The 56945-nt window shown below is 59.1% G+C and carries 52 protein-coding genes and 1 pseudogene (1 of these 53 only partly in view); 23 read left to right on the forward strand and 30 right to left on the reverse strand.

All coding sequences use genetic code 11. The features are described 5' to 3' along the window. Both HMPREF3096_RS31380 and tssB read right to left on the reverse strand, forming a co-directional pair. Positions 1–543, reverse strand: a 543-nt coding sequence (locus HMPREF3096_RS31380) for a type VI secretion system contractile sheath domain-containing protein (RefSeq protein WP_029497583.1), incomplete at its 3' end; no start/stop codon positions are given. Between the two features lie 42 nt (positions 544–585). Further along, positions 586–1077: a type VI secretion system contractile sheath small subunit gene (tssB, locus tag HMPREF3096_RS08235; RefSeq protein WP_004176434.1), complete on the reverse strand. Its 492-nt coding sequence runs from the start codon at positions 1075–1077 to the stop codon at positions 586–588. 629 nt (positions 1078–1706) lie between these two features. On the opposite strand from tssB, the gene HMPREF3096_RS08240 reads away from it, so the two are divergent. After that, a complete protein-coding gene (locus HMPREF3096_RS08240) occupies positions 1707–2273 on the forward strand; it encodes a DJ-1/PfpI family protein (protein ID WP_077264163.1) in 567 nt (188 codons plus the stop codon). Positions 2274–2428: 155 nt separating this feature from the next. On the opposite strand, the gene HMPREF3096_RS08245 is transcribed toward HMPREF3096_RS08240, so the two are convergent. Continuing rightward, positions 2429–3190 carry an SDR family NAD(P)-dependent oxidoreductase gene (locus HMPREF3096_RS08245; RefSeq protein WP_032730166.1) on the reverse strand — a complete coding sequence of 254 codons (762 nt, stop codon included), beginning with the start codon at positions 3188–3190 and terminating at the stop codon, positions 2429–2431. 108 nt (positions 3191–3298) lie between these two features. Between HMPREF3096_RS08245 and HMPREF3096_RS08250 the strand changes: the two are divergent. Together HMPREF3096_RS08250 and HMPREF3096_RS28950 are read left to right on the forward strand one after the other, a co-directional pair. Next, positions 3299–4213 (forward strand): annotated as a pseudogene (locus HMPREF3096_RS08250) (LysR family transcriptional regulator). A 302-nt stretch (positions 4214–4515) separates the two neighbouring features. Continuing rightward, a complete protein-coding gene (locus HMPREF3096_RS28950; RefSeq protein ID WP_008805199.1) occupies positions 4516–4704 on the forward strand; it encodes a cold shock small protein YmcF in 189 nt (62 codons plus the stop codon). A gap of 53 nt (positions 4705–4757) precedes the next feature. Here HMPREF3096_RS28950 and HMPREF3096_RS08255 read toward each other — a convergent pair whose 3' ends face one another. Genes HMPREF3096_RS08255 through opgC form a run of 5 tightly spaced genes read right to left on the reverse strand, consistent with a single transcriptional unit; the run spans position 4758 to position 8899 of the window. Next, positions 4758–5228: an ATP-binding protein gene (locus HMPREF3096_RS08255; RefSeq protein ID WP_032730164.1), complete on the reverse strand. Its 471-nt coding sequence runs from the start codon at positions 5226–5228 to the stop codon at positions 4758–4760. Further along, entirely contained in the window at positions 5221–5559 is a 339-nt protein-coding gene (locus HMPREF3096_RS08260) for an STAS domain-containing protein (protein WP_012541991.1), read from the reverse strand. The genes HMPREF3096_RS08255 and HMPREF3096_RS08260 overlap by 8 nt, the downstream gene beginning before the upstream one ends. Continuing rightward, a complete protein-coding gene (locus HMPREF3096_RS08265; RefSeq protein WP_023340013.1) occupies positions 5549–6763 on the reverse strand; it encodes a PP2C family protein-serine/threonine phosphatase in 1215 nt (404 codons plus the stop codon). The genes HMPREF3096_RS08260 and HMPREF3096_RS08265 overlap by 11 nt, the downstream gene beginning before the upstream one ends. A gap of 8 nt (positions 6764–6771) precedes the next feature. After that, on the reverse strand, positions 6772–7671 hold the full coding sequence (locus HMPREF3096_RS08270) for a hypothetical protein (protein WP_023297472.1): 900 nt from the start codon (positions 7669–7671) through the stop codon (positions 6772–6774). Between the two features lie 10 nt (positions 7672–7681). After that, positions 7682–8899, reverse strand: a complete 1218-nt coding sequence (gene opgC, locus HMPREF3096_RS08275) for an OpgC domain-containing protein (RefSeq protein ID WP_012541994.1) — start codon at positions 8897–8899, stop codon at positions 7682–7684. A 276-nt stretch (positions 8900–9175) separates the two neighbouring features. Between opgC and HMPREF3096_RS08280 the strand changes: the two genes are divergently transcribed. The 7 genes from HMPREF3096_RS08280 to HMPREF3096_RS08310 are packed head-to-tail and all read left to right on the forward strand — an operon-like array spanning position 9176 to position 20559. Then, the gene (locus tag HMPREF3096_RS08280) at positions 9176–10993 is read left to right on the forward strand and encodes a glycosyltransferase (protein WP_004179513.1); all 1818 of its coding nucleotides are present in this window, start codon (positions 9176–9178) and stop codon (positions 10991–10993) included. Continuing rightward, positions 10990–12321, forward strand: a complete 1332-nt coding sequence (locus HMPREF3096_RS08285) for a DUF3131 domain-containing protein (protein ID WP_070544387.1) — start codon at positions 10990–10992, stop codon at positions 12319–12321. The genes HMPREF3096_RS08280 and HMPREF3096_RS08285 overlap by 4 nt, the downstream gene beginning before the upstream one ends. After that, positions 12318–13865: a DUF3131 domain-containing protein gene (locus tag HMPREF3096_RS08290; protein ID WP_008805206.1), complete on the forward strand. Its 1548-nt coding sequence runs from the start codon at positions 12318–12320 to the stop codon at positions 13863–13865. Before HMPREF3096_RS08285 ends, HMPREF3096_RS08290 begins: the two co-directional genes overlap by 4 nt. Then, entirely contained in the window at positions 13850–15244 is a 1395-nt protein-coding gene (locus HMPREF3096_RS08295) for a DUF3131 domain-containing protein (RefSeq protein WP_008805207.1), read from the forward strand. The genes HMPREF3096_RS08290 and HMPREF3096_RS08295 overlap by 16 nt, the downstream gene beginning before the upstream one ends. After that, positions 15241–15675 carry a globin family protein gene (locus HMPREF3096_RS08300; protein ID WP_008805208.1) on the forward strand — a complete coding sequence of 145 codons (435 nt, stop codon included), beginning with the start codon at positions 15241–15243 and terminating at the stop codon, positions 15673–15675. The genes HMPREF3096_RS08295 and HMPREF3096_RS08300 overlap by 4 nt, the downstream gene beginning before the upstream one ends. 2 nt (positions 15676–15677) lie before the next feature. Beyond that, entirely contained in the window at positions 15678–18371 is a 2694-nt protein-coding gene (locus HMPREF3096_RS08305; protein WP_032730162.1) for a hybrid sensor histidine kinase/response regulator, read from the forward strand. After that, entirely contained in the window at positions 18361–20559 is a 2199-nt protein-coding gene (locus tag HMPREF3096_RS08310) for a glycoside hydrolase family 2 protein (RefSeq protein ID WP_008805210.1), read from the forward strand. The genes HMPREF3096_RS08305 and HMPREF3096_RS08310 overlap by 11 nt, the downstream gene beginning before the upstream one ends. A 24-nt stretch (positions 20560–20583) precedes the next feature. Here the strand turns inward: HMPREF3096_RS08310 and HMPREF3096_RS08315 are convergent, their stop codons facing one another. The 3 genes from HMPREF3096_RS08315 to HMPREF3096_RS08325 all read right to left on the reverse strand — a co-directional run bounded on the left by HMPREF3096_RS08315 (position 20584) and on the right by HMPREF3096_RS08325 (position 23936). Then, positions 20584–21453 (reverse strand): aldo/keto reductase, encoded by an 870-nt coding sequence (locus tag HMPREF3096_RS08315; RefSeq protein WP_032730161.1) that lies wholly within the window; start codon positions 21451–21453, stop codon positions 20584–20586. Positions 21454–21531: 78 nt separating this feature from the next. Then, the gene (locus tag HMPREF3096_RS08320) at positions 21532–22734 is read right to left on the reverse strand and encodes an MFS transporter (protein ID WP_032730160.1); all 1203 of its coding nucleotides are present in this window, start codon (positions 22732–22734) and stop codon (positions 21532–21534) included. A 65-nt stretch (positions 22735–22799) separates the two neighbouring features. After that, positions 22800–23936 carry an alpha/beta hydrolase gene (locus HMPREF3096_RS08325; protein ID WP_032730159.1) on the reverse strand — a complete coding sequence of 379 codons (1137 nt, stop codon included), beginning with the start codon at positions 23934–23936 and terminating at the stop codon, positions 22800–22802. A gap of 172 nt (positions 23937–24108) precedes the next feature. Between HMPREF3096_RS08325 and HMPREF3096_RS08330 the strand changes: the two genes are divergently transcribed. Continuing rightward, entirely contained in the window at positions 24109–24993 is an 885-nt protein-coding gene (locus HMPREF3096_RS08330) for a LysR family transcriptional regulator (RefSeq protein ID WP_008805214.1), read from the forward strand. Positions 24994–25324: 331 nt separating this feature from the next. Then, positions 25325–25711, forward strand: a complete 387-nt coding sequence (locus tag HMPREF3096_RS08335) for a VOC family protein (protein ID WP_012542004.1) — start codon at positions 25325–25327, stop codon at positions 25709–25711. A 144-nt stretch (positions 25712–25855) separates the two neighbouring features. Here HMPREF3096_RS08335 and HMPREF3096_RS08340 read toward each other — a convergent pair whose 3' ends face one another. From HMPREF3096_RS08340 to HMPREF3096_RS08350, 3 genes are read right to left on the reverse strand one after another with little or no spacing between them, the layout of a single operon-like run. Further along, the gene (locus HMPREF3096_RS08340) at positions 25856–27643 is read right to left on the reverse strand and encodes an aryl-sulfate sulfotransferase (protein ID WP_032730158.1); all 1788 of its coding nucleotides are present in this window, start codon (positions 27641–27643) and stop codon (positions 25856–25858) included. 23 nt (positions 27644–27666) lie between these two features. Then, entirely contained in the window at positions 27667–28410 is a 744-nt protein-coding gene (locus HMPREF3096_RS08345) for an ABC transporter ATP-binding protein (RefSeq protein ID WP_008805217.1), read from the reverse strand. Further along, complete coding sequence (locus HMPREF3096_RS08350) at positions 28407–29975, reverse strand: ABC transporter permease (RefSeq protein ID WP_012542007.1); 1569 nt, start codon at positions 29973–29975, stop codon at positions 28407–28409. The genes HMPREF3096_RS08345 and HMPREF3096_RS08350 overlap by 4 nt, the downstream gene beginning before the upstream one ends. Positions 29976–30198: 223 nt before the next feature. Here HMPREF3096_RS08350 and HMPREF3096_RS08355 point away from each other — a divergent pair, with 223 nt between their 5' ends. Then, positions 30199–31266: an ABC transporter substrate-binding protein gene (locus tag HMPREF3096_RS08355; protein ID WP_032730157.1), complete on the forward strand. Its 1068-nt coding sequence runs from the start codon at positions 30199–30201 to the stop codon at positions 31264–31266. On the opposite strand, the gene HMPREF3096_RS08360 is transcribed toward HMPREF3096_RS08355, so the two are convergent. Further along, entirely contained in the window at positions 31263–32207 is a 945-nt protein-coding gene (locus tag HMPREF3096_RS08360) for a LysR family transcriptional regulator (RefSeq protein WP_032730156.1), read from the reverse strand. The two genes, HMPREF3096_RS08355 and HMPREF3096_RS08360, sit on opposite strands and share 4 nt — an antisense overlap. A gap of 171 nt (positions 32208–32378) precedes the next feature. Continuing rightward, complete coding sequence (locus tag HMPREF3096_RS08365) at positions 32379–33266, reverse strand: LysR family transcriptional regulator (protein WP_016160851.1); 888 nt, start codon at positions 33264–33266, stop codon at positions 32379–32381. Between the two features lie 95 nt (positions 33267–33361). Between HMPREF3096_RS08365 and HMPREF3096_RS08370 the strand changes: the two genes are divergently transcribed. From HMPREF3096_RS08370 to HMPREF3096_RS08385, 4 genes are read left to right on the forward strand one after another with little or no spacing between them, the layout of a single operon-like run. Further along, complete coding sequence (locus HMPREF3096_RS08370) at positions 33362–34150, forward strand: substrate-binding periplasmic protein (protein ID WP_016160850.1); 789 nt, start codon at positions 33362–33364, stop codon at positions 34148–34150. A 5-nt stretch (positions 34151–34155) separates the two neighbouring features. After that, positions 34156–34947: an amino acid ABC transporter ATP-binding protein gene (locus HMPREF3096_RS08375; protein ID WP_008805223.1), complete on the forward strand. Its 792-nt coding sequence runs from the start codon at positions 34156–34158 to the stop codon at positions 34945–34947. Beyond that, positions 34947–35621, forward strand: coding sequence for an amino acid ABC transporter permease (locus HMPREF3096_RS08380; RefSeq protein ID WP_012542012.1), 675 nt, complete (start codon positions 34947–34949; stop codon positions 35619–35621). Before HMPREF3096_RS08375 ends, HMPREF3096_RS08380 begins: the two co-directional genes overlap by 1 nt. 6 nt (positions 35622–35627) lie before the next feature. Continuing rightward, positions 35628–37034 (forward strand): MmgE/PrpD family protein, encoded by a 1407-nt coding sequence (locus tag HMPREF3096_RS08385; protein ID WP_032730155.1) that lies wholly within the window; start codon positions 35628–35630, stop codon positions 37032–37034. A 37-nt stretch (positions 37035–37071) separates the two neighbouring features. On the opposite strand, the gene HMPREF3096_RS08390 is transcribed toward HMPREF3096_RS08385, so the two are convergent. Next, entirely contained in the window at positions 37072–38688 is a 1617-nt protein-coding gene (locus tag HMPREF3096_RS08390; protein WP_022066380.1) for a peptide ABC transporter substrate-binding protein, read from the reverse strand. Beyond that, the gene (locus HMPREF3096_RS30825) at positions 38685–38801 is read right to left on the reverse strand and encodes a hypothetical protein (protein ID WP_012542015.1); all 117 of its coding nucleotides are present in this window, start codon (positions 38799–38801) and stop codon (positions 38685–38687) included. The genes HMPREF3096_RS08390 and HMPREF3096_RS30825 overlap by 4 nt, the downstream gene beginning before the upstream one ends. Before the next feature lie 72 nt (positions 38802–38873). Between HMPREF3096_RS30825 and mpaA the strand changes: the two genes are divergently transcribed. Beyond that, complete coding sequence (gene mpaA, locus HMPREF3096_RS08395; RefSeq protein WP_008805227.1) at positions 38874–39581, forward strand: murein tripeptide amidase MpaA; 708 nt, start codon at positions 38874–38876, stop codon at positions 39579–39581. Here mpaA and ycjG read toward each other — a convergent pair. Next, complete coding sequence (ycjG, locus tag HMPREF3096_RS08400; protein ID WP_032730154.1) at positions 39578–40543, reverse strand: L-Ala-D/L-Glu epimerase; 966 nt, start codon at positions 40541–40543, stop codon at positions 39578–39580. The two genes, mpaA and ycjG, sit on opposite strands and share 4 nt — an antisense overlap. 102 nt (positions 40544–40645) lie before the next feature. Between ycjG and tpx the strand changes: the two genes are divergently transcribed. Continuing rightward, positions 40646–41152 (forward strand): thiol peroxidase, encoded by a 507-nt coding sequence (gene tpx, locus HMPREF3096_RS08405; protein WP_008805229.1) that lies wholly within the window; start codon positions 40646–40648, stop codon positions 41150–41152. Positions 41153–41223: 71 nt separating this feature from the next. On the opposite strand, the gene HMPREF3096_RS08410 is transcribed toward tpx, so the two are convergent. From HMPREF3096_RS08410 to pspA, 8 genes are all read right to left on the reverse strand, one after another. Beyond that, on the reverse strand, positions 41224–42276 hold the full coding sequence (locus tag HMPREF3096_RS08410) for an AbrB family transcriptional regulator (RefSeq protein WP_032730153.1): 1053 nt from the start codon (positions 42274–42276) through the stop codon (positions 41224–41226). A 100-nt stretch (positions 42277–42376) separates the two neighbouring features. Further along, the gene (tyrR, locus tag HMPREF3096_RS08415) at positions 42377–43918 is read right to left on the reverse strand and encodes a transcriptional regulator TyrR (RefSeq protein WP_070544388.1); all 1542 of its coding nucleotides are present in this window, start codon (positions 43916–43918) and stop codon (positions 42377–42379) included. A gap of 227 nt (positions 43919–44145) precedes the next feature. Continuing rightward, entirely contained in the window at positions 44146–45207 is a 1062-nt protein-coding gene (locus tag HMPREF3096_RS08420; protein WP_008805232.1) for a YcjF family protein, read from the reverse strand. Beyond that, positions 45204–46601, reverse strand: a complete 1398-nt coding sequence (locus HMPREF3096_RS08425) for a YcjX family GTP-binding protein (protein WP_008805233.1) — start codon at positions 46599–46601, stop codon at positions 45204–45206. The genes HMPREF3096_RS08420 and HMPREF3096_RS08425 overlap by 4 nt, the downstream gene beginning before the upstream one ends. A gap of 102 nt (positions 46602–46703) precedes the next feature. After that, positions 46704–46922, reverse strand: a complete 219-nt coding sequence (gene pspD / locus HMPREF3096_RS08430) for a phage shock protein PspD (RefSeq protein WP_002901915.1) — start codon at positions 46920–46922, stop codon at positions 46704–46706. 28 nt (positions 46923–46950) lie between these two features. Beyond that, positions 46951–47310 (reverse strand): envelope stress response membrane protein PspC, encoded by a 360-nt coding sequence (gene pspC, locus HMPREF3096_RS08435; RefSeq protein ID WP_004203911.1) that lies wholly within the window; start codon positions 47308–47310, stop codon positions 46951–46953. Then, entirely contained in the window at positions 47310–47534 is a 225-nt protein-coding gene (gene pspB, locus HMPREF3096_RS08440) for an envelope stress response membrane protein PspB (protein WP_002901911.1), read from the reverse strand. Before pspB ends, pspC begins: the two co-directional genes overlap by 1 nt. 55 nt (positions 47535–47589) lie before the next feature. Continuing rightward, positions 47590–48258, reverse strand: a complete 669-nt coding sequence (pspA, locus tag HMPREF3096_RS08445) for a phage shock protein PspA (protein ID WP_002901908.1) — start codon at positions 48256–48258, stop codon at positions 47590–47592. A gap of 152 nt (positions 48259–48410) precedes the next feature. Between pspA and pspF the strand changes: the two genes are divergently transcribed. Further along, positions 48411–49400 carry a phage shock protein operon transcriptional activator gene (pspF, locus tag HMPREF3096_RS08450; protein WP_008805234.1) on the forward strand — a complete coding sequence of 330 codons (990 nt, stop codon included), beginning with the start codon at positions 48411–48413 and terminating at the stop codon, positions 49398–49400. On the opposite strand, the gene HMPREF3096_RS08455 is transcribed toward pspF, so the two are convergent. Then, positions 49391–50782 carry an MFS transporter gene (locus HMPREF3096_RS08455; RefSeq protein ID WP_008805235.1) on the reverse strand — a complete coding sequence of 464 codons (1392 nt, stop codon included), beginning with the start codon at positions 50780–50782 and terminating at the stop codon, positions 49391–49393. The genes pspF and HMPREF3096_RS08455 overlap by 10 nt on opposite strands. A 25-nt stretch (positions 50783–50807) precedes the next feature. Then, a complete protein-coding gene (locus HMPREF3096_RS08460; protein ID WP_008805236.1) occupies positions 50808–51977 on the reverse strand; it encodes a M20 aminoacylase family protein in 1170 nt (389 codons plus the stop codon). Between the two features lie 171 nt (positions 51978–52148). Between HMPREF3096_RS08460 and HMPREF3096_RS08465 the strand changes: the two genes are divergently transcribed. After that, positions 52149–54482 (forward strand): helix-turn-helix domain-containing protein, encoded by a 2334-nt coding sequence (locus HMPREF3096_RS08465; protein ID WP_008805237.1) that lies wholly within the window; start codon positions 52149–52151, stop codon positions 54480–54482. Here HMPREF3096_RS08465 and HMPREF3096_RS08470 read toward each other — a convergent pair. Beyond that, positions 54437–55279, reverse strand: a complete 843-nt coding sequence (locus HMPREF3096_RS08470) for a helix-turn-helix transcriptional regulator (protein ID WP_032730152.1) — start codon at positions 55277–55279, stop codon at positions 54437–54439. The two genes, HMPREF3096_RS08465 and HMPREF3096_RS08470, sit on opposite strands and share 46 nt — an antisense overlap. A gap of 107 nt (positions 55280–55386) precedes the next feature. Between HMPREF3096_RS08470 and HMPREF3096_RS08475 the strand changes: the two genes are divergently transcribed. Together HMPREF3096_RS08475 and sapA are read left to right on the forward strand one after the other, a co-directional pair. Then, positions 55387–56295, forward strand: coding sequence for an SDR family oxidoreductase (locus tag HMPREF3096_RS08475; protein WP_162822773.1), 909 nt, complete (start codon positions 55387–55389; stop codon positions 56293–56295). 333 nt (positions 56296–56628) lie between these two features. After that, positions 56629–56945, forward strand: partial view of an ABC transporter substrate-binding protein SapA gene (gene sapA / locus HMPREF3096_RS08480; RefSeq protein WP_008805240.1) — the 5' end (the start) only. Its footprint extends 1327 nt past the window's final position; only the first 317 of its 1644 coding nucleotides appear in the window; its start codon is at positions 56629–56631; the stop codon falls past the right edge of the window.

Genomic DNA, 56945 nt, shown 5'->3' on the forward strand with positions numbered 1-56945 from the left:
CGAGCCGATCGGCTCGCCGCCGGGAGTGTCATACTCCGCGGTATAGGTGTGCCAGTAGAGGCCGCTCTGGATAAGCTCCGGCGCGTCCTCAAAGTCCTGGCGCAGATCGTCTTTGGCGACGTCGAGGATCTCCGTTTTGACGTTCTGCCGATAGTCGGTGTTGTCCACCAGCTGTTTGAGGCCGCGCCACAGGGATTCGACCTGCTGAAATTCCTGATGGTGCATCACCGCGTCCAGCTGACGGCTTATCTGGAAATCCAGCTCGGCGATATGGTGGTCGATCAGCGTTTTGTCGAGCTTTTCCACCCGCTGGCCGGACTGACGGATGCGTTCCATAAACACCTGCATCGCCGCGGTGAGACGTTCCGCCGCCGGCGCCTCGGAGAGCGCGGCATCGTCCAGAAAGTCGTTGATATCCCCGAGGCGAGACGCCGGGGTGAGATTAATTTTTTCAAACAGCGAGGCGTAAACGCCCTCGCCCGCGCTGTTTTCCTGCAGCGTGGTTTGCCCCTGAACAGGGGCGTTTTCTGTGGTAACAGACATTAGCATTTTCCCGGTTAATCCATTAACAGACTTGCCCCGCACTTATTTCGGGGCAAGCGCACTCATTTCGTCGCGTAATTCCTGGGACAGCGCCGGATCTTTCAGGATTGCCTCAAGCTCTTTTCTGAAAGTGGCGTTATCGAGCAGATTGGATTTGAGATCGCGTAATAAATTACGCATCGCCAGCATGGCACGGAGTTGCGGAATTTGCCGGGCAACCTGCTCCGGTTCAAAATCTTTGATGTCGGTAAAACGCAGTCTGACGTTCTCCTCTTCGCCATTGCCGGCCAGCGTATTCGGCACCGAGAGGTTAACTTCCGGGCTAAATTCCGAAAGTACGCTGTTAAAATTATTTTTATTGACGTTGATTTTTTCTCTTTCCGATAAAGGCCGGTTTTCCTTACCATGACTAAAATCGCCAATGGTAAGCAGCTTCAGCGGCAGTTCGACCTTCTTCTGCGCGCCGCCGGTATGAAGAGATAATTTGAGATTAATGCGCGCCCTGGGGACTTCATTCTGGAACGTATCAGCCATAGCAGTTCCTTTCCTTAAGGAATAATTATTGAAGAGTTGACGATAAAAACCGGATGATAATAGAGCAAAAACAGATTATCGATCAACTTAACAAGAATATTTCTTTAATGCATTCACAAGGCAAACAAAATTATTTTATTAGTAACGACAATGAATGATTTACAGCCAAATATAAAGTTCAGAGCCAACACCTTCAATTAACATTGAACACATGAATGTTCACATCACATATCATCAAGGCGATAAAAAAATAGATTAAATGAATATGATAGCGACAATTCCCGTGAATAATATTGTCATGAGATAATTGATATCATCGTTAGCAGATCAGGCACGCATTTAAGCCACTTCTCCTGTTTTCGTCCACGCTGAACCGTCAACAGCCCTGGCACACAGGCCTGCGGAACCCGCGATATTTTCCACCACAGACAGCCGTCAGTAGTTGAAAAAGGCTATTTTCCCGGGTGACTGACCACACGGCGATGTCGGCAAAAGTTGTCGCTACCAGAAAAAACATGACCCCGATAGCAAGATGCACACGCTACCGTCTTCGGCATCCTGAGGGGGTCGCATTCTGCGGATCGCCAGGCTATATCTAAGACACCTTTCTTCCACAACGAGTAAAAATGATGAGCAAGAAGATCCTGATGCTGGTCGGCGATTATGCCGAAGATTACGAAACGATGGTCCCTTTTCAGGCACTGCAGATGATTGGCCACCAGGTCGATGCCGTCTGCCCGGATAAAGCCGCTGGCGACTATGTCATGACCGCGATCCATGACTTTGACGGCGCCCAGACTTATAGCGAAAAGCCGGGGCACCGCTTCACCCTGAACGCCAATTTTGCCGCGGTGAAGGCCGAGGACTATGACGCGCTAGTGATCCCCGGTGGCCGGGCGCCGGAGTATCTGCGCCTGAATGAGGAGGTTATTAAACTGGTACAGGCGTTCGACGCCGCGCGTAAACCTATCGCCGCCGTCTGCCACGGCCCACAGCTGCTGGCCGCCGCCGGTATTCTGCATGGCCGCACCTGCAGCGCCTATCCCGCCTGCGCTCCGGAAGTGCGCCTGAGCGGCGGGCACTATGCGGATATTGGTATCGACGAGGCGCATGTTGACGGCAATCTGGTCACCGCCCCCGCCTGGCCGGCTCACCCGCAGTGGCTGGCGAAATTCGCCGCCCTGCTGGCGGAATAACGGCCTGTAGAGAAAGCGTTTTCTCTGGCGAAGGGAATTGGCCATCGCCGCGCTGGTGCTTTCCTTCCCACCGGCACGGCGCTGTTTGATCAGCCGTTCCCGCAGCAGCTTACTGACTCAACTCAGCAAAACGTTGGCCGGATAGTCCCCTCGCTTCAGATCCGCATTCCCCCGGAAACCTCAATGCGCTGGGCATTCACCCAGCGATGATCATCGGATAACAGCGAGGCGATCATCGGCCCGATATCCTCTGGCACCCCCGGTCGCCCCAGCGCCGTCATGTTCGCCACCGCCTGAGCGACCTGCGGGTTATCCCGCACCACCCCGCCGCTGAAATCGGTGGCGATGGCGCCGGGCGCCACGCAGTTCACCGTAATTGCGCGACTGCCCAGCTCAAACGCCATATAGCGGGTCAGGGTTTCCACCGCGGACTTCATGATCGCATAGGGCGCCCGGTTCGCCATCACGATACGGGTTAGCCCGGACGAGACATTCACTATCCGTCCGCCATCGGCCAGCAGCGGCAATAGTTTTTGGCTGAGGAAAAAAACGCCCTTCACGTGGATACGATACAGCGCATCGAATTCCGCTTCCGTGGCGTTAAGAAAACCCATGCCGCTGGCATTGCCGGCGTTATTCACCAGGTAATGAAACCGATCGGCCCCCAGCTCCGCCAGCGCCTCCTGAAAGGCGCTGACAAATCCGTCAAAGGTATCGGTTTCGCCGGCGCTGAAGGGCAACGCAATCGCCCGGGCGCCCAGTGCTTCAACACGTTTAACCACCTCATTCGCCTCGGCAAAATGCGCGTTATAGGTCAATACCACATTCACGCCGCGCTGAGCCAGCGCTTCAACGGTCGCGCGCCCCAGGCCGCGACTGCCGCCTGTCACCAGGGCAATTTTTGCGCTATTGTTCATGTTTCCCCCTTTTTACTCTGCTGAAAACATGAGCGATTATAGGCTTCTGTATGCCGACGATAAGACCGCGTTGCGCGACAGGATTGTTTTGCCAGCTGGAACAATGCCATGGATAAACTGGATACCCTGACCCTGTTCGTGCGCATCGTCGAACGGGGCTCGTTCAGCGCCGCCGCCGCGGATCTGGGTTTTTCCCGGCCGGTGGCGACCGCGGCCATTAAGGCGCTGGAGGCCAGTCTCGGGGCGCGGCTGCTGCAGCGCACCACCCGGCACGTACGACCGACGGCGGAGGGCTCGCTGTATTATCAGCGCTGCGTGGCTATTCTGGCGGCCCTTGAGGAGGCCAACCGCAGCGCCGGGGGGAGCATTGCCGGTATTATCCGCGTGGACGTGGCGGGCAATCTGGCGCGAACCCTGCTGCTGCCCGCGCTGCCACAGTTTCTCGCCCGCTATCCTGCCATTACGCTGTAGATCGGTGAAAGCGAGCGCGACGTCGATCTGGTTCGCGAAGGGGTCGACTGCGTCATTCGCGGCGGCCATCTCCCCGACAGCGAGATGATTTGCCGGCCGCTCGCCAGGCTGCAGGAAATCACCTGCGCCAGTCCGGCCTACCTCGCCCGGTACGGTACCCCGCATACGATTGAAGGACTGACGGGCCACATGATGATCGGGTTTGTTTCATCGCGCACGCAACGTACCTTGCCGCTGAGCTTTACCCAGGATGGCCGCCAGAGCGAGGTCAGTTTGCCCTGTCGGCTGCTGACCTCCGATGCCGACGTCGGCGCCGAAGCGGCAAGGCTTGGCTTTGGCCTGTATCAGGCCCCCTTGCCCCGCCTTGAGGCCGATCTGGCGTCGGGCGCGTTAACGGAAGTGCTGGCCGATTTTCGCCCTGCGCCGCTCCCGCTCTCCCTGCTCTATCCCAGTAATCGGCAGCTCTCTGCCCGGGTACAGGTATTTATCGACTGGGTGACGGCGCTGATAAAGCCTCCCCTGGCACAGCAGGCATCCGGAAGGCTAAAATAATATTTGCTATTATTTGCGGCTCGTGCGTTAATCGTTAAGTCGATTTACCAGACAAAAAGTTATTATCTAAGTACGCGTTCTCATCTCCAGGCGTTATCCCTGATACCACCTTCCTTTGAGCAGTCCCGTTAGTATTTTGCTTTTTCTGTAAACAGGCTCTGTCAGATCCCTGTTGGCTCGTTAATAAAGCCCTCCGACTGACGCCATACCCGGCTTACCACTAACAAAAATCAGCCGCGTTAATTTTCCTGAAAACGACCTTTGTCTTTTCAACAGAACATTACCCATACAAGGTTTACATTATGATTGAACATATCCATTTTAGATGCCCATGCTGCCATGGCTCCCAGTACAGAACGTCCCAGTTTGATGTGACGGAAAAAAATCCCTTTGGTGCGAAATGCATTTTCTGCAAATCGGCGATGATGACATTTGATGCTATCCGCCCTCGTCATCTGGGCGCGCAGTCTACTGCGCAGGCACAACAATAAGTATGCGCGGGTAAAGCATGCCTGTTATCCGCCAGGCGGATGACGTCTTTTTCTCAACCGCCGTTTTTGTCGGTTGAATAATTAACAGCGGGATCAGGCAACGCTTTTATCAGGGTGGTAATATTTTTCCCTGCATTCATTTCAACGTCAAAAAAGTCCACCGCACGCAGAATAAGCCGCAAGCCTCTACCGCTTTCCGCTAACGGATCGACATCGAAATGCTCATTACCACGCGCCAGCGCCAGGCGCTCGGCGGGAAAGGTTTCCCCCGCGTCGGTAAAGCGCAGCGTCACCCGTCGGTCCGCGACCCTAAACTCCACACCAAAACGACTTTCCCGATCCTCATGCAGCGCATAGCGAATAATATTCGTTGCCGTTTCACAAGCGGCGAGATCGAGCGCGAAACGCCACTCCTCCCCGACAGGCAGCGAAGCCATTTGCTGGGCAAGCCACTCCGCCAGCGGTGAAAGCGAGGTGAGTTCGGCAGGAAACATCATGTTGCTATTCACGGGCACGTCACTCATTTAACTGCGCAAGTGCCGAGGTGCGATCCTCGCAAATGCGGAAAATACGATCCATACGGGTCAGCGTGAACATATTGCGGATGCCAGGATTCAGCGCGCACAGCGTCATCTCCCCTTTCCCGTTCATCATCTTCATCAGAGAAACCAGGGTTCCCAGACCGCTACTGTCGATAAAATCAATTTCGCTGAAATCAACAATCAGATCGCCGGGCGCTTCGCCTATCTCCTGGGCGATTGCCGATTTAAAGGCTACTGCGACGGAAGCATCCAGCCGACGCACCGCCGGCGTCAGGATCGTCACCGAGGCCTGCCGTTCGGTTTCAATTTTCATCACTGTCCCCTGTACGTTCAATAATCAAGAGTGAAACATCATCGGCCATCGCCTGGGTCTCCTGCGCGTCGCCATTGCGCCAGTGGATCAAGTGCCGGGCAAACCGCGGCAGCAGCGCGGGCAGCGGCTGCGTCACACTGTCCTGCAGCCACGCTTGTAAACGCGCTTCGCCAAACTGTTCACCGCTCCGGTTTTCACATTCGGTGATACCGTCGCTGAACAGGCAAAGCCGCTCTCCTGGCGCCAGCGAGAAACTGACATCTGCCCATGAGAGATGGTTTATCAACCCCACCGGCGCCCCACCGCTACCGGCCGAGCGCACACTTCCATCAACGGTGACGATAAACGGCGTGGGATGCCCGGCCTGACACAGTTTCCCCTCACCGGTTGTGAGGTCGATGACGCCATAGATCAGGGTGAAATAGCTGACAATCTCTGCCTCGTCGCTACAAAAACGACCATTCAGGATCTGCACTACCTCGGCAGGTGATGCCGGCTGGTTATCAGCAGAGAAAAGAAAACGCTCAACCGCCCTGCCATGTAGAAACTGGCGGGCGACGGCAAGCGACATCATCGCCGCCCCCACGCCGTGCCCGGAGACATCCACGCAGTAAAATCCGAGATGCTCCCCCAGCGGGAAAACATTAAAAATATCCCCCGATACCCAGGCCGACGGCAGGAAAATCCAGTCGGAGAAAAAACCCTGATAGCACAGCTGATGAGCCGGGAGAACCGACTGCTGAATGCGCGCCGCCAGCTCCAGATCCTGTTCAATCTGCCGCAGCGCTTCACTTAGCCGCGTATTGCGCGCGGCGAGGTCGGCTTCAAGGGAGAGGATCCGCGCCCCGGCGTGCAGTCGCGCCCGCAGTTCACTCTGCTCCACCGGCTTACTGAGAAAATCATCGGCCCCTGCCGCAAACCCTTGCGTTAAATCGCCCGGATTTTCGCGAGCGGTGAGCAATATCAGATAAACGTAGTGACCAAACTGGCGACGGCGAACTTCCCGGCACAGCGTCAGGCCATTCATCTCCGGCATTTCCCAGTCGCTAATCACCAGGCTGACGGGCTGGTTTTCGAGGATCGCCAGCGCGGCGACGCCGTTTTCCGCCTCACTGACGATATAGCCCCACTGCGTCAACATTCGGCTCAAGAGCCGACGATAAACCAGCGAATCTTCAACAATCAGGACGTGCTGTGCCGACATCGCGCCTCCTAAATCGGCAAGAACCAGATAAGGCTGATCGTGCCTTCACGAAACTTGCCGCTGCCGCTGTCGTGCCCCGGATAGCGGGTACCGGCATAGTTGGCATACTGCACAGAGAACGATCCTGGCGTATAGCCCGCGTAACCGAAGCTGTAGCTGTAGTCGCCATTCCACGGTTGCTGCTGGCTGCTGTCGGGGTACCAGAACGCCGTCGCACGGATAAAGAAATGTTGCTTAAAGGTATATCCGCACCCCCCGAGCAGTACGTTTTTGTTTTTGCGTATATCGTCACTCTCCAGATCGTAATAACGCGGCACCCAACTGTAGCCCACCTGGCACATGATGGCGTCGCCTTTGTTGATCAGCAGCGTATTCTCCATGGGCTTCGGCAGGGAAAATTTATATGCCAGAGTGATGGCTCCCTGCTCAAAATAGGTGTGACGTTTGCTGCCTGAGGTCCAGAAGTGGTTATCGCCATAGTTACTGTAAACCAGGCTGACGGTATTGGCATGCCAGTCGTCGTAGCCAAAACTATAGCGAAAATCGGCGGTATAGCGGCTGGTATCAGTCACCGGTAAACGGGATGTCACGTTGGCGAACCAGAAGCTGTAAGGCGAGTATTGCAGGCTGAGGTTCAGCGTCTGATTATATTTTTTCTTCTGTTCTGCGCTGTCTGAGCTGTTGGGGACGGTCATCCACTGCTCTTTTAAACCCGAACTAAAGCTCAGCGCTCCCGAAAACACCTTGTCATTCCCGGAAAAAAGCCGTCCCCAGCGGCTGGTAAACACGCCGGCCTGCACCGGTTCACCATTTTTATCACGCAGCGGTTGTGCGTCGTTCTTCTCTGCTCCTTCCGCACCTGCGATGGCGCACCATAGCGCGCAGGCCAGCATATACTTCTCCCGCATTTGCCCTTCCTTAGTTAGGTATCCAGCGTGCGGCGACGCGGTATTTGGCCATCAGCCACAGTACGCCCAGCGCGGCGGCATGGATCAAGGTGTTCACTATCCACGCCTGGTGCCACAGATCGAAGGTGACCAACTGGCTTACGGCGAGCACGATATAAACATGCAAAATGAAGGTGTAGAGCGAACGCTGCCCGAGCGGGATCAGGAACCAGCCAGCCAGCCAGTTCAGGGGACGCCAACACCAGGTCAATAACAGATAAATAGTGACCATCAGACTGATATCATTGAGGATCCGTACCGGCCCGAGGCCGTTTTTCGCCGCCCAGGTATGATAAAAGGCGTTAAACTCCGCCGGAGGGATCACGTGCATCAGCAGCGCGGGCGGCATAAAAGGATTGGTATGGTTCTGGGCGACAAACGCAAGGATAAGCGCGATGAACACCAGCGCCGCGACGGCGACTTTGCCGGGTGGCGTGCGGGCGAAAGAGATCAGTTCCGCTTTGTACCAGCCGCAGCACATTCCCAGCACAAAGATAAATTGCCAGGCCAGCAGGGGAAAGGCGAATTCAAATTCGCAGGGCGTCACCCGTACCGGCCAGCGTTGCCAGCAGCCGTAGATCAGCAGCGAGACGCCCAGTAAGGGGTAGACGTGACCCTTTTGCAGCATTCCCAGAAACAACGGGCTGAGTAACAACAGAAAAATATAGAGACCGAGGATCTGCGTTTGGTGTGGGCCAATCTGCAGATAGAGGATAATGTTAAACCACGTCTCTTTTATTTGCGGGGTGAGTGGATAGAGCGACCAGCTGGTCCCGGAAAAACGATCGGTAAAGTGAGTGACTTCAAAGGCATTAATAAACGGAAAATATCTCAGCAAAAGAAAAGAGACAATAATAATAATATTAACCTGATATATTTTCCATGCGCGCAGATAAAGTCCCCAGCCCACCGTCAGTAATACAGCTTTTTGTAATCTGACACGATTTAGCATCCCTAACATAAAGCCCGACAGGATCACAAAACCCTCGGCGCCAGTGGTCAAACCAAAACGCTCCCAGCTGAAAATATTAAATATCGACATCACTTCCGTATGCGCCACCACCATCATAACGAGAGCAATGCCGCGCATAAAGTCGATACGCAGGTCGCGTTCACCCGCCAGAGAATAACGCCAGGCTATTGATTTATCAGTTTCTTTTTGCGAAATCGCTGAGGCAACCTGGCTCATGGAGGATCCTGTCGTCTACCCTGCAACATTTATTACAAATTATTTAGATAGTGTAGAATGCGCTATCTTGCAATGCCCTTTTTATAAATTCCCCCTGCATGCATCACACTATGTTAAGCTATCCAGGCACTTCTCAATTCACGCTGTTGAAATTTTTACGCCGCCATCTACACTCATTTTACTGTTATTTACCTGCCATAATGCGTCCTGCTGAATGCACCAGGTCGATAACAGACCTGTCACTCAAACTCAGCGCGGAATCAGGATATCCTTGCTATGGATTTTTATTTTTCCCGTTTTGAACATCGTCGACCGCCTGAGCCGCTCAGCACTCCGAGCTGGGTAAGAATGATCTGGCAGGTATTCGCTGTGGCCGCCCTGGTTCTTGGTGCCAATTATATTTACTGGCGCTGGACCGCGTCCTTAAACACTGACGCACTGTGGTATGCAATCCCTCTGGTGCTGGCGGAAACCCTGGCGTGGATTGGCACAGTTCTGTTCACCATTAATTTATGGCAGGAAAAAGATCCTCCGCCAGGCGTCCCCCCGACGGAGATCAACGACTGTCTGCGAGCGGATGAAGCGGTGGAGTCGAGGCCGATTAAAGTCGATCTGTTTATCGCCACCTATTCCGAAGACGTGGAACTGGTCAGGCTGTCGATCCGTGACGCCATGCAGATGACCTATCCCGGTCCGCTCGACTATAAGGTGCATGTCCTTGACGACGGGCGTCGCCCGGAAATGAAGGCGGTCTGCGAGCAGGAGGGGGCGAACTACATCACCCGTCAGAGTAATATCGGCTATAAAGCCGGTAACCTGCGCAACGGGCTGGAACATACCGATGGCGACTTTCTGATCATCTGTGATGCCGATACCCGCGTTTTCCCAACCCTGCTGAGCCACACGCTCGGCTACTTTCGCGATCCGGACGTCGCCTGGGTGCAGACCCCGCAGTGGTTTTTCGATCTCCCTGAGGGGGAGGATCTGGCATGCTGGCTGCGGCGTAAAGCTGGCGGCGCAGGCTACGGGGTGGGCTGGCTGGCGCAGAAAATCGTCGGTCCGGTGACCATCGGTCGCGATCCGTTTTTCAACGATCCGCGCATGTTTTACGACGTGATTTTACGGCGCCGTAACTGGGCTAACGCCGCGTTCTGCTGTGGTGCCGCCTCCGTTCACCGACGGGAAGCGGTGATGCAGGCGGCACTGCGCAGCTACGTCTGGAGCGTTGACGCTGAGATCGACCGTCATACGCGGGATATTCGCGACCCGGTAACGCGGGAAGCGCTGCAGGACGCCATGCGCCCCCACGTGGCCTTTGATACTGAACTGACGCCCTATAAGTTCCACGTCTCAGAAGATATTTATACCTCCATCCTGCTGCACGGCGACGCTGCTCGCCGCTGGCGCTCAGTAATGCACCCGCGGATCGAGTCCAAAATGCTCTCTCCGCAGGATATGCTGACGTGGATGATCCAGCGCTTTAAGTATGCCGCCGGATCGCTGGATATCCTGTTCCATGACAACATCTTCAGCCGACGCCGCTTTAAACTCTCGCTGCCGCAAACGCTGATGTACGCGACCACCTTCTGGTCCTATCTGGCCTGCGTGTGGAACACCGTGTTCCTGATCTCGCCTGTTATCTATCTCTTCACCGGCATTCCCCCAGTGTCGGCGTGGTCTACCCCTTTCTATCTGCACTTTTTACCCTTTTTTATTGTCTCCGAACTGGCCTTTATGTTCGGCACCTGGGGCATTTCTGCCTGGGACGGCCGGGCCTCTTACCTCTCCTTTTTCTCGATGAATCTGCGGGCGCTGGACACCGTTTTGCGCGGGGAGCAGATCAAATTTCACGTTACGCCGAAAGAGCGACAGACGGGCCGTTTTCTCTATCTCGTCAAGCCGCAAATTGCCATCGTTTTGCTCACCCTGACAGGGCTGATATGGGGCGGCATTCAGGTGGCGCGCGGTGAGGTTGACGACCCCTCCGGGTACGTCATCAACATTTTCTGGGGCGCGGTGAATATTGCCGCCATGCTGCCGTTGATTTTCGCCGCCATGTGGACGCCCCCCGAAGAGCAGGAGGCGAGCCGATGAGGATCCGCGACGCCCTGCTCTCCGCCCGCAGCTATCTCACCATCCTCATTGGCTTCCTGCTGGGTTTTGCGATTGTCGTATGGGTGGAAAAACAAATGCCTGCGCGCGTCGAGAGCAGCGGTGGGATGACGTTGAGCCAGGATTTTCCGCCGCTCCCTGCCCCGCGCGAGCTGACCTTTGACGAGGCGATCTGGGCGCGAGTGGCCTGGCAGTATTATGTGAATAATACTCAGCCAAACGGTCTGGCCAATGCGCACGATGACGAACCCTGGCTTAGCCTGTGGAGCGTCGGCAGCTATCTTTTCGCCGTGGTCGCCGCAGAGCAGCTGCATATTGTGACCGCCGCCGAAGGCGATGAGCGCATTGCGGCCGCCCTGTTTACGCTCGGTCAACTGCCCCTCAACGCCCAGGGATTGCCCGCCGCTCAGTACCATGCCGACACGCTGCAGATCCTCGGCAACCCGGACTCCTCCGCCATCGGTATGGGACGCCTGCTCACCGCCCTGCAAACGCTGCTCTGGCGCTATCCTCAGCACGCCGCCGCGGTGCGGGATCTGTTTAATCAGTGGCGGGTCGGCGCGCTCATCAGCAACAGCACCGCCAGCCAGGCCGCGGCGCCGCTGCACCACTGGGCGCTGGCGGCGGATGAACCGCGGGACAGCTTTGGCTACCGGCTGTATGCCAGCCATACGCTGCGGCTGATCGACAGCGCCGCGGGGCTGGCGGTGACCAACCCGCCGCAGGGGCAGCAGATGATCGACATCGACGGCATCATGGTGCCCGACGAGGGGCTGCGCACGCCGTGGGGGCGGCAACCTTCGCTGATCAGCCTGCCGTACCTGCTCACCGGGCTTGAGCTGGGCTTTGACGCGCAGAGTGCGGAGATCGCTTGGCGCATCATGCAAATCCAGCAGCGCCGTCATAGCCTGAGGGTCAGCAAGCCGCCGATCAGCACCGACTACGCCGAGCCCGCGCCGGATTATGCCAGCGCGCTGGCGGACCGGCAGCCGCAGAGCGCCTTCGCCCCGCACAGTGCCACCCCGGAGCAAGCGGCGATCACCTCTACCCGCACCGCCTTTGCCTGGTACGCCCTGTTCCGCAATAGCTGGAGCGAAGCGCTGCGCCAGCAGGTCCAGACGCTGCAGGTCCCGGGCAAGGGCTGGCAGCGTGGGTTAAATCTCAACCGCAGCGTCAACGACGTTGTTGACGGCGATACCAACGCGATCGTGCTGGAAAGCCTGGCCTACATTTCCCGGGGGCAGATGCTGTGTCTGGCCTGCCTGAGCCCTGCCCCTCTACCCTCGTCCTCAGCAGGAGCAACGCCATGAAGCTGACCTATTTTTCCCGTTTTCCCCTGCTGGCCGGACTCATGGCGCTGTGGCTCTCACTCTCCGGCGCGCAGGCCGCGACCGGTCTGCCGGCTGCGGAATACGCCCCGCGTAGCGGGGAGCTGACGCCGAGGGAGATGACTATCGCCAGAAATGCCTGGCAATATTTCGTCGCCAACTTTCAGCCCACCACCGGGCTGGTCAATGCGGTAAACAAATACCCCTCGACCACCATGTGGGACAGCGCCTCCTATCTGGCCGCCATGACCGCGGCCCGTGAGCTGGGAATTATTGACAAGGCGGAGTTCGACCGTCGGATGCTGAAGTTTCTCGCCACGCTGAATAAGCTCGATTTATTCCGTAACGAATTACCTAACAAAGCCTATAACACCGTGAGCGGACAAAAGGTGAACTACCAGAATAAACCGGGTGAAATCGGCTATTCGGCGCTGGATATCGGCAGAATGCTGGTCTGGCTGAAGGTGATCAAGGAGCGCTATCCGGAATACAGCAACAGCATCGATAACGTGGTGCTGGGGTGGGATTTCAGCCATGTGGTCGACCCCTGCGGCACGCTGTATGGGGCTTATCTGGAAAACGGCCAGCCCAAATACGTTCAGGAAGGACGCCTCGGCTACGAGGAGTACGGCGCGGCGGGCTTTCAACTGTGGGGATTTAATACCTGTCAGGCCAGCCGGCCCCAGCCTTATGAGCTGGCGGAAATTTACTGCGTGATGGTCCCCTATGATTCTCGCGACCCGCGGCAAACCAGCCAGCATAACTATGTGGTCAGTGAATCTTACGTGCTGTATGGCATGGAGTTTGGCTTTGATAATCCTGCTGACCGGAACGATAGCCCGCGCGAGTACTCCCATCCATGGATGAAAAACTTTGCTGACCGGGTCTACCAGGCCCAGGAGAATCGCTACGCCATCACCGGGATCCTCACCGCTCGCTCCGAGCATCAGCTCGATAAATCCCCGTACTTTGTCTATGACACCGTGTTCAGCGACGGTTTTAACTGGAACACCATAACCGACAAAGGCCAGTTCGTACCGAACAGCGCCGCGGTGTCGCTCAAAGCGGCGATGGGGATGTGGGTGCTGTGGAACTCGCCCTATACCGATCGTTTGCTGGACGCCATTGAAAATGCGAACGAAGCGGGAAAAGGCTATTACGAGGGACTGTATGAAAACGGCGACGGGCCAATCAATGAGTTCACCGCCAACAATAACGGCATCATGCTGGAAGCGCTGCTGTTTAAAAAAGAAGGCAAACTGCTGCAGTTTTCCAGCGACAATCCGAAAAACCGCGATTTCGCGCCGTCGCTGTGGGACAAAAAGCTGGTGGATCTCTTTGAGCCCAATAACGGCCCGCGCAACCGCCCCTTCCTGAGCAATACCCCTGCCGTCAAGACATGGTGCGAACAGACCGGAACCACGCAGCGCACCCAACCCGCCTGCCAGGCCTGCCAGTGCGCCGCCTGCAAGGCTGACGAGCCCGTTAAACTTCCGCCGGTGACCGCGCAATGCTTAAAACCCTAGCTCGCTGGCTGACCGTCGCCATCCTCCTGCTGCTTATCGCCCTGGCGCTGTTCAGTCGCGAAGGCGCGGGGTGGCGCTGGCTGACCAAAGGCGGCTGGCACACCACCGCCCGTATCAGCAGCCTGACGCCGCAGGAGCGGACGTGGGCGCAGATCGCCTGGCGGTACGTCGAGAACAATACCCAGCCGCAAACCGGCCTGGTCAACGGCAGCGACAAACAGCCGCGCGCGACGCTGTGGCAGATGGGCGACACCCTTATCGCCCTGCTCGCCGCCAGAGAGCTGGGGTTGGTAAAGGAAGCGGAATTCGACGCCCGCCTGACGCCCCTGCTCGGCACCCTCAATCGCCTGACGCTGACCGACGGCGGTTCGCCGGGCAGGCTATACTCCACTCAGACGGCGACCCCTGTCGACTTCAGCGGCAAACCGGCGGCCAGCGGCTGGTCAGCAAAAGATATGGCCCGACTCATGCTCGCCCTGCGGCTCACCGCCGAACGCGCGCCGCAGTACGGCGAGTACATTGATAAAATTATCCTGCGCTGGAACTTCTGTCCGGTGATCGATAAAGACGGAGAGCTGTGGTCCGCCTCACTGCAGAACGGCCAGCGGACGATCCGCGAGGAGCTTCGGCTGGGAGACAGTGAATACGCCGCCAGCGCGTTTCGCCTGTGGGGATTCCCTGCCGGCAAGGCCTTCTCTCCCCCGGCGCGGAATGTGATTATGTATCAGCGTCGCCTCGCCGTTGACGACCGCGACCCGCGAACCACCTGGCAACCCGTGGTGCTCTCCACTCTGCCCGCCATGCTACCGGGACTGGAGTTCGGCTGGCAGCCGCCCGGCGTGCCGGAAGAGGTACAAAAAGCCATGCGCGAACGGGCGGAAGGGATATGGCTCAGCCAGAAAACGCGCTGGACACAGGATAAAGTGCTAACCGCCCGGGCCGATTTTTCGCTTACCCAGGCGCCCTGGCACGTGGAAGACACCGTCTGGGGGAATGGCTACGCCTGGAATACGCTCGGGGACGACGGGAAGTACTACCCCCGGCTGGCGCAGGTGACCACCAAAGCGGTCTTTGTCTTGTGGACGCTGTGGGAAACCGAGTATACCGATGCGCTGATGGCGGTCACTACCCATCTTAACGACTCGCAGCGCGGCTGGTTTGAAGGACGGGTCGAGGCCACCGGCGACGTCAACGCCACCCTCACCCTCTCCACTAACGCTATGGTGCTGGAGGCGCTGTTTTACAAACACAACGCCGGGCCGTTGTTCAAAAACGGCCTCGCGGATGACAACAGCTACTTTGCCCACCGCGCGACGGACGAATTTAACCCGCCCCGCCGCTGCCTGCCGGGCGAACGGGTCATTAGGAGCGCACCATGAAGTTTTATCGCGATCTTTTTGAAGCCAGTCTGAATCGTGTCGTACCGGAGCACGACAAACAGCGCTTCTTCCAGGCCTTCTACAGCACCTTTATCCATATGTCACCGGAAACCGAGCAGCACTTCTCCCAACGCTCCGGCGAGGAAGGCCAGCAGATGATCTTTAAAAGCTTTTTCGCCATGCTGGCGGTCAACGGCGACCTCTTCGTACCCGATTTTCTGGAACGGCTGGCACGCGAGCAGAGCGAGGAAGGCCTGCGTCTACCGCCGCGGTTTTTTGCCCTCTGGCGGGAAGCGATGCTCAAAACCGTCCGCGCCAGCGATCCACTGTGCGATGAAGAGATCCTCACTGCATGGGCAATGGCGATCGCCCCTGGTCTTGAGTATCTGCGCCGCCAGGCGGAGCTCCACTATCAAACTGTTGGCCAGTAATCATGCATGCCGCTAACCGTACCGACCTCAACCTCCTGCCCTCAGCGGTGATGATCTACGATGATCGCGAACGGCTGCAGGCCTGGAATGATAAGGTGGCGCTGTTTTATCCAACGATCGCACCCTGGCTCGCCGTCGGCGCCACTCTTGAGAGCCTGGCCGAGAAGTTTATCGATGCCGGATATAACATCGACCCAGGCCGGCAACAGACGCTGCGCGAGGCGATTATCCGCAACTGCCGCCAGACGAACCACTGCGAGGTACGCCAGTCGGGCAACCGCCGGATTTACATTCAGCATCAGCGGCTGGCGGATGGCGGGATTGTCAGCCTGCATACCGACATCACCGAGCTTGACGAGGCCCGGCGCTCGCGTCACCAGCTTCATGACGACTTTTTATTCACCGCGGAGTCGATCCAGATCGGTATCTGGGACTGGCAGGTCTCCCACGACAACCTGCAGGTGAATGACACCCTGCTGGCGATGGTCGGCCAGTCGCGGGCCCAGTGGCGCTATCCGCTGAGTTTTATGCTCAATCTGGTCCACGAGGACGATCGCACTACCCTGCAACAGGCGATGATCGCCTCGCAAAAAGAGCATATGCCGGTTTTTGAATGTGAACTTCGTGTCCAGCACCCGACGCAGGGCTGGCGCTGGATGCTGCTCTCAGGGCAGATCGTCACCCTCAACATGCAGCAGCAGGCAGAGCGGGTGATCGGCACCTTGCAGGATATTACCCGGCGCAAAGCCGCAGAGCTGCTGGCCATTGAGGCGGCGAAGGAGGCCCGCGAGGCGAACGAAGCGAAAAGCGCCTTCCTCGCCAATATGAGCCACGAAATCCGCACCCCGATGAACGGCATTCTCGGCATGACGCAGCTCTGCCTCGATACGCCGCTGACCGCGGAGCAGCGGGAGTACCTTTCGCTGGTGATGAGCTCAGCCCAGTCGCTGCTGCACATTATTAACGACATTCTTGATTTCTCACGCATTGAGTCGGGCAAGATGCAGGTGGACGAAGAGCCGCTGGAGATCCGCCCCTTTATCCAGTCGCTGATCCGCCCGCATATGCCTGCCGCCAGCGAAAAGGGCATTGAGCTGCTGGTGGACATCTCACCTGCGGTACCGGAGGTGCTGATCGTCGATGGCCCCCGGCTGCGGCAAATCCTGACTAACCTGTTGGGTAATGCGCTGAAGTTCACACATCAGGGGGAGGTTCTGCTGGCGATTGCGCCGGCCGACGACGAAAGCCGCTGGCGCTTTCGCATACGCGATACCGGCATCGGCATCGCCCCGGAGAAGCAAAAGGCGATCTTCGAGGCCTTCAGCCAGGCCGATAGCTCTACCACCCGCCGCTACGGCGGCACCGGGCTGGGGTTAACCATTTCGGCCCGCCTGGTCAGCCTGATGGGCGGCGAGCTGATGGTGGAGAGCCAGCCCGGGGCGGGCAGCGAATTTGCCTTCACCCTGCCGCTGGAAGGCCTGCACGCCGCGGCCTCCGGTAGCGCTCCGCTGAGCCGCTTCAACAACCAGCGGGTGCTGGTGGTTGACGACAACAGCACCAACCTGCGCCTGCTCGACACCATGCTTCGCCAGATGGGGCTGATGCCAAGCTGCGTGGACAACGCCGGCGAGGCGCTACGCCGGGCCGCCGAAGGGCCGCCCTGGCCGCTGATCCTGCTCGACGCGCAGATGCCGGATATGGACGGCGTATCCCTGGCGCTGGAGCTCTCCGCCCTGCCCGAGGCCCGGCAGAGCCAGATCATTATGCTCAGCTCCATGAGCCGCCATTTTGACGCCAATATGCTTAAGCGCATCGGTATCGCCCACTATCTGCATAAACCGGTGGCGCAGCGCGAACTGCATCAGGTTATCGCCGGTATTCTCCTTCCCACGCCGGTGGTGGCGACAGCGCCAGCCCCCGTTGCGGAATCGGTCAGGGACCAGACCGGGCTGCATATCCTGCTGGCTGAGGACAACCTGGTTAATCAAAAGGTCGCCAGACGGCTGCTGGAGCAGTTGGGTCACCGCTGCGAGGTGGTGAGCAACGGCCGGGAGGCGCTGGAGCGCTGGCGCGCAGCCTGCTGGGATCTCCTGCTGATCGATCTGCAAATGCCGGAGATGGACGGTGAAACCGCCATCCGTCTGCTGCGCGAAGAGACGCCGGCGCTGGGCAGGCAACATCAGCCCGCGATGGCCATGACCGCCCATGCCATGCAGGGCGATAGAGAGCGCTGTCTGGCGATGGGCTTCGACGGTTATATCGCCAAACCAGTGAGTCTTGAGGCGCTACGGGAAGCCATCGCCCGCGTCGGCGCAGCGGAAGATAGCGATTTGGAGGAAGAGAAAGGCCTGCCGGACGAGGCCCACCTGCTAAAACAGTGCGCAGACGATCCTGAGCTGGTCGAGGAGCTGCTGGGACTCTTCGCTGAAGGGCTTGATGCTGCGATCATCGCCCTCACCCACGCCATTGATACTAATGACAGGGAGACGTGGCGCCGTACCGCCCACAAACTGCGCGGCGAGGCGGTCACCCTCGGCTTTCAACGCCTTGCCGGGGTGCTCCAGCAAATGGAGAGCCGGGCGACGTCGCCCGGCCAGACCGTGCCAGATGACCTGCGCGACGCGCTGGCCGAGGCAACCACAGGCTGCCACCGGTGGCTACATCGCAGATCGCAGGAGGTCCTCCGTGATCGTTAAACGCCTTCTGCTGCTGATGGTTTGCCTGCCGCTGGCGCATGCCGGTTCTGCGCCGGTGACCTGGTCACTGGCCGGACAATGGCGGGTGCATGACGCCAACGACAGCGCCTTCGACGGCGCGCAGGCTTCGGATGGCGACTGGCGCACGCTGCGAGTACCGGCAAACTGGTACAGCGCTGGATACGATCATCAGGGCGCCCTGTGGTATCGCCATCAGTTTACCCTGCATGGCCTGTCGCCGGATGCCATGGCTACCCTGGTGTTTGACGGCGTCGATTACTTTGCCGAGGTGGCGCTCAACGGCAAGACGCTGGCCCGACACGAGGGCTATTTTCAGCGCTTCCCGGTGGACATCAGCGGGGCCGTACGCCGCCATAATCAGCTCGCCGTGCGGGTCGACAGCCCCTATGAAGACCCGCAAAAGATCTGGCCGCTGCACAAAACGCTGATGAAAGGGATCCTGAATCAGCACGACACCCGCCCGGGCGGCGCCTGGTCGGTTCAGGGGCAGGATGCCAACTCCGGGGGGATCTGGGCGCCAGTGAAGCTCCATCTGAGCCGCGGCGTCACCATCGACGAGGTGATCCTGCGCCCGGACTGGCAACAGGGGCTGGAGCAGCCCATGCTGCGTGCCGAAATCCGCTATCGGGCTGTGACGCCCGGCCCCGTCACGCTACGCCTGACGGCTACCCCGGACAATTTTTCCGGCCCACGTTTTCACCAGGCCTTCGCGGTCACTCTGGAGAAAACCGCAGGCGTCCTGCACGTCTCGCTGCCCATGCCGTCCGCGAAGCTCTGGTGGCCCGTGGGCGCAGGCAAGCCGAACCTCTACCGGGTGCGCGCCACCCTAACGGATAACCGGGGGATGATGGATACCGCCGTCACCCGCACCGGATTACGTAAGGTGGAAGCGCTGGCGGATAATCAGGGCTGGCGCATCAACGACAGACGGCTGTTCATTAAGGGCAGCAACTATATTGGCTCCCCATGGCTAAGCACCATGACGCGGAAAAAGTACCGTCGGGATTTCAGGCTTGTCACGGCGATGAACGCCAACGCCATCCGCGTTCACGGCCACGTGGCGGGCCGCGCGCTGTATGAGGTGGCCGATGAGATGGGACTGATGATCTGGCAGGATGTCCCCCTGCAATGGGGTTACGATGACAGCGCCGCCTTCGCCGAGAACGCTGTGCGCCAGACCCGGGCGATGATGGACCAGTTCGGCAATTCACCGGCGATTATTGTCTGGGGCGGCCACAACGAGCCGCCGTGGAACTCGCCGTGGATGGAAAAACGCTTCCCCGACTGGCGTAAAACCTTAAATCAAACCTTGACGCAGCGGGTGGGCGATGCGCTGGCGGAAGATACCTCCCGCATCGTGCATCGCTTTTCCGCTGTCGAAGAGCACTACTGGGCAGGCTGGTATTTCGGCACCCTGCGCGACCTGCTCGCCCCGGCGAAAACCGGAATTATTACCGAGTTTGGCGCCCAGGCGCTGCCCCGGCTCTCCACCCTGAAGACCATTATCCCGGCTCATCTGCTGTGGCCGAAAACGACCGCCGCTGACGACCCCGGCTGGGTGCGATGGAAGTACCATAATTTTCAGCCTTTCCAGACCTTTAAATTTGCCGGTATTCCACGAGGCAACAATATTCAGGAGATGATTGAAAACACCCAGGCATATCAGGCCAGACTGGTGGCGCTGGCGGCGGAGAGCTATCGCCGCCAGCGTTATCAGCCGGTGACCGCCCTGTTCCACTTTATGTTTGTCGAGACATGGCCCTCCATCAACTGGGGGGTGGTGGATTATCTGCGCCAGCCGAAGGCCGGTTACTATGCCCTGCAGCGCGCCTATCAGCCGATCCTGCCGTCCATCGAGCCGGTGACCGCCAGCTGGCGTCAGGGAAGCCCGGCGACGGTGCGCCTGTGGGCGATTAACGATACCTGGGCAGCCTGCGAGAATTGCCGCCTGACCTGGCAGGTCAGGCAAAATGGCCAGATGCTCGCTCAGGGAGAAACCTCGCTGACCCTGCCGCCCGACGCTGGCCAAATGGTCAGGGAGTTGACCGTCACCCCCGCCGGCCCGCAGCCCGTGACGATCGTCTACCGCATTGACAACCGTCGCGGCAAACACGTGGGTGCTAACCAGCATACCGAGCCCGTCGCCGCGGCGCAGGCGGGGAGATGAAGATGGAGCCAATCGGTGCCGCGGTCAGTCGTGGATTTTCACCCCCAGACAGCCGCGAACAAATTCAGGGTTAAAGTGTTTCACCGCTTCGCCAACGTAACCTAAATCCAGGGCGCCGATTTGCGCCATTTCGCTCGCGGTGAGCGAGAAATCCCAGATGGCAAAGTTCTCTTCAATACGCTCCTGGCGGGTGGATTTAGGGATCACCGTGACGCCACGCTGCACGTTCCAGCGCAGGATGACCTGTGCAATGGTTTTTTGATGGGCATCGGCAATCCCCTGCAGCATCGCCTCTTGATACAGATTATGTCTGCCACCGCCTAACGGCGCCCACGCTTCCGGCTGAACGTGATAATGCTTCATGGTTTCCAGCGCCGCAGGCTGCGCGAAATAAGGATGCAGTTCAACCTGGTTCACCATCGGCCTGATTCTGACAGTTTCGCAGAAGTTAGCTAACACATGGGGGTAGAAATTGGAGACGCCAATCGCTTTCAGCTTCCCGGCTTCATACGCGTCTTCCAGCGCGCGCCAGGCGCTGAAATAATCGCCCATCGCCTGATGCAACAGATAGAGATCGAAATATTCCAGCCCGGATTTTTTTAAGGACGCGGCAATCCCGGCTTTCGCCATCCCGGTGTTGGCCATGTCCTGGACCCACAGTTTGGAGGTTATAAACAGCGCCTCACGGGTACACAGACCTTCGGCGATGGCTTCGCGAACGGCCTCCCCCACCGCATCTTCATTATCGTAGACGGCAGCGGTATCGATAAGGCGGTAGCCGGTACGAATGGCGTTCAGCACTGACTGCTTACACTCTGCTTTATCGGTCACCTTAAAAACGCCAAAACCCAGCATCGGCATTTTAAGGTTGTTACTTAATACAGAATATTCCACGGTGAAGCTCCCCTCTTGTTAAAACATCATGGTAAGACAAGAACGCGGTCACGATTAGCCTGTCATTCCTGATTTGACTTATGCATTCAATTCATTAATCGCAGTGCGCTGAGATGATCTGATTTTGACAGAGAGCAGAAAAGTCCCCCCTGCCGCGCCCAGCAATAACAGACCGCTCAGTGCAAACGTGCTGTGCCATCCCAGACTATCAAACACCAGGCCGCCTGCCGTTGACCCGAGGGCAATCGATAGCTGGATCACAGCAACCATTAGACCACCGCCCGCCTCCGCATCTTCGGGCAGCGTCCGCGCAATCCATGTCCACCAGCCGGTGGGCGCCGCCGTCGCCAGCAGGCCCCACAGGCTTAACAGTACGGTGACGGCACCGGTATGGTGCCCGGCCAGCAAAAGCGCTCCGACAATCGCAGCCATAATCAAAGGGATAGCCACCAGCGTCAGATAAAACCGGGCGTGCAGAACGGTCGAAATGAGCAGCGTGCCGACAAAACCAGCGACGCCAATCGCCAGTAATATCAGGGGCAGACCAGAAGAACTGACCCGGGTCACCGTCTCCAGAAACGGTCGCACATAGGTAAATAAGGTAAACTGCCCCATAAAGAACAGCCCGCAGGCCAGCAATCCAAGGGATACCGTCGAGCGGCGGAACAGACGCAGCACGGTTCCCTGCCGCTGTGGTGCGCGCTGGCTTTTCATCGACGGCAGGCTAACGCATTGCCAGATGAAGGCTACCATCGCCAGCGGAACAAGACATAAAAAGGCACCGCGCCAGCCGACGGTGGCCCCCAGGTAGCTGCCCAGCGGCGCTGCCACAACGGTGGCCAGCGCGTTACCGCCGTTAAAGATGGCCAGTGCGCGGGGGACCTGGCGTTGCGGCACCAGCCGAATGGCCGTTGCCGCCGACATCGACCAGAAGCCGCCGATGACGATCCCGATGAGCGCTCTGCCCAGCATATAAACCGGGAAACTGGACGCCAGGGCAATCATCAATCCTGAGGCCGCCATCAACGCCGTGAGCCCCAGCAACAGCCATTTACGGTCCAGCGACCCGGTAAGACGGGAAATCGTCAGGCTGGTCAATACCGCCAGCGCGCCAGAAAGCGCGATCCCCTGGCCTGCTAATCCCTCGGTAATGTGTAAATCACCCGCGATGGGTGTCAACAGACTGACCGGCATAAACTCTGAGGCAATGAGCACAAATACGCAGAGCGTCATCGCCAGGACGCCGCTCCAGTATGCGCGGGTGTTATGTAATCCAGACATTATTTATCTCCGACAAAACAAAGCCGCCTGCAGGCGGCTTTGGGGATGTCTCCGGCACAGGAGAGCTATTGCAGGTTGGTTTTGAAAAATTGAGTGAATGTAGCAAAGGGAATTTTGCCCGCGACGTTGTCATAGAGATCGACGTGGTTTGCGCCAGGGACAATCACCAGCGCTTTCTCTTTACTGCCGATCGCCTTAAAGGCATCTTCGGCAAAATAGCGTGAATGGGCTTGTTCGCCGGTCACAATAAGCGTCGGAATAGTCACTTCGCTGGCGTAACTCAGCAGCGGCATATTCATAAACGACAGCGGCATCGTCGCATTCCAAGCCCCGGTTGAATTAACCGAACGCGCATGGAAACCTCGCGGCATACGGTAATAATCGAAGAACTCTTTCAGGACCGGATTGGGGTTGGCGGGCAAGGTTTCCGGCAAAATACGATCGGCAGCGCTGACGTTGCCTTTATCATCAACATATATGTCATGCCCACCGGGGGCGGAAGTGCCGTTTGCCGCATCCTTCCAGCGCTGCGCGTTCAAGTACTGCAGTACCGCTCGGCGGTCGGCTGTCGTGTAGCGGTCTTTGCCATCGCCTACCCCATGACCCATCGCGCGGCTCATGTCATACATGACGCTGGTCGCCACCGCTTTGACGCGGGTATCCATCGCCGCGTCGTTTAGGGCCATACCGCCCCAGCCGCAAATGCCGAGCAAACCGATACCGTTGCGATCCACCTCTTTTTGCAGGCCCAGAAAGTCCACCGCGGCACTGAAATCCTCGGTATTGATATCCGGTGAGGCCATGTTGCGTGGGTAGCCACCGCTTTCGCCCGTATAGGATGGGTCAAACGCCAGGGTGACAAACCCCTGTTCGGCCAGCGTCTGGGCATACAGGCCGCTGGACTGCTCTTTTACCGCGCCGAAGGGACCGCTCACGGCAATAGCTGCCAGTTTGCGTTCACCGCGATCCTTCGGCAGGTAGAGATCGCCAACTAAGGTTATCCCGTAGCGGTTCTGGAAGGTCACCTTACGGTGATCCACTTTCAAACTCTCAGCAAACGTTTTATCCCATTTTTCAATCAGTGAAACAGGCGCATTCGGGTTAATTGTCTCAGCATAGCTCATCGTTGTCACTCCAGTTAATGAGGCGCAAAGCAGCATGGCGGGTATCGCGGCTGTCAGTTTTTTGGTGAAAACCGTCATCAAAATTCCCCTAAATAAACGTGATCAATGCAAGTCTCCAGTAGACAATGCAGCTTTGCTTTATTGTCGTGCGCTTAGTGTAGCCAGCAGTAATGGTTCTGATTAGTAGGTAAAAAATGCTAAAATTAATACCATATTGTTCTAAATGGCATGTGGATGACGAGGCAGGAGAATGGCGAAACGGGAAAACTATAATGACCTTTATCTGTTTATGCAGGTGGTGCGGGAAGGCAGTTTTACCGCCGCAGCGCAACGACTTGGCCTGGCGCAGTCCGGGGTAAGCCGTGCGGTTCGCGAACTCGAAGAGCGGCTGGGCGTTCAGCTTCTGGTGCGCACCACCCGCCGGTTGTCGCTCACTCAGGCGGGTGAGCAGCTCTATCACAATGTCGAATCCGGTTTCGACGCCTTAGATATGGGACTCGCCACGCTGGCCCACTATCGTCAAACGCCCTCCGGTACGGTACGCATCAATGCCAGCCAGCATGCCATTGATAAAGTCCTGCTGCCGAAGCTGGCAGTATTTAAACACCGCTATCCCGATATCAGACTGGAACTGATCAGCGAAAGCCGGTTTGTCGATATTATTGCGGAGCGATTCGATGCGGGCGTGCGTCTGGGCCCGGAAGTCGGGAGTGGTATGATTGCGGTACGCATTTCGCCCGATATGGAGATGGCTGTTGTCGGTACCCCGGAACATTTTCGCCGCTACGGCTTTCCACAAACGCCCGCCGATTTAGTCGCCCACCCCTGCATCGCTTATCAGTTCGGCGACGGCAGCCTTTACGCCTGGGAACTTAATGTGGATGGCAAAAAAATCACCCACCCGCCTCAGGGACAGTGGGCTTTCGCCGATAGCTATATGGAGGCCAAAGCGGCAAGGCTCGGTCTGGGGCTGGCCTATGTCCCGGAAGAGCTGATTACCGACGATCTAGCCCAGGGCACACTTATCCGGGTGCTCCAGCGTTATAGCCAGCGTCTGGAAGGTTCATTTCTCTATTACCCGCACCGCAATGTGTCGCCCGCGCTGAGAGCGGTCATTGATACATTGCGAATGTAACTGAGGTTGCCTGCAGGCAGCAGACCACCGGTAGCGGTTGGTGGAGGGGTCTGAACTCAGAGCTTTCGCTTAATTCCGAACCATGCAAATTGTTAGGCGAGGCGGAAATGATCTGATATCAGTATCAATTTTGCGACTTACCTATGTGATCATAAAGTTATAATACAGCACCGCTTCGTAACGAGTTAAAAAAACGCATATTTCCCTGCTACGCAAACCCTTTTTCTTCGCCTACCCACGCCTGTTGTTGAAATACCTCCAAAACGCTTAAGCATTCCTTTCCACCTCAGGGCTGCTACGCTAACTCTCAGTCAATGGCGAAGGAGGCGTAATGAAAGTCCTCAATATCCTGGTCCGTCGATGCGTGCTGATTACCCGCTTTGAAGAGACCGTTTCGTTTTATGAAAACCTAATCGCGCAGACGGCCAGGTTGCGTTTCGACTATCCCGAATACGATCTCAAACTGGCGCAGGTAGGTTCTGTGCTTTTAATCGGCGGAACCGAGCAAAGCCTGGCGCCTTTTCGCGCCACCGAGGCCACTTTCCTGGTCAACGACATTACCGCCTGGGAGAAACATCTGCCTTCCACCGGAGCAACGATTATCAATCCGGTGAAGGCCGTGCCCACCGGCTGGAACATGCTGGTTCGGCATCCGGATGGCATGATTGCCGAATACGTTGAGCATCATGACAAAAACCCAGCAGATGAGATCTTCTGATGCTTCGCTTTCAGAGGGTTGGACCTGGTATCAGTCGGCTATACTGCCAGAAAAGTGCGCTTTCTGCTGTAGCCAGAGAGGGAGAGAGGGAGAAACTGGCGCTGCAAGCCGCAGCGCCACAGTTATCCTCTTACCCGGGCAGCATCACAGACTGACACTGTTCAACCAGTTGAGCAGACTTGCCACTGAGTATTGCGTCGGTGCGCGCGATATCGGCTGCCCCGATGTTATCAACAGCAGCGTCGGCAGGCCGCGTACGCCGAGGTCGCTGGCCAGTTCCTGATGCAGGTCGGCATCCAGATAGCGCGTTTCAAACTGAGCAATCCGCTGGCTGAGTTTTTCATGGGCCAGTAGCTGCCAGAGTTTACGGCAGTGCACACAGCGCTCCGCGCCAACGAACAGCAGCATGGGTCGTTCACCCTCCAGTTCACTCGCCGCGCTTATCGGCCGGAATGCGCTTTCCGCAACGCGGAACAGCTTCGGACTGCGGCGCAGAGTATCGTTATCGGTTGCGACGCACAGCGCATCGGCGCTTTTACTGTACGGCTGTACGCCCGCCACGCGCACCACGCTCTGCGCCGGGCCCGCCGCCGCCGCGCCCGGCTGACGCAGAGTGCGGACATCAACTGCCGCAATCGGCGTCTCCTGCGGTTGCGCAAGCTGCGGGATCCACGCGTAAGGAATGCGGTAGGCGCGGTAAACCATATTATTATTCAGCGTCTTACCCCAGAACGGCGAAATGTATTCCCAGACAATGTCGTGATCGCGGGTCACTTCAAAAATGCGGCCGTTCGAACCTTCGTTAATCAACGTATTGCCATTTTCCAGGCGCTGCATATTGCTGATATACGGACTGTAGAAGCGGTATGAATCAGTCGGTTGCGGCAGGTCCGCTTCATAAGGCGAGTAGCGCCACTCAATATCGAGGGTCAGCGGGTTGATCTCAAGGATCCGAGAATAATCGCGCCAGGCGTTTTTCACCCCATCCGCCGATGCCGGGTTAGGCGCACCGTATCCGGCCCAACCGCCGTTGTCGAAAATCAGGATATTGCCCGCCCCCGGCAGCCCCTGCGGGATCATATGCGCATGATGCTGGCCGATGATCCAGCCGATGTGCTTCAGCTCCGGTTTGCTGTAGTCCGGGCCGAGCTGCCAGACTATTTTGCCGCTCTGCTTATCGATAATGGCGATAATATTGGATTCGCGGGCGTCCCAGATAATGTTGTCGGGATGAAAGCGCGCATCGCCGGCGTCATACCATTTATTCGGCCCCAGCGCCGACATCGAGTTGATATGCATCCAGTCGCCCATTCCGCAGCCGCTGGCGCGCATATTCGGGTTATTGTACAGCGCGGTGCGCGCCGCATCGTCGAAGCCCAGCTCATGAAAATGGTCGCTGCAGCGCCACTCCCAGACCACATTGCCCTGCCAGTCGACTTCAATAATGGTGTCGTCCAGCAGCAGCTTGTCGGAGATCGCTTCATTCACCAGATTGGTGTGGGCGAGGATCAGGGTATTGCCGCCATCGACCTGCGGCTCCAGCCCCGGCGCGTAGTAGCCGACCGGGTTACCCGCTCGCTGATAGTCGTGATGAGCGCGCGCCATCCAGCGCGTTTCATTGCCGGGGTCGCTGACCTGTTCGTAGCGGTCGAATTTCCAGGTCACGTTGCCCTCCCAGTCCACCTGGATCAGATCGAGCATATCCTGCATGCCATAGCGCGGGTCGCGCTCGCCGCTGTGGCCAAGGATGGCGCCGCCGGGCAGAATTTTGTTGGGAAACCCATGCAGTTCAGGCCATTCCCGCACCACGTGACCATTCATATCCACCAGTACCGCGCCGTGTTCGGTGGCCTGGAAAAGGGTGTAGCCGCTCCAGGCGCGCTGCGGATCATAAAGTGTGGCGCTGGTCGGGTAAACGGAAGGATGTCCCATATGTTGCTCCTTAAATAATAAAATCAGACAGAAGTAATCAGGTTGCGAATGTGGCGGCAGGCGGCGGTAAACGAGTCATCATCACGCTGGCGCGGATGAGGCAGCGCCAGGTTCACGATTTCTCGTATCCGCCCCGGACGCGGGGAGAGCACGACGACGCGATCGGCCAGGGCGACGGCCTCTTCAACATCGTGCGTCACCAGTAACGTGGTGGTTCCCGCGCTTTGGTGGATCTGTAAAAGTTCCTGCTGCAGGGTGTGACGCGTCAGGGCATCCAGCGCGCCGAAAGGCTCATCGAGCATCAGGATCTGCGGGCGGGCCACCAGACCGCGGGCAATAGCCACCCGCTGGGCCATGCCGCCGGAAAGCTGCGCGGGCAGCGCGCTGGCGAACTCGCTGAGCTGCACGCGCGCCAGCATCTCCAGTGCCCGCTGGCGCTTCGTCGCCCGGGTGAGCTTTTCATCTGCCAGGCCGAGCATCACGTTGTCGAGCACGTTAAGCCACGGGAACAGGCGCGGCTCCTGAAACACAATGCCGCGCTCTTTGCCCACGCCGGTGACCGGCTCGCCGTTAATACAAATATCCCCCTGGGTGGCAGACTCAAGGCCCACCAGCATCCGTAGCAGCGTCGATTTACCGCAGCCGCTGCTGCCCACCAGCGCGACCAGTTCACCGGCGGCGATATCCAGGTTGAAATTCTGTAGCGCCGTCACCTGTTGCCAGGATTTACGCACGTGGCGAAAAGAGACCAGAGTTGAAGAGGTCATAACTGCTCCTGTTGACGCCAGCGGGTGGCGCGCATTTCCAGTAAACGTCCGGCTTTATCCAGCGCCGCGCCGGTGATACCGACCAGCACCATGCCGCAGAGAATAGTGGGCATATCCAGCAGCTGCTGGGCATTGATCATCAGGCTACCGATCCCGACGCCGGAGGACATGAAATATTCCGCGCCGATATTGCCAAGCCAGGCGTAAATCAGCGCCAGCCGCAGACCGGCAAAGATCCCCGGCGCGGCACCGGGAAGAATGACCCGGCGCAGGCGCGCGAATTCGCCCAGCCGCAGCACCCTGGCGACTTCATCGAGTTGCGGGTTTCGCTGAAGCACCGCCTGCAGAGTGCTGAAGAACATAGGAAAGAACGACGCCAGCGCGATAAAGACGATTTTGCCGCCGTTATCGTTACCCACCCATGCCGTCAGCAGCGGCAGCCAGGCAAACAGAGCAATATGGCGCAGCACGTTAAGCGTGGGGGTAAAAATTTGTCCGGCGCGTGGGCGCAGCGCCAGCAGCAGTCCGCAGAGCAAACCGCCGGCAATCCCCAGCGCGCCGCCGACAACCGCTCTCCCCAGACTGGCCAGCATCGCGGCGCTCAGCTCTCCGCTCAGGATCCCCTGAACAAATCGTGCCGCCACCGCCAGCGGCGAAGAGAATAATCCGCTATCAATCCAGCCCCACTGGCTGGCCAGCTGCCACAGCGCCAGCAGGACTATCGGCAGCGGTAACGCCCGCCAGCTGGCCTGCGGTTTCCACGCCAGGCGTCCGGCGGCTGGCTGCGGCCAGAACACCAGTCGGGAACAGGCCCGATTCGCCGCCCACTCCATCAGCATGCCGCTCAGGCCAACCACCGCGATGGTGACAAAGACGATATCCAGTTGAAACAGCTGGCGGCCCCAGACCATCAGGTAGCCAATACCTTCGGAAGAAGCCAACAGCTCGACAACGATAAGCGATACCCAGGCCTGCGAAAGCGCCAGACGCAGACCGGTAAACCAGCCCGGCAGGCTTGCCGGGATCACCAGCCAGCGCAGCCGCTGCCAGCGGGAGAAGTTCATCACCCTGCCGGCTTCGCTCAGGGTCTGCGGCACGCTGGCTACCGCCTGCTGAGTGTTGATGGTCATCGGCACCACAGTGGTTTTCACGATAACCGCCAGCTTGAGGCCGTTATCAATCCCGAACAGCACCATCAATAGCGGGATCCAACCGAGCGTCGGAATTTGCGCCAGCGCGTAGAACAGTGGTTCCACCCGCTGCGCGGCCGCTGGCACCAGGCCAAACAGCGCCCCGAGCAGCGTGCCGGCGATGGCGCCCAGCAGCAGGCCAAGCGCCAGATGCTGGAGACTAAATCCCCACTGCGCCAGCAGATCGCCGCTCAGCAGCGACAACGCGGTATCGGCAACCACCGACGGGGCGGGCAAAATTTGCGCGGGCATCCATCCCTCGCGGGCGGCGATGTACCACAGCAACAACAGTAGCGCTGGCAGCAGCCACGGCCAGCCGTTAAGCCGGAAACCCGGCCTGCCAGGGGCATCGGTTCTTAAGATCATCTGCGACATATCGGTCCACTCATCGGAAAGTGATGCCGCTATGAAAACGTGACTCACGCTGCCCCGCTATTGCGTAAGGCGAATAATCCCGATGCATCGAATGCATTTCAGCCTGGCGGGCACGCGGCGTCTGATTTAGCTTTTTTTCACCCATGCTTGGCGAATAAAAGCATTTAACACACGGCCCGCCGGCTCTTTAGGGTGAGAAAAAAACTCAAGGGAGCAATACGTTATGATGAAAGCATTTTTTAGCCGCACCTTGCTGGCATTGGTCGCGGTCATCGGTCTGGCGGCAAACGCCCAGACCGAGACGCTACGAACCATTCGCATCGGCGTGCCGGATCAGAGCGCCGGCAGTCAACCTTTTATTGAGGGGCCGGTCGGCATGGCGTTTATCCGCCATCAGCTGGAAGAGGTGTTTAAACCGCAGGGTGTGGAAGTGCAGTGGCAGTTTTTCAAGGGGGCAGGCCCGGCGGTGAATGAAGCGTTAGCCAACCGACAGCTTGATTTTGTTTACCTCGGCGATCTGGCGGCGATTATCGGTAAGGCCAATGGTCTGCCGACACGCCTGCTTCTGGGCAGCCGCGGCTCGGAATCCTGGCTCGCGGTAACCAAAGCCTCGGGTATTAAAACGCTGGCCGACCTGAAAGGCAAACGGGTGGCGGTCTATCGCGGTACGGCGGACCAGCTGGCCTTTGACCGGGCGCTGCAATCCGCCGGCCTCAATGAGCGCAGTTTGCAGGTCATCAACCTTGACTGGAACGCGGGTAAAGCGGCGCTGGCGGCCGGTCGCGTCGATGCGGTATGGGGAGGCGTCTCCCTGCTGGCGCTACGCGGCGACAAAATTGATGTGGTGGTTAAAAGCGGCGATTCAGGCCGCCAGAACACCACTCAGGCGGGGTTCCTCGGCACGCAGACGTTTATCGAGACCTGGCCGCAGGCGACTCAGCAGATCGTTAATGTGCTGGTGAAGAATGCCGCTGAAATCAGCGATCCGGCTAATCGAGACGCCTGGTCTGCCGAGATGGCGCAGCAAAGCCAGATCCCCAAGGCGTTATTTCTGGAAGCGCTGCAGCCACAAGATCTGAACTTTACCACCTCACCGCGTATTGACCCGTTCCTGACCGGCAGCTTCAGCAGTAGCGTCGAGCAGGCTAAATCGGGTCGTCTGATCCGCAGCGCTTTTGACGTTAAGCAGTGGGTGGACGGCCAGTTTGTCGAGCAGGCGCTGAAAACGCAGCAACTGGAAAACCGCTGGCCACCGTACGATGCCAAAGGTGAGGCGAAAAACGCCGGTTAATCCCTCTCCTCATGCGCCAGCAGCTGAAGCTGATGCTGACGGTCGGTATGGAGGATAATCTCAATCAGCCTCTCAACCAGCGGCGGCTGAATCGCGTGAACCGGGGAGATAATGGCAAACCGGGTCTGCATTAGCCGCCACTCATCTGGCAGATCGCTAAGTTCCAGTTTCACCAGCCGATGGCTGTGCTGGCACAACGCGAAGCCGTCCTCGCTGGCGAAGCTTATCGCGTGGGTTTGCGCCAGAGTGGAAAGCAGCGCGTAAATATGGTCGCACTGGATCGCGGGCGTAAAGTCCTGTTGCTGGCTGAGGGTCGCCAGTACCTTGCGTACCCCCGGCGGCAAATAGGGGGCGGCAAAAGGGTAGCGCAACATCTCCTGAATCGAGATCGTCCCCTGTTTTGCCAGCGGATGTTCGGCATGGCAGACAAAGAAACAGCGTTGTGGGCTAAGCGGCTGCACGCGTAACTGCGGGTCAAGCTCGGCCTGCCAGCTATCGGCGACCACAAAAGGATAGTGCTGGGAGGTAAGCGCCTGATGCAGAGCAAGCCAGTTATCAATGTGAAAACGCACCCTCGCCTGCGGCAAAAGACGATGAAACTCTCCGATGGCCGCCGGAATCAGCCTCGCGCCGGGAGCCGGGCCGCAGCCAAAAGCGACCTCGCCATTTTGCGCATCGTCCGCCTCACGCAGCTGGCTGCTGAGCTCAATATTGAGTTCCTGAAAACGGCGCGCATAAGGCAGCAGCTTTTGCCCATGCAGCGTGAGCGTCGGTAGCTTGCTCTGGCGGTCGAATAAAGGATGACCGACACTCTGCTCCAGCGCCTGAATGCTGCGGCTAAACGCCGATTGCGACAGGCAAACCGCCTCCGCCGCACGATTAAAACTGCCGTACTCCACTAGCGCCACAAAATTGCGTAACTGGCGAAAATCCAGATGCATCGATCCGCTCCCTTCCCTCTACTATTCAACAAAAGTACTGGAAGGCGGCCTGGCGGTAAACCACAGACACCACTCCCGGTGGGTTAGCGCACCGTGACTGGGGTGAAAGTTCGCGTTGCAGAATAGTGATGAATCTGCATGAGCGGCCAGCCACAGAGCCTCACGCTGATCTCACGTTTCAGCCATTAATTCCGTCATCACTTTCGCAAACACTTCGCCCGGCTGAGACAGGGTGCTATGTCCATCCGTCACCGCGACGACAGAAACCGGCAATGCATGACGGAACGGCCGCACCGCCAGACCGCTGGTGTCGACGCCCTGTAGAGAAAAACTGTCAACAATAGTCATACTGTTGTTGCCGTGTCTGACAAGATTAATCGCCATGCTGTAGCGGTTGGTTTCTACCGCCGCCACCTGGCGCTGGCGGAACGCCGGCACCTCTTCGGCAATCATGGCAACCAGCCGCGCGTCGGTCGTGATATACACCAGGTCGCGCGTCGGGATATCCTGCCAATGGATTTCCGTCTGCTGCGCCAGCGGATGCTGCTCGGGCAGCACACACACCATTTCGCCCCGGCAGATGGCCAACGGGTTCTCCTCTGGTTCGTAGCCGGGTTTCACCAGAAAACCGAGATCGTAACGCCCTTCTTCAACCGCCGTCTCAATTTCATTGTTGAGACACATATCCGCCACCACACCATAATCCGGAAAGCTCTGCCGAAAACGCGCCACCGCCAGCGGCAATATATTCAGCGCCAGCGCAGGCGTGGCACAGACCCGCAACTGACCAACGCGATACTGGCGGATGTGATCAACAAAACGCTCAAAACGAAGCCGGTCCTGATGCACGCGCAGCGCCTCTTTATACAGCGCTCTGGCTTCCGCGGTTGGCTGCATCTTCCCTTGATAGCGCTCAAACAGGCTGAACCCCATCTGCTGCTCGATAAGCGCCAGGCTTTTACTCACCGAAGGCTGCGACATGGCCAGCTGCGCCGCTGCCGCTGTCACTGAACCTAGCTGAACGATACTGATAAAGACCTCGAGTTGCTTGGGTGTCATTGCCATTTTCCTGATAACGATATGCTGATTATGCATTTAAAAAATATGCACTCAGGGTTATAGAATCCATAATTATATTCACCAGAGGGCATAAAATGAAATTTTTCACGTCACGCTTCATGTCGATATTGTTGCTTATACCGGGGATGTTCTTAGCCCAGTCTCCTGCTCAGGCCGGGGAAGAAATCAATACGATTCTGCCAGACCATGTGATCCGCGTCGGTGCGGTCAACGCACCGCCGTGGTATCAGAAAGATCTGCTGACCAACCAGTGGACCGGGCTGGTTCCGGATGTTGTGCAGGCGATATTTAAAAACACCGATATCAAGATTGAATACGTTGATACGCAATGGGGCACCGCCGTCGCGGGTTTACAGTCCAACCGCTTCGATATTTTAGGTGGTTTTAATAATACGCCAGAAAGGGCCAAAGCCGTCGACTTTACCCGCCCTATGGGCTCGCACCAGATGGGCGTCCTGACTCTGGAAAAAGAGACGCAGAAATATCAGCGCTGGGACACCATCAACACTTCGCAGACCAGGCTCAGCGCGATTGATGGCTCGGCAGCCGTCACGCTGCTGCAGCCTCAACTGGACAAAGCCCAGTGGATTATCGTTCCCGATAGCGACAACATGCAGCTCCAGATGGAGAGCGGCCGCGCGGATGCCATCGTCACTAACGATATCCAGATGGCGCAATATATTCAAAAGCGTCATCAGGGCACGATGATTATTCCACAGCCGGTCAAAGAACAGGCAACCAATATGGGCCTGCGTAAAGAACGACCGGAATTACAGGCGTGGCTGAATGGACGGCTCGAACAGCTGGATAAAGACGGCACGCTGAAAAAAATATGGCAGAAATATACTCACCCAGCGAAATAACTCTGATGAATCCACAATCATTATTACCGTTACTGAAAATTGAAGCGCTTAGCAAATCATTTTCAGGTAATAAAATTATAGATGATGTTTCCTTCGCGGTTCGTCCCTCGGAGGTGATTGGCATCATTGGCCGCAGCGGCGCGGGTAAATCCACCCTGCTGCGTTGCCTGAACATGCTTGAAGTCCCGGATAGTGGGCATATTTGGCTGGGTGAGGAAGAAATAGGCTTTCACGGCGCGCAGAGAAAACAGGTCACACAGCGCACATTAGCGCGCCAGCGTGCCTCAATGACAATGGTATTCCAGCACTTTAATCTGTGGCCACATCGCAGTGTATTGCAGAATATTATTGAAGGTCCGGTACAGGTCCTGGGCTTGCCGCGTAAAAAAGCCATCGAAAAAGCCATGGCGCTGCTCACGCGTATGGGCCTGCAAGAAAAAGCCGGAGACTTCCCGGTTCAACTTTCAGGCGGTCAGCAGCAGCGGGTATCTATCGCCCGCGCCCTGGCCATGGCGCCGCAAGTGATCCTGTTTGACGAACCGACTTCCGCACTCGATCCGGAATCTGTCGGGGAGGTGCTGTCCGTTATTTCCGAACTGGCGGCCAGCGGCACCACCATGCTGGTGGTTACCCATGAAATGCGTTTTGCCCTGCAGGTATGTAGTCGGCTGCTGTTGATGGATAATGGCAAACTGGTGGAAGAAGCATCCCCGCAGGAGATCTGGTCACGGCCGCCCGATGCCCCTATCCGACGCTTTATGACGCTGTCCGGCGTAACGGCAGAGGAGCTGCGCTAATGTCTTATCACTGGGATTTCTCAATACTGTGGCAATATCACGCGGTTTTGCTGGAAGGGATATTGACCACCTTTAAAATTGTGCTGGCCTCAGTCACGTTAAGCATTCTTGGCGGAGCGCTGCTGGCCCCGTTGCGCGGCGCGTCCAGGGCGGTCATCCGCTTACCCACCCAGGGGTTGATTGAGATTGTGCGTTCAATCCCCCCTCTGGTGCTGATTGTCTGGGCCTACTACTGTCTGCCCATTTTGTTCGGCCTGACCCTCTCCTCGTATCTGACCTGTGTCCTCGCCATCTCGTTATATGGCAGCGTATTTTTCGCTGAAATATTTCGTTCTGGTATGCAATCGGTCGATCATGGTCTGGTCGAAGCGGGCCTGTCGGTGGGGATGTCACCGCTGAAAGTATTAGTTCGCATTACCGCGCCGGTAGCCTTTTTGCGAATTTTACCGGCGTTTGTCAGCCAGTGCGTGATGTCGGTTAAGAATTCCGTGCTGGCGAGTTATATCGCAACGGGTGAGATCCTCTATCAAGGGCAACGGCTGAGTACCGCCACCTTCCGCCCTCTGGAGACACTGACTTTTGTGGCGCTGTTTTTCGTCGCCACCATTCTTCCGCTGTCACTGCTGGCAAGCTATGCCGAGCGCCGGATCCGCAGCCGCTACTTCAAACGTTGAGTAACCATGACTATTTCCGCAACACGCCAGCTGGTCAATTTTGCCAGTACCTTATCTGCGCCAGCTATCCCGGCTCCCGTTCGGCGCAAAATTCGACTGCATTTACTGGATGCCCTCGCCTGCGGTTGGGCGGCCAGTGGCCACCGGGTCAGCGAACCGATGATACGCGCCTCCCGGCTATTTGGCGGAAACGGTCACTGTAGCGTCTTCGGTGAGTCCGGTTTCAGCCCATTGGCGGCCGCGTTCGCGAACGCCGCCATGATAAACGGCCTGGATCACGATGACGGTGTGGAGATCGACGGCAAAGGGCTCGGCCATCCGGGGGCCACACTGGTTGCCGCCGCGATGGTTGCGCTTGACCTCAATCCTGAGCCGGTAGCTCAGGACGTGCTGATTACCACCCTGGCGGCCGGTTTCGAGGTGAATAACCGGCTCATCCACGCCATCCAGCCTTCGGCAGAACGCTTCAGCCAGGTCTACGGCGTGGCGCAGCATCAATCCATCGGCGCAGCCGTGGTGGCCGGTCGGTTGTTGGGGTTAAACCCTGAGCAATTACATCACGCGGTGGGCCTGGCCGCCGCGTTAACACCGCTCCCCAGCCTGCACCAGTATAACTGGCGACAACGGCCGCTGTTGTCGCTCAAAGATGCCGTGGCGCCCGCCGCGCAAGCCGCCGTGCAGGCGGTGATCATGGCGCAGCAAGGCCTCAGCGGCAGCCTTGATGTACTCGATGGCGAACAGGGTTTCTGGCGGATGATTGGCTCCGACCAGTTCGCGCCAGACAGGTTGACCGATGAGCTCGGCAGTCACTGGTACGCTGGCTACGGTAGCTTTAAGCGATATCCCGCCTGCCGCTGGCTGGCCTGCGCGCTGGAATGCATGGAGGGCATCATGCAGCAGACCGGCTGGTCTGTTGCGGATCTCCGCACCATTGAGGTACAAAGCTTCCCCCGCCTGGTCAATGATATGATGGATTATCGGCCGCAAACGGTGACCGACGCGCAGTTCAGCCTGCCGTGGACGCTGGCAGCGATCGCCGCTGGCCTGCCACCTGGTGCCGACTGGTATACAGAAGACAATATGCAAAACCCCGCCTTGCTGGCGCTGGCGGATAAAGTCACGGCCACTGTCACGCCTGAATTTACACAACGAATGAATGGTCCGGCACGCCAGCCTGGCGCGCGCGTTGTGGTCACAAACAGCCGTGGTGAATGTGCAGTGCAGGAACGCTACAAACCCCTCGGCAGCGCCGAGCGGCCGCTTAGCGATGGGGAAATTATTGCCAAAGCGCGGCGAAATTTGCCCGGACATAAGATAAAGGTTAACGAACTGCTTACGAGCGTGATGGAGGAGGCAACAGCTCGGTATTACTCCTCTTCGGCAGACCTGATGGGCTTTTCGCTACCGGCGTAGCAAGGGTTGCCTGACATTGTCAGGCAACCACGACCGGTTAGTGCTTCACGATATACATGGTACGACTGTAGGCCACATCTTCCGGGTTGGTGATCGGGTAGCCTTTCAGCCACGGCTTAATCAGCCGGCCGTTAGTGTACTGGTAGATCGGCGCAATCGGCGCTTTGACCATAATGATCTTCTCCGCCGCGTTGTAATCGTCGTTACGCGCTTTGGCCGAATTCTCCACCGCCGCCTGGGCGAGGATTTTGTCGTACGCCGGATCGTTAAAGCGCGAGATATTTCCGCTGTGGGTGGAGGTCAGCAGCGACAGGAAGGTGGACGGCTCGTTGTAGTCCCCTACCCACGAAGCGCGGATCACGTCGAAATTGCCGGTGTTACGGCTGTCGATATAGGTTTTCCACTCCTGGTTTTGCAACTTCACTTCCACGCCGAGGTTTTTCTTCCACATCGACGCCACCGCGATGGCAATCTTCTGGTGATTCTCAGAGGTGTTATACAGCAGCGTCAGCTTCAGCGGACGATTCGGGCCATAGCCGGCGGCAGCCAGCAGGGCTTTCGCCTGGGCATTAAGTTCGGCCTGACTCATACTCTCAAACTGCGACGGCTGGGGGGTGAAGCCCGCCGTCACGTCCGGCGTGAAACGCCAGGCCGGTTTTTCCCCGGTTCCCAGTACTTTCTCCGCCATCACCCGGCGATCGATGGTCATGCTCAGCGCCAGTCGCACCCGCTCGTCCGCCGTCGGCCCCTTTTGGGTATTGAAAGCGTAATAGTAGGTACCCAGCTGCGGCGGGGTATATACCTGCCCCGGAATATCCTTCAGCAGTTTCTGATACATATTTTTCGGGAAAGATTCGGTGATATCGATATCGCCAGCGAGATAGCGCTTGGTGGCGGCGGACTCCTGGTTGATCGGCACAAAGGTGACCTGCTGGATCACCGTTTTGGCGTTATCCCAGTAGTGCGTGTTCGGCACCACCACCAGCTTTTCATTGACCACGCGATCTTTCAGAACATAGGCGCCGTTGCCCACCAGGCTGCCGGGCCGCGTCCAGTTCGCGCCGCTGTCGACATTCGCCTTCTGTACCGGGTAGAAGGCAAAGCTGGCGGTCAGGTTGCTGAACCACGGCAGTGGTTTATCCAGCTGCACCCGCAGAGTGTGGGCGTCGACGGCGGTAACCCCCAGGGTCTCCGGCGCGGCTTTGCCGTCGATAATGTTCTGCGCGTTGGCGATCCCCGCCAGCGCCGCGAACCAGGCGAACGGCGAAGTGGTTTTCGGATCCACCAGACGCTGCCAGCTATAGACGAAATCCTCGGCGGTAACCGGCGTGCCGTCGGACCAGCGCGCGTCATCGCGCAGGGTAAAGGTCCAGACGCGGTTATCGTTGCTCTGCCAGCGGGTCGCCACGCCTGGAACCAGGTTGCCTTTCGCATCCTGATTGACTAAACCTTCAAACAGATCGCGGATCACCTGGATTTCCGGCAGGCCCACCGCTTTGGCGGGATCTAACGAGGCGGGTTCATCTTTGATATGGCGTACTAACAGCTGTTTTTCCGCCAGTACCGTGCCCGGCGGTACGTCCGCCGCCCAGGCTAAAGAAGATACGCTGGCTAACCACAGCGCGCCGCATGTCAAAGCGACAGGATACTTCATAAGATCCCCTTTAAAATGAAAAAAATACCGCCAACAGAGCGATAATTATTTGTTTCATCACCTGAAATTGCAAACGACATATGATAGAAAATTGATGTGTCGTCGGATTTCACGCCTCAGGGAATGGGTTTGATCCCGACGCGCTTTTCGCCAACACTGAATAATAACGACACACAGGAAGCCCTATGTCTATTTCACGTCCTCGTCCGCAGCGCGGCGACTTTCCGCCGGGAACCCGGCAGTACGGCAGCTCGGAACTGGGCGCGCCGCTGCTGTGGTTTCCTGCGCCGCAGGCCGACAGCCGTAGCGGCCTGATTATTGCCGGCACCCACGGTGATGAAAATTCGTCGATTGTGACCCTCTCCTGCGCCCTGCGCACTCTGAAACCCGAGCTGCGCCGTCACCACGTGGTGCTAACGGTCAACCCTGACGGCTGTCAGCTCGGGCTGCGTGCCAATGCCCGCGGCGTTGACCTCAACCGTAACTTTCCGGCCGCTAACTGGAAACAAGGGGAAACGGTTTATCGCTGGAACAGCGCGGCAGAGGAACGCGACGTGGTGCTGTTGACCGGCGAGCAGCCGGGTTCGGAGCGGGAGACCCAGGCCCTGTGTCAGTTGATCCACCAGATCCATCCGGCGTGGGTGGTCTCCTTTCACGATCCGCTGGCCTGTATCGAAGACCCGGGCCACAGCCCGCTGGGGCACTGGCTGGCCGACGCCTTCTCCCTGCCGCTGGTGGGCAGCGTGGGCTACGACACGCCGGGCTCCTTTGGCAGTTGGTGCGCTGATATCGGACTCCCCTGCATCACCGCCGAGTTCCCACCGGTCTCCGCCGACGAGGCAACGGAGCGTTACCTGCCGGCGATGACCGACCTGCTGCGCTGGCAGGCTTAAAGATGAAGCACGCCGGTGCTGAACCGCAGCGCCGGCTCAACGTCCACCGCCAGCCATGTCGGGCCGTCGAGGTCAGCGAAGCACGCCAGCGGCGCCAGAGGGAGCGCGGCGGCGATCCCGCGCGAGGTACAGAGCATACAGCCCAGCATCCGTTCAAATCCCTGCCGTTCCGCCTCTCCGGCCAGAGCCAGCGCTTCGGTCAGACCGCCCGTTTTATCCAGTTTGATATTGACCATCTCATAGCGCCCGCGCAGCCGCGGCAGGCTCTCCCGGGTATGGCAGCTCTCGTCGGCGCAAATCGGTAACGGATGAACGAAGTTTTCCAGCGCCGCATCGGCGTCAGCCGGGAGCGGCTGCTCGAGCATCGCCACGCCGAGGTCCGCCAGCAGCTGACAGCGCGCCGCCAGCCCCTCGCTGTGCCAGGATTCATTGGCGTCGACAATCAGCGTAGCCTCCGGCGCCGCCTGACGGATAGCGATTAACCGCTCGCTGATCAGCCGGTCGTCAAGCTTCACTTTCAACAGCTGGGCACCTTTCTGCCACAGCGCCGCGGCGCTGGCCGCCATCTGATCCGCCGTACCAATGACCACCGTTTGGGCGGTGATCACCCGGTTGGGCAACGCCACGCCCAGCAACTGGGACAAGGTTTTGCCTTCGCGCCGCGCCTGCAGATCCCACAGCGCGCAGTCAACGGCATTGCGCGCGGCGCCTGCCGGCAGCAGCCGCTGCAGCTGTTCGCGGGTGAGGCCCGCTTCCAGCTGCTCGCCGATCGCCATCACCTGGGCCATGACCGAAGCGATGCTCTCGCCATAGCGGGGATAAGGCGTGCATTCGCCCACCCCTTTCACACCGTCCTCCTCCAGTTCCACCACCACCACTTTTGCCTCGCTGCGGCTGCCGCGGGCGATCACAAAAGGGGTATGTAGCGGCCAGGCTTCCTCATACACTCGCACGTTGCGCATTCCCTTGTCCTCTCTGGTCAATGTTAAATAGGGTTTGCCGTGTAGCTGGCGGATGTCATACACTACTCGTGACGTTAACTATATGTAAACAGGAAGATAACCATGTCACAAACCGTGCATTTCCAGGGCAACCCCGTTTCTGTTCAGGGCACCATTCCGCAGGCAGGCGCTAAAGCGCAGCCGTTTACGCTGGTCGCCAAAGATCTCTCTGACGTCGCGCTGAGCCAGTACGCCGGCAAACGTAAAGTACTGAATATTTTCCCGAGCATTGATACCGGCGTGTGTGCCGCATCAGTGCGTAAATTCAACCAGCTGGCCGCTGAACTGGACAACACTGTGGTGCTGTGCATTTCCGCTGACCTGCCGTTCGCCCAGTCCCGCTTCTGCGGCGCGGAAGGCCTGAGCAACGTGGTGACCCTTTCCACGCTGCGCGGTGCGTCGTTCCTCGCTGACTACGGTGTCGCCATCGCCGCCGGTCCGCTGGCTGGCCTGGCCGCTCGCGCCGTGGTCGTTATCGATGAAAATGATCAGGTCGTCTACAGCCAGCTGGTGAATGAAATCACCGAAGAGCCGGACTACGACGCCGCGCTGGCCGCCCTGAAAGCCTGATAACAGCGTGCCCGGGCGCATCACGCCCGCGGACAATCTATGTACTCAGCCCCCGCTCTGCGGGGGCTTTTTTATTGCCGTGGCGCATAGCGGGAGATAGCCCGCGCCATCGCCGGGCCGGTCAGTAAAATGGTAAACAGCCGCAACGTCTGTAGCGCCATAATGAACGACATATCCGCCCGGGTGCCGGCGGCGATAATCGCCACCGTGTCCAGGCCGCCAGGGCTGGTGGCCAGATAGGCGGTCATAAAGTCCATCTGCAGAATGTGGGTCAGGGCAAGGGCCATCAGGGCGCACATCAGGATCAGCCCAATAATAGAGGCGATAATCTGCGGCAGCGTCTTCAGCGCCAGCAGAAAAATGGCTTTATTAAACTGCAGCCCCACCGTCCAGCCCAGCACCGCATAGGCCATCGCCAGCAGCCACTCCGGCAGCTCCAGCATCATCCAGCCGCTGCCCTGGACCAGCGCGCCGAGCAGCATCGGCAACAGCATGGCCCCGGAGGGGATGCGCAGCCGCATGCCCAGCCAACAGGCTAGCGCCGTCAGCAGCAGCGTGAAAGGGAAATTCAGGGTCAACGATGGAAACCAGACAATATCCTGAGTCATTTCCTGCGCTTCATTGCCCAACGCATAGCGCACCACCAGCGCCGCCGCGCCGACGACAAACAGCACCCGCAGATACTGCATCAGCGCCACCAGCCGCACATCGGCCCCGTACTCCTGGGCCATCACCACCATTGCCGACGCGCCGCCGGGAGAGCTTCCCCAGGCGCCGGTGGCGCCCGGCAGCGCGCTGTAGCGAACCAGCAACCAGCCGGTGAGGCCGCTAATCGCCAGGGTGGTCAACAGGATCGCCAGCACCAGCGCCCAGTTGTTGAACAGCACGCCAAAAACAGAGGGATTAATCGCCCGGGCGATCATGCAGCCGACGATGGCCTGCGCCGCCAGATAACAGGGACGAGGGATGCTCAGCTTCACCCCGCGCAGGCTCAAAATGAGACCGGCGATCAGCGGCCCCAGCAGTAGCGCTGCCGGCAAATGAAGGCGTAACAGCAGCGAGGAAAAGAGAACAGAGAGCAGCAGCAATGTCAGCCAGTGCCCGATCGCGCGACGCGACGCCAAGATGCACCACCCCGGAAAAAGGATTAAAAAACCAGTATATACAGGTTTGGCCCGCTTTGCAGGCCGAATGCCGGCGACGTGGGTCGCCGGCCTGGCGGGATTATTCGTCGCCCTTTTTCTGACTCAGACCATATTCACGCAGTTTATTGGCGATGGCGGTATGCGACACCCCCAGCCGCTTCGCCAGCTTACGGGTGCTGGGGTAGCTGCGATAGAGCTGGGTCAGCACCGAGCGCTCAAAGCGCCGGGTGATGTCGTCCAGCGACCCTTCCATGGCCTCCTCGCCCACCGGCAGCGACGCGACGTCATGGTCCGGCAGCAGAATGTCCTGTGGACGCAGCTCAAATCCCTCCAGTTGGGTCAGCGCGCGATAGACAGCATTCTTCAACTGGCGAACGTTGCCGGGCCAGCTGTAGCGGGTGAGCACCGTACTGAGATCGGCGGAGAGCTTCGGCCGCGGGACGCCCTGCTCATCAGCAAAGCGGGCCACGAACAGCTCCGTCAGCGGCATAATGTCCTGCGGGCAGTCGCGCAGCGGCGGCAGATACAGCGTCAGGACGTTGAGGCGATAGTAGAGATCTTCGCGGAACAGCCCTTTCTGCACCAGTTCGACCAGGTTTTTCTGCGTCGCGCAGATCACCCGCACATCGACGTGCACTTCATGATCCTCGCCAACTCGGCGGAAGGTGCCGTCGTTGAGGAAGCGCAGCAGCTTAGTCTGCATTCGCGGCGACATCTCGCCAATTTCATCCAGCAGCACCGAGCCGCCGTTGGCCTGCTCGAAGAAGCCCTTCTTACCCTGCAGCGCGTCGCCAAACAGCTCGCTCTCGACCGCGTCCTCGGGAATGGAGCCGCAGTTGAGCGCCAGATAAGGTTTGCCCGCCCGCGGGCTGGCCAGATGGCAGGCATGGGCCAGCAGATCTTTGCCGGTGCCGGTGTCGCCGACAATCAGCAGCGGCGCGCTGAGCATCGCCAGCTTGCGCGCTTGCTCCACCACGTGGCGCATTTTCGGCCCCACCGCGAGGATCTGGCTGAAGGCGCTGGTGTCCTGGCTGGTCATGGTCTGCAGCTGGCGTCCCATGCGCACGGTTGAGCGCAGCATCGCTACGGCGCCGGTCAGCACCCGTTCGTTATGCTCCCCTTCCAGATAGACCGGGGTCACTTCCAGCAGATAGTTCTGTCCATTCACCACCACATGCTCCGCATGCGTCTCCTGCGGGCTGCTCTCCAGCCAGCGCTGAACGTTAAAATCGGCGATCAACTGGGCCACCGGATGGTTGCGCAGCTTCGCCTGGCTTTGGCCAAACAGCAGGCAGCTGGCGGGGTTGGCCAGTTCCACCCTGCCTTTGGTATCCAGCGACAGCACCGGCTCCGGCATCGCCACCAGCAGCGCGCTGAGCGCCAGGTGTTCACGCTCAGACGGCATCCACGACACGGTGCGCACGTCTGTCACGCCGGCGATACGGCGGATCTCTGCCATCAGGCTGCTGAACGTGGCGAACTCCAGTTCGGCAAAATTGAGGTAAATTCGGCCTATAGGGTCAATATCGATACCACGTAGATCAATGCCGCGCAGCACCAGCAAATCGAGCAATTCACGAGTCAGACCGAGACGGTCTTCACAAAAGACTTCAAGAAGCATGGGAGTGTTCACCCTAAAAGTGCCAATGACGGGAGAATAATAGGACAGGAATGAGTTTTCGGGAAGCTAACTGTCAACAATTATTGACAGCATGGCGGAAAAATGGGCGTTGTGCCGTAAAGTCAGGCGGTCAGTGGTTAAATGAACGCCTGGGCGAGCCGGGATCCAACCTGCCCGGTAGGCCGGGCAAGGCGAAGCCGCCGCCCGGCAATGTCTCTGAGCGGAGGTTACTTCTCCGGACTGGTTTTGCTTTTCTGCAGGGTCTCTTTCAGCTGCCCAATCAGCTCGCGACGAAAATCGCCGAGCCGCGGTTTATCATCGGCAATCCACGGTAGCGGGCGGCACAGCTCCATCGCCTTGATCCCGAGGCGGGCGGTCAGCAGTCCGGCACCGATGCCCTGTGCGGCGCGCGCCGACAGCCGGGCCGCCAGATCCTGCGACATCCAGTCCATCCCCACCTCGCGCACCAGTTCGCTGGCGCCAGCGAAAGCGATATTCAGCAACACCAGGCGAAACAGTCGCAGACGACTGTAATACCCGAGCTCAATGCCGTACAACGTGGCAATTCGGTTGATCAGCCGCAGGTTACGCCAGGCGATAAACGCCATATCCACCAGCGCCAGCGGGCTGACGGCAATCATCAGCGTCGACTCCGCCGCCGAACGGCTGATTTCCCGCCGCGCCTGGGCATCGAGCACCGGCTGCACCAGCTGCGCATAAAGGCTCACCACTTCCCGGTCGCTTTGCGTTTCGTGGATCGCGGCATACCAGCGCTGCAGCGCCGGATGCGATTGATCCAGCCCGGCCTGCTGCGCCAGCTTCTCACAAAAGGCTTTCGCTTTGCCGACCGCGTGACTGTGCAGCATATCGCGCGCTTCATCGCGTTCGTGGGCGCGCTGGCGCAGTCGCCACAGACGGCGCCACTCGGTGGCCACCGATCCGACGCCGGCCCCGACGATCAGCGCCCCGGCGACGCAGCCGCCCAGCGCAATCCAGTCCTGGGTCTGCCAGGCGTTAGCCGTCCACTGCACGCCTTGCGCCACGACGCTGACGCCGAAGATCGCCAGTCCGGCGCTGACCATCCGCCGCCACAGGCTGCGTTTGGGTCGCAGGACCGACTCCACCACCGCTTCCGCCGCCCCCTCTTCCTCTTCGCCGGTCACCAGCCGCGCTGGCGCGAAGTTGTCGGCCTCCAGGGTGTCGAAGGCGCGGGCGCTTTTCAGCGGCGGAATTTTTTCCGCTTGCAGCGGACCATCAAAATCAATCCGCGGTTTTAACGGTTCGCTCATCGCAGTTTATCTCCAATCAAAAATTCCAGCGCCGCGTCGAGGCGAATGTGCGGCAAAGGCCGATCGACATCCATGACCTGCGGACGAAAGTTTTCAAACTGAAATCCCTGCTGCTGCCAGAAGGCCTGGCCCGGCAGACGCGCCGGCACCTCGCCGGGATAGATGGTCAACGGCTGGCCATCGCTCAGCCGATCGCCACGCAGGGCGGGAATTTTCTCGCCATTCACCTCAATCAGCCCGCTCTGGGTCGCCTGAATGGACGCCAGCCCCAGGCAATCCATACTGATCCCCTCAAAGGCGGCGTTCTGCCACGCGTCCTGAATCAGTTGCTGCAGGAGCGACACCATATTGCTGTGCTGATCGACCGTGACGTGGTCAGCTTTGGTGGCGGCAAACAGCAGCTTGTCGATAACCGGCGAAAACAACCGGCGGAACAAGGTGCGCTGCCCGTAATGGAAACTTTGCATCAGCTGGGTCAATGCCAGACGCATATCGTTAAAAGCCTGCGGCCCGCTGTTGAGCGGCTGCAGACAGTCCACCAGCACAATCTGCCGGTCGAAGCGCAGGAAGTGCTCTTTGTAGAACCCCTTCACCACCCTTTCGCAATAGTATTTGTAGCGTTCGCGCAGCATGCCGGCGTTGCTGTGTTTATCGGCCTGCGCCAGCTTGGCTTCGCCGATGGCGTCGACGTCGGGCCACGGGAAAAACTGCAGCGCCGGCGCACCCGCCATTTCACCGGGCAGGACAAAGCGCCCGGGCTGGATAAAGTGCAGCCCTTCGCGCTTACAGGCGTGCAGATAGTCCGTCCAGGCGGCAGCGATATCTGCCAGACGGGCCTCATCGGCAGGGGCCAGCGGATCCAGCCCGGCGCACAGCTGCCGCCAGCGGGCCGACCACTCCGCACGCTGTCCCTGCAGGAGCCCGGTCATCTGTCGTGACCAGCTCAGATAATCCTGTGCCAGCATCGGCAGGTCGAGCAGCCACTCGCCCGGATAGTCGACGATCTCCAGATACAGCGTGGAGGTATCTTTAAAATGGCGCAGCAGGGAGTCATTCGAACGGTAGCGCAGCGCGAGACGGATCTCGCTCACCCCGCGCGTCGGGGTTGGCCACATGGGGGGCTGGCCGTACAGCTGGGCCAGCCCTTCGTCGTAGGTGAATCGGGGAATGCCAAAGTCCCGCTGCGGCACGCGCTTGACGCCGAGCAGCCGCTCTTCGCGTGCGGCGCTCAGCAGGGGCAAGCGGGCGCCCGTGTGGATATTCAATAGTTGATTGACCAGCGCGGTGATAAACGCCGTTTTACCGCTCCGGCTCAGGCCGGTCACCGCCAGACGTAAATGCCGGTCAACCCCGCGGTTGACCAGCGCATTCAATTCAGTTTTCAGTCGCTTCATCGCCAGTCCGTTATGCCCTGAAGGTATGTCTCGTCATCATAAGCTATCTGCCGGGGATAAGCAGGACAACGTTAATCCTTTTGCGCCTTCCCCACGGCGGCATTATTTCATCCCGCGCGTGACGCGGTTGGCCAGCCGGCTGAGCAGCGGCTCCAGCGCCACCGCCAGCAGCATTTTCAGCGGCCGACGCGCGACCGATTTAACCGCCCAGCCGGCAACGCCCGCCGGGCCGTAACGCAGCGCGGTCAGCAGCGCCAGCTTACCGACGATTTTCAGACCGGGCTTCACCTGCTGCCCGGCGCGTTGCCATTTGCTATTCATGCGTTGCCTCACTCGTTAAAAACAGGATTTACAGCTGGCGAAAGCGGCTGCGCAGCGTAAAGGTGTCGGAGGTCACATACCGCTCCATTTCACGCAGGCGCTGTTCACCGGAGGCCAGTTCGGCATCCACGGCGGCCAGCAGATCGCCATTGCTCGGCGCCTTGTGACCGTACAGTTCACTGTCCGGCATCGGATCCAGAGCAAAAGTCAAAATGATGTAGGCCACCAGGACAAAGAAAAAGAGGCCGAAAATCATCGCCAGCACGGTAATCAGACGCACCAGCTTCACCGGGACATCAAGATGCTGAGCAATGCCCGCGCAAACGCCCTTCACCATCCCGCGCTGCGGGATACGCCACAGTTTTTTATTCAGATCCAGTCCGGCCATTATTTGTCTCTCCAGTTCGGATGTTCAGCATCCAGGATCGCTTCCAGCGCCTGAATACGTTCGCGCATCCGCTTCGCGTCATCGGTCAACTGCAGCAGCCGTTGCTGCTCATTTTGCGTCAGACTCCCGTTGGCGCCGCGATTGTTGTAGTGCAGCCACAGCCAGACCGGCAGAACAAACAGCACAAACAGCGTCAGCGGAATGGCGAGAAAAAGCATGCTCATGTGTACTCCTTACAGGGGGTGAGCCGCGGCGCAACGCCGCGCCGCGCAATCATACTTACTGGTTGGACTGATTCATTTTGGCTTTCAACGCCGCCAGCTGCTCGCTGATTTCATCGTCCGCTTTCAGTTCGGCAAACTGCTGATCCAGCGTCTGCTGCTTGCCAAAGCGGTGGCTCTCCGCTTCCGCTTCCATCTGATCGATGCGACGCTCAAAGGATTCAAAGCGGGCCATCGCCTCATCCAGTTTACCGCTGTCCAGCTGGCGACGCACATCGCGGGACGAACTCGCCGCCTGATGGCGCAGCGCCAGCGCCTGCTGACGAGCGCGGGTTTCGCTGAGTTTGTTCTCCAGCTCGCCAATCTCTTTCTTCATGCGCGCCAGCGTTTCATCCACCAGCTGCACTTCATGATCAAGTTGAGCGATAAGGTCGGTCAGCTTCTGCTTTTCGATCAGCGCCGCCCGGGCCAGATCTTCTTTCTCTTTGCGCAGGGCCAGCTCGGCTTTTTCCTGCCATTCCGCCTGCTGGGCGACCGCCTGCTCAATACGACGTGACAGCTGTTTCTTTTCCGCCAGCGCGCGGGCCGACGTCGAACGCACCTCAACCAGCGTGTCTTCCATCTCCTGGATCATCAGACGCACCAGCTTTTGCGGGTCCTCCGCTTTCTCCAGCAGGGAGTTGATGTTGGCGTTCACGATGTCGGCAAAACGAGAAAAAATACCCATAATTTCAATCCTCATAGTTCTGGTTTCAGGCATTCACCTGTGGCTTAGCTAATACAAATGGCGTGCCAACTTTTTATCTTATTGATTTTAAACAGGGTGATTGCGAAACGTGCTGGGCATTGCTACAGTCACCTGGTTAATTACACTACTTAATGGCGAAATTCATCATGGCGCAGTACAAGGATAATCTGCTGGGCGAGGCCAACAGCTTTCTCGAGGTGCTGGAACAGGTTTCCCGGCTGGCCCCGCTGGATAAACCGGTGCTGGTCATCGGCGAGCGCGGCACCGGGAAAGAGCTTATTGCTAACCGTCTCCACTACCTCTCCAGCCGCTGGCAGGGGCCGTTTATCTCGCTGAACTGCGCGGCGCTGAACGACAATTTGCTCGATTCGGAACTATTCGGCCACGAAGCCGGGGCCTTCACCGGGGCCAGCAAGCGCCATCCCGGGCGCTTCGAGCGCGCCGACGGCGGGACGTTATTTCTTGATGAGCTGGCGACGGCGCCGATGCTGGTGCAGGAGAAGCTGTTAAGAGTGATTGAATATGGCGAGCTGGAGCGCGTGGGCGGCAGCCAGCCGCTGCAGGTCAACGTCCGGCTGGTGTGCGCCACCAACGCTGACCTGCCGCGGATGGTGGAGGAAGGCCATTTTCGCGCCGACCTGCTCGACCGTCTGGCCTTCGACGTGGTGCAGCTTCCGCCGCTACGTGAACGGCAGAGCGACATCATGCTGCTCGCCAACCAGTTTGCCATTCAGATGTGCCGCGAGCTCGGTTTGCCGCTGTTTCCCGGCTTCAGCGAACGTGCCACCGCAACGCTGCTCGGCTACCGCTGGCCGGGGAATATTCGTGAACTGAAGAATGTCGTTGAGCGCTCGGTCTATCGCCACGGCGACAGCGAGCACGAGCTGGACGCCATTATCCTCAACCCTTTCCGTCAGACCGCGGCCTCTGTGCCGGAGGCCGCGTCCGGGGACGAGCTGCCCGCTCTGCCGCTGGATCTGCGCGATTTTCAGCTCCAGCAGGAAAAACGCCTGCTGCAGCGGAGTCTGCAGCAGGCGAAGTATCATCAGAAGCAGGCGGCGGAGCTGCTGGGGTTAACCTATCACCAGCTCCGCGCGCTACTGAAAAAACATCAGCTGTGAGAGGCGCGCGGCAGCAGCAGCGCGCTCACCGCCATCGCCCCCAGGCATAAGACGGCGTTAAACCACAGGGCATACTGGGCGGCATGGGCCATGCCCAGCGGCAAAAACAGCGCGAAAAGTGACGCCGTCACGGCAATACCCATCGCCCCGCCCAGCGAGCTGCCCATCTTGTAGATCCCCGAGGCGACGCCGATTTTGTTCTCCGGCGCGTTGGCCACCGCCGTATCCGTTGAGGGTGTGGCGTAGCAGCCCAGCCCGAGGCCAAACAGCACGTTGCTGGCGAACACCACCCCGATATACAGCGCCTTATCGAGAAAAGTGCAGGATATCAGGCCGATGGCAATCGCGGTCAGCACCGGCCCGGCCATCATCGGCAGCCGGGCGCCATAGCGCTGCAGCAGCTTCTCGCCCACCCGGATCATCGCCAGGACGGTCACCAGATAGCCGAGGGTCATCATCCCGCTCTCCAGCGGCGTCAGGTGGTGCCCCTGCTGCAGCCAGATGCTGGCGATCATCATGGTGCCAATCGCCCCATTGAGCAGAAAGTTCGACAGCACTGCCGCGCCGTAGGCCCGGTTACGAAACAGCGCAAAATCAATCAGCGCCGCCTCGCCTTTGCGCATGCCGTTGCGGATAAATACCGCCCCCGCCGCCAGCGCCCCGACCAGCATGGTCAACGACAGCGGACTGCTCCATCCCCAGCCATGGCCCTTGCTGATAAACAAATTCACCAGCACCAGCGCGGCAATCAGGCTCAGCAGACCGCCGACGTCCAGCTTATGCTGGCTGGCGCTGGCGCTGCGGCTCTCCGGCGTGCCGCGCAGCAAAAACAGCGCCAGCAGAGCGACGGCAATGGAGAAGACGAAGATCCAGCGCCAGCCGAGCCCGGTGGCAATGGCTCCGCCAACGAAGGAACAGAGACCGCTGCCGCCCCACGAGCCGATGACCCAGAAGCTGACCGCCCGCTGCCGCGCACGCCCCTCATACCAGGTCTTAATCAGCGCCAGCGTCGCCGGCATAATGCACGCCGCCGACAGCCCCTGCAGCACCCGGCCGGCCAGGAACAGCCCCGGCCCCTGAGCGACCACCAGCATGGCGCTGCCGACGATACTCAGCCCCAGTCCGAGGGTGGTCATCCGCATCCGGCCAAACTTGTCCGCCAGGCCGCCGCTGGCGACCACGAAACAGCCGCTGAACAGCGCGCTGAGACTGACGGCCAGGGTTAAGGTTTCAAGGGAGATATCAAGACTGCTTTTCATCGCCGGCACCACGTTAATCACCGACTGGGCAAACAGCCAGAAGGTTAAAACGCTTAGCACAATCCCCACCAGCAGGCGATCGCTGCCGACAAAGGGGGTGTCGCTCACGGTGACAGTGCTCATCGCATGGCCCTCCTGTTTCCGGTGATTAACGCAAATAGTGTTCCGCCAGACCGCACCACAGCGCCGCCCCGGTCAGCAACAGCGCGTCGTTGAAGTCATAGCCCGGGTTATGGACCATGCAGCGATCCGGCTCATCGCCAGCGCCGATGGTGAAATAGCTGCCATGCGGGTGCTGTTCCAGCATGAAGGCAAAATCTTCACTGCCCATAAACGGCTTCACCTCGCCCACCTGCTCTGCGCCAAACAGCGATGTCGCCACCTCCCGCACCATCGCGTTGGCCGCCGGATCGTTACGCAATACCGGGCTGCCGTTGACGTGCGTCAGCGTGGCCGTGGCGTTGAAGCTCTCCGCCTGAGCCACGGCGATATCATGGATCCGCTGCAGCACGGTCTCGCGCACCTGCTCGTTGAGGGTGCGCACCGTGAGCTTCATCAGCACGTGATCGTTAATGATATTGGGCGCGTGTCCGGCCTGGATGCTGCCGACGGTGACCACCGCCGGTTCGAACGGGGTGATATTCCGCGAGACGATCGACTGCAGCGCGAGGGTGATATGGCAGGCGACCAGCGTGGCATCCACGGTATGCTCCGGTACCGCGCCGTGGCCGCCAACGCCTTTCACCTCAATATGCAGCGTATCGGAGGAGGCCATCATCGCCCCGTCGCGCAGGCCGATCTTGCCCAGCGGCTGACCCGGCATATTGTGCAAGCCGAAGATGGCATCGCAGGGGAACCGGTCAAACAGACCGTCCTCGACCATCACTCGCCCGCCGTACAACAGCTCTTCCGCGGGCTGGAAAATCAGCTGCAGCGTCCCGGTAAACTGGCGGGTGCGCGCCAGATATTCAGCCGCGTAGAGCAGCGTGGTGGTGTGCCCGTCATGGCCGCAGCCGTGGAAACGCCCGTCAACCTGGCTTGCCCACGGCTTCCCGCTCCGCTCCTGCATCGGCAGGGCATCCATATCCGCCCGCAGGCCGAGGCGTTTTTTTCCGTGGCCGACGCGCAGCGTGCCCACCACTCCGGTGCCCGCCAGGCCGCGGTGAACCTCGTATCCCCACTCGCCAAGCAGTCGAGCGACCTCATTGCTGGTTTGATGTTCTTCAAAGCCGATCTCCGGCTGCTGGTGGAACTGGCGACGCAGGGCAATAAATTGCGCCTCGTTGACCTGCAAGGCTTCAAGCAACGGATGTGTCATTTTTGTTATTCCTGTGTTGTGTTTGCACGACACTTTCGAGTTTATGCGGGTGAAACAGCTTTCAGGTGCGCTTTTTTGTTTTATATTGACGAGAAATCAATGACTGTTTTTCATACATATCAGTTATGACAAAAAATAACGGGTTGTTTTTTGTCTGCGGAGGAGTGTCACGTGGAGCAGCATTCAGGCGACTTTAGCGTCACCGTGCGCGATGTACGTCAGTTGAACCAGACAGAAGGCGATCTGCTGACGCTGCTATGGGTGCTGGAGGGGAGCGTAAATCTGACGGAGGCGGAAGGTGTGCCGCAGCCGCTCGCCGCCGACGAGCTGGCGATCGTTAACCGCAACCGTCGCTGGAGTCTGCGCAGCGCCGGTACCAACGCAGTGATGATCCTGACCCTTTCCGCCAGCTGGCTGACCCGCCTTGACAGCGCTTTTTTTGCTGTCGACTATCAGATAACGCCGCGCACCCGGGATGCGGAGGACGGCCTGCGCCGCCTGATGCGCCAGCTGCTGGTGAGCGGCCTGGTCAAGCATCCCGGCCATTACCGACTGGAGGCCAACCGCTGGCTGAGTGAGATAGCGCTCCTGCTGGCCACGCGCTTCAGCCAGCCCATCGCCTCCACGCCGCGCCGCGGAGCGGAGAACTGGAGCCGGCGAATAGCCAGCGTGGTGGCGCGGATCGACGCCAACTATCAGCGCCGCCTCTCGTTGCAGGAGGTGGCGGCAGCGGAATTTGTCTCCGAGGCCTGGCTGTCACGCTTATTTCACAAAGAAGTCGGGGTGAGTTTTGTTCAGTACCTCACCGCGCTGCGCCTGCGCCACGCCGCCGATCAGTTGTTGACCACCCGCAAACCCGCCCAGCAAATCGCCCGCGAACAGGGGTTCGCCAGTACCCGTATGATGAGCGATCTGTTTAAGCGCCAGCACGGCGTGACGCCGCGCCAGTATCGTGAACAGCATCCCCGGGAGCTTGCCCGACCGCGTCCGCCGCAGGCCGACCGCTGGCAGCTGGTCGCTGTCGACCGGCTCTATGCTCGCCTCAATGAACCGGAACCACGCGACCGGGAAAGTCCCCCGCTGCCGATCAATCCGCCGCAGACCCGGGAGATCAACCTGCACGATCGCCCGGCGCGCGCCGCTGTGCTGCGCCATACCCGGATGGTGGTGACCGTGCGCGAGCTGGACGACCTGCTACGGGAGGATGTGCGCCGAGAACTGGAGCAGCTGCACCGCGCCCTGCCGGTGTATGCCATCGATATCAACGATCCCTTTCTCAGCAGCCGGCTGTTCGGCACCGGCTGGGACGATCCGCAGATGGCCGGCTACGCCTGCTGGTATAACCTGCAGCAGATTTTTAGCTGGCTGGCGGCGATGGGCTGGAACGTGATCCTCCACACCGGCGTCACCACCCGCAGCGACCTGCTGCAGCGGTTTCTGCTGCTCGCCGCCAACCATTTTCCGCCGGCCACGCTCAACAGCTGGCGCTTTGTCTGGCACTGGTCGCCGCAGGCCAGCGAAGCGACCCGCCAGGCGGCCTGGCGCCAGCAGCGCGAGGTTCTTCACCGCCTGCTGCCGCAGCCGCAGCTGGGGATCTGGCACCGCTTTGCTCCCAGCGATCCCGGTAACGATCCGTTGTTTCACTCACCGCTGCTGGCGGAGGCGGATTTTCTCGCCTGCCAGGCAGATGCCAACGAACAACTGGATCTGGCGCAGGCAGACAGCAGCCGCCTGGCCTCCAGCGAACATTATCCGCTGCACAAGCTGCGGCAGATCCACAGCGCCCTGCGCCAGCGACAGCTTAACCTGCCGCTGTGGCTGCTCTCCTGGAATACCCTGACCGGCGATACGCGGGATACCAACGGCCGCTTTTTTCGCGGCGCGCTGTTGATGGATAATCTGCTGGGGGTGGCGGACCAGGTCTGGCTGGCGGGCTTCTGGTTAAATTCAGGCCTCCAGGGCGAAGCCCGCGCTAACGGGAAGCTCGATACCTCCAGCCTGGCGCTGCACTATCTGCACGGGCTGCCTCGCCCGGTTTACTGGGTACTGTGGCTCTGGCGGCGGCTGCGCGGCGAGATCCTGTTTCAGGATAAAAACCTGCTGTTGCTTCACCACCAGGGGCACTACCAGCTGCTGCTGCGCAATACGGTGGTCTACAATCCCTGGCTCTCCAGCGAAGCGGCCTTTATCCAGCGTTTCAGCCAGCCCTACAGCGTGCGGCTGCAGGGCCTGGAGGGCGGCTGGCGCGTCAAACAGCACCTGTTCGATCAGCATCATGGCGCGTTATTCCCGCTGGTCGACGCCTTTCGCAGCCGCAGCGGCCCCGACGCTGAGGATTACCAGTGGTTGATGCATCGGGCTCGTCCGGCGCTCAGTGTGGAAGATGCCCGGCTTGACGGACACTGGCTGCGGGTCGACTCGCTGGAAAGCAACGCTTTGGCGCTGTACGAATTTACGCCTCAGCGCGCTCCCGGCGAGGATCCCGCCCCCGCAAGCAATCCGTGAATTTTGCGCTGGCTCTCCGTCGTCGCCGGGTTGAAAACCAGCAGCGACAGATCGGGGCGGCTTTCCACGGCAAAAGAGGTGAACTCCAGATCGAGCGGGCCCATCTGCGGATGGTGAATGCGCTTATAGCCTTCTCCGTGGCCGGCGACGTCATGGCTTTGCCAGAAACGGGCGAACTCAACGCTCTGCTGCGTGAGTTCAGCGATCAACTGGTCAGTTTCCGTCGTCGCCCCCATCCGGGTGACGTCGGCGCGAAAAGCGTTGACGATAAGCTGCCCCACCGTCTGCCAGTCCTCCAGCGTGCAGCGGGCTTCAGGTCGGGTAAACAGGCGACGCAGTACGTTGCGCTCCGCCAGCGGTAGCTGGCTGTAGTCGGTCAGCACCCTGGCCGCCGCCGCGTTCCAGGCGATGACGTCCCAGCTGGCGGTGCGGATAATCGCCGGAATAGTAATAGCGTCAAGCACCCGCTGCAGCCGCGGCGTCATATCATCTGTCACCGTCAGACGCGTCTGCGGCGGATGGCCAAAGGCGAGAATAAACAGATGCTCGCGCTCCGGAGTGGTCAGCCGCAGACCGCAGGCGATCCGCTCCAGCACCTCGCGGGAGGGCGCCCCGCCGCGCCCCTGTTCAAGCCAGGTATACCAGGTCGGGCTGATACTGGCGAGCTGCGCGACCTCTTCGCGGCGCAGCCCCGGCGTGCGCCGACGTCCCGCCGGGAAGCCAAACGTCGCCGGATCGAGGCGCTGGCGCCGGGCGCGGAGAAAATCGCCTAAAGCATGGTTGTCAGAAGTGTTCATCATCTGCCTGTGGGTTATGCCTGTTAGAATTTATACCCCGATAATGTCTCTACTTTTATAGTATGACATCGCAGGTAGGATACGCCTGAAACCCGTTCAGGAGATCCATGATGCGTATATTTCTTACCGGCGCGAGCGGATTTATCGGCTCACGTATTCTTCCGGCCCTGCAGGCGTCGGGCCATCAGGTTATCGGCCTCGCGCGCAGCGACACCGCAGCGCAGACCCTGAAAGCGGCAGGCGTCGATGTGCACCGCGGCACGCTGGACGCCCCGGACTCGCTACTGGCTGGCGTCGAGGGCGCTGACGCGGTGATCCATACCGCCTTCGACCACGACTTCAGCCGCTTTGCCGCCAACTGCGAGAAAGACCGCCAGGCGATCCTGACCATGGGTCGGGCGTTGCAAGGCAGCGCGCGGCCGCTGGTCATCACCTCCGGCACATTGATGGGCGACGACGGGAGCGGCGTCCCGGCCCGGGAGTCGTTCTTCAACTCAGGGCACCCCAGCCCGCGCACCGCCTCTGAGCTCGCCGGTCAGCAACTGCTGGAGGCGGGAGTGGATGTTCGGGTGGTTCGCCTGCCGCAGGTACATGACACCGTGCGCCAGGGGCTACTGACCAGCTATATCGAACGCGCGGTCGCCAACGGGGCGGTGGCCCTGCGCGGCGAGGGAAGCAACCGCTGGTCCGCCGCCCATGTCAATGACGTCGCGCGACTGTACGTTAGCGCCCTGCTGCAGGGCGCGGCCGGCGAGCGCTACCATGCGGTGGACGAAGAGGGGATCGCGTTACGCGATATTGCTACGGTAATTGCTCAGGGATTAAACCTGCCGCTGACCCACCTGGATGAGTCGCAGGTCGACGCCTGGTTCGGCTGGTTTGCGCCGTTTACCGCCCTTGACCTGCGCGCCAGCTCAGCATGGACCCGTGAGCGATTGCAGTGGCAGCCGGTTGGCCCCGGGCTGCTGGAGGACCTGCGGAATATGGATTACCAAAAAGTGACGTTGTCACGATAAGCGAGCGAAACCCTCTGTTTAATTTTCTGACGGGCTCGCCCTCTGCCCGTCAGTCCCTCTGCTTTCTCCCCGCTATACTGAATATATCTCCCCGGCGTCAGCGTCTGTTTCATCGTCTGGCAAACCGCGGCCAAACAGACCTGACTGGCGATATCGGCGATAAAAAGTTACCATGTTTCAATATACAGACTCGGTTCCGCTACTATTTTAATCAATTGACTGAATACTATACGCTCCCGGTAACCGCATTATCCCTCAGGCTTGTTGAAGGCGGTGGTGAATGTCTATAAATCTTAATAAGATAGAGTTCAACTCTATAATCAAACAGAAAATATGCGCCTGAAATTGTCATCTCTCCTGGCAGCCGTTTCCCTGCTGTGTGGGCAGGCCTTTGCCGCCCCTGTGCTCCCTGACCGCGCCGATATCCGCGACAGCGGTTTCGTCTATTGCGTCAGCGGCCAGGTGAATACCTTTAATCCGCAGAAAGTCAGCAGCGGCCTGATTGTCGATACGCTGGCCGCTCAGATCTACGATCGTCTGCTTGACGTCGATCCCTATACCTACCGGCTGGTCCCCGAGCTGGCGGAGAGCTGGGAAGTCCTTGATAACGGCGCCACCTACCGCTTCCACCTGCGCCGCCATGTCCCGTT

It is taken from the genome of Klebsiella sp. HMSC25G12, from assembly GCF_001807705.1.
GTDB lineage: Bacteria > Pseudomonadota > Gammaproteobacteria > Enterobacterales > Enterobacteriaceae > Klebsiella > Klebsiella variicola.

Excerpts from the sequence above, each read along its gene's own strand:
- tssB (WP_004176434.1), bottom strand. The coding sequence starts at position 1,077 with ATGGCTGATACGTTCCAGAATGAAGTCCCCAGGGCGCGCATTAATCTC.
- HMPREF3096_RS08240 (WP_077264163.1), top strand. The coding sequence starts at position 1,707 with ATGAGCAAGAAGATCCTGATGCTGGTCGGCGATTATGCCGAAGATTAC.
- HMPREF3096_RS08245 (WP_032730166.1), bottom strand. The coding sequence starts at position 3,190 with ATGAACAATAGCGCAAAAATTGCCCTGGTGACAGGCGGCAGTCGCGGC.
- HMPREF3096_RS28950 (WP_008805199.1), top strand. The coding sequence starts at position 4,516 with ATGATTGAACATATCCATTTTAGATGCCCATGCTGCCATGGCTCCCAG.
- HMPREF3096_RS08255 (WP_032730164.1), bottom strand. The coding sequence starts at position 5,228 with ATGAGTGACGTGCCCGTGAATAGCAACATGATGTTTCCTGCCGAACTC.
- HMPREF3096_RS08260 (WP_012541991.1), bottom strand. The coding sequence starts at position 5,559 with ATGAAAATTGAAACCGAACGGCAGGCCTCGGTGACGATCCTGACGCCG.
- HMPREF3096_RS08265 (WP_023340013.1), bottom strand. The coding sequence starts at position 6,763 with ATGTCGGCACAGCACGTCCTGATTGTTGAAGATTCGCTGGTTTATCGT.
- HMPREF3096_RS08270 (WP_023297472.1), bottom strand. The coding sequence starts at position 7,671 with ATGCGGGAGAAGTATATGCTGGCCTGCGCGCTATGGTGCGCCATCGCA.
- opgC (WP_012541994.1), bottom strand. The coding sequence starts at position 8,899 with ATGAGCCAGGTTGCCTCAGCGATTTCGCAAAAAGAAACTGATAAATCA.
- HMPREF3096_RS08280 (WP_004179513.1), top strand. The coding sequence starts at position 9,176 with ATGGATTTTTATTTTTCCCGTTTTGAACATCGTCGACCGCCTGAGCCG.
- HMPREF3096_RS08285 (WP_070544387.1), top strand. The coding sequence starts at position 10,990 with ATGAGGATCCGCGACGCCCTGCTCTCCGCCCGCAGCTATCTCACCATC.
- HMPREF3096_RS08290 (WP_008805206.1), top strand. The coding sequence starts at position 12,318 with ATGAAGCTGACCTATTTTTCCCGTTTTCCCCTGCTGGCCGGACTCATG.
- HMPREF3096_RS08295 (WP_008805207.1), top strand. The coding sequence starts at position 13,850 with ATGCTTAAAACCCTAGCTCGCTGGCTGACCGTCGCCATCCTCCTGCTG.
- HMPREF3096_RS08300 (WP_008805208.1), top strand. The coding sequence starts at position 15,241 with ATGAAGTTTTATCGCGATCTTTTTGAAGCCAGTCTGAATCGTGTCGTA.
- HMPREF3096_RS08305 (WP_032730162.1), top strand. The coding sequence starts at position 15,678 with ATGCATGCCGCTAACCGTACCGACCTCAACCTCCTGCCCTCAGCGGTG.
- HMPREF3096_RS08320 (WP_032730160.1), bottom strand. The coding sequence starts at position 22,734 with ATGTCTGGATTACATAACACCCGCGCATACTGGAGCGGCGTCCTGGCG.
- HMPREF3096_RS08325 (WP_032730159.1), bottom strand. The coding sequence starts at position 23,936 with ATGACGGTTTTCACCAAAAAACTGACAGCCGCGATACCCGCCATGCTG.
- HMPREF3096_RS08330 (WP_008805214.1), top strand. The coding sequence starts at position 24,109 with ATGGCGAAACGGGAAAACTATAATGACCTTTATCTGTTTATGCAGGTG.
- HMPREF3096_RS08335 (WP_012542004.1), top strand. The coding sequence starts at position 25,325 with ATGAAAGTCCTCAATATCCTGGTCCGTCGATGCGTGCTGATTACCCGC.
- HMPREF3096_RS08340 (WP_032730158.1), bottom strand. The coding sequence starts at position 27,643 with ATGGGACATCCTTCCGTTTACCCGACCAGCGCCACACTTTATGATCCG.
- HMPREF3096_RS08345 (WP_008805217.1), bottom strand. The coding sequence starts at position 28,410 with ATGACCTCTTCAACTCTGGTCTCTTTTCGCCACGTGCGTAAATCCTGG.
- HMPREF3096_RS08350 (WP_012542007.1), bottom strand. The coding sequence starts at position 29,975 with ATGTCGCAGATGATCTTAAGAACCGATGCCCCTGGCAGGCCGGGTTTC.
- HMPREF3096_RS08355 (WP_032730157.1), top strand. The coding sequence starts at position 30,199 with ATGATGAAAGCATTTTTTAGCCGCACCTTGCTGGCATTGGTCGCGGTC.
- HMPREF3096_RS08360 (WP_032730156.1), bottom strand. The coding sequence starts at position 32,207 with ATGCATCTGGATTTTCGCCAGTTACGCAATTTTGTGGCGCTAGTGGAG.
- HMPREF3096_RS08365 (WP_016160851.1), bottom strand. The coding sequence starts at position 33,266 with ATGACACCCAAGCAACTCGAGGTCTTTATCAGTATCGTTCAGCTAGGT.
- HMPREF3096_RS08370 (WP_016160850.1), top strand. The coding sequence starts at position 33,362 with ATGAAATTTTTCACGTCACGCTTCATGTCGATATTGTTGCTTATACCG.
- HMPREF3096_RS08375 (WP_008805223.1), top strand. The coding sequence starts at position 34,156 with ATGAATCCACAATCATTATTACCGTTACTGAAAATTGAAGCGCTTAGC.
- HMPREF3096_RS08380 (WP_012542012.1), top strand. The coding sequence starts at position 34,947 with ATGTCTTATCACTGGGATTTCTCAATACTGTGGCAATATCACGCGGTT.
- HMPREF3096_RS08385 (WP_032730155.1), top strand. The coding sequence starts at position 35,628 with ATGACTATTTCCGCAACACGCCAGCTGGTCAATTTTGCCAGTACCTTA.
- HMPREF3096_RS08390 (WP_022066380.1), bottom strand. The coding sequence starts at position 38,688 with ATGAAGTATCCTGTCGCTTTGACATGCGGCGCGCTGTGGTTAGCCAGC.
- mpaA (WP_008805227.1), top strand. The coding sequence starts at position 38,874 with ATGTCTATTTCACGTCCTCGTCCGCAGCGCGGCGACTTTCCGCCGGGA.
- ycjG (WP_032730154.1), bottom strand. The coding sequence starts at position 40,543 with ATGCGCAACGTGCGAGTGTATGAGGAAGCCTGGCCGCTACATACCCCT.
- tpx (WP_008805229.1), top strand. The coding sequence starts at position 40,646 with ATGTCACAAACCGTGCATTTCCAGGGCAACCCCGTTTCTGTTCAGGGC.
- tyrR (WP_070544388.1), bottom strand. The coding sequence starts at position 43,918 with ATGCTTCTTGAAGTCTTTTGTGAAGACCGTCTCGGTCTGACTCGTGAA.
- HMPREF3096_RS08420 (WP_008805232.1), bottom strand. The coding sequence starts at position 45,207 with ATGAGCGAACCGTTAAAACCGCGGATTGATTTTGATGGTCCGCTGCAA.
- HMPREF3096_RS08425 (WP_008805233.1), bottom strand. The coding sequence starts at position 46,601 with ATGAAGCGACTGAAAACTGAATTGAATGCGCTGGTCAACCGCGGGGTT.
- pspD (WP_002901915.1), bottom strand. The coding sequence starts at position 46,922 with ATGAATAGCAAATGGCAACGCGCCGGGCAGCAGGTGAAGCCCGGTCTG.
- pspC (WP_004203911.1), bottom strand. The coding sequence starts at position 47,310 with ATGGCCGGACTGGATCTGAATAAAAAACTGTGGCGTATCCCGCAGCGC.
- pspB (WP_002901911.1), bottom strand. The coding sequence starts at position 47,534 with ATGAGCATGCTTTTTCTCGCCATTCCGCTGACGCTGTTTGTGCTGTTT.
- pspA (WP_002901908.1), bottom strand. The coding sequence starts at position 48,258 with ATGGGTATTTTTTCTCGTTTTGCCGACATCGTGAACGCCAACATCAAC.
- pspF (WP_008805234.1), top strand. The coding sequence starts at position 48,411 with ATGGCGAAATTCATCATGGCGCAGTACAAGGATAATCTGCTGGGCGAG.
- HMPREF3096_RS08455 (WP_008805235.1), bottom strand. The coding sequence starts at position 50,782 with ATGAGCACTGTCACCGTGAGCGACACCCCCTTTGTCGGCAGCGATCGC.
- HMPREF3096_RS08460 (WP_008805236.1), bottom strand. The coding sequence starts at position 51,977 with ATGACACATCCGTTGCTTGAAGCCTTGCAGGTCAACGAGGCGCAATTT.
- HMPREF3096_RS08470 (WP_032730152.1), bottom strand. The coding sequence starts at position 55,279 with ATGAACACTTCTGACAACCATGCTTTAGGCGATTTTCTCCGCGCCCGG.
- HMPREF3096_RS08475 (WP_162822773.1), top strand. The coding sequence starts at position 55,387 with ATGATGCGTATATTTCTTACCGGCGCGAGCGGATTTATCGGCTCACGT.